General features: G+C 39.5%; 51 protein-coding genes and 1 tRNA gene. 34 read left to right on the forward strand and 18 right to left on the reverse strand.

What is annotated here, in order from left to right; all coding sequences use genetic code 11:
- Nucleotides 1–251: Hsp20 family protein (locus GQR53_RS11865; RefSeq protein ID WP_165744013.1), on the forward strand; the 251-nt coding region annotated here is incomplete at its 5' end.
- Between the two features lie 60 nt (nucleotides 252–311).
- Here the strand turns inward: GQR53_RS11865 and GQR53_RS11870 are convergent.
- Together GQR53_RS11870 and GQR53_RS11875 are read right to left on the reverse strand one after the other, a co-directional pair.
- Entirely contained in the window at nucleotides 312–1,868 is a 1,557-nt protein-coding gene (locus GQR53_RS11870) for a cryptochrome/photolyase family protein (protein ID WP_165744014.1), read from the reverse strand.
- A 312-nt stretch (nucleotides 1,869–2,180) separates the two neighbouring features.
- Complete coding sequence (locus GQR53_RS11875) at nucleotides 2,181–2,642, reverse strand: globin (RefSeq protein ID WP_138489413.1); 462 nt, start codon at nucleotides 2,640–2,642, stop codon at nucleotides 2,181–2,183.
- Nucleotides 2,643–3,077: 435 nt separating this feature from the next.
- On the opposite strand from GQR53_RS11875, the gene GQR53_RS11880 reads away from it, so the two are divergent.
- The 25 genes from GQR53_RS11880 (at nucleotide 3,078) to GQR53_RS12000 (ending at nucleotide 28,155) form a co-directional block, all read left to right on the forward strand.
- Nucleotides 3,078–3,154 (forward strand) — tRNA-Met (locus GQR53_RS11880).
- A 281-nt stretch (nucleotides 3,155–3,435) separates the two neighbouring features.
- A complete protein-coding gene (rimP, locus tag GQR53_RS11885) occupies nucleotides 3,436–3,891 on the forward strand; it encodes a ribosome maturation factor RimP (RefSeq protein ID WP_002958482.1) in 456 nt (151 codons plus the stop codon).
- A gap of 39 nt (nucleotides 3,892–3,930) precedes the next feature.
- A complete protein-coding gene (nusA, locus tag GQR53_RS11890; RefSeq protein ID WP_002958483.1) occupies nucleotides 3,931–5,430 on the forward strand; it encodes a transcription termination factor NusA in 1,500 nt (499 codons plus the stop codon).
- A gap of 25 nt (nucleotides 5,431–5,455) precedes the next feature.
- Entirely contained in the window at nucleotides 5,456–8,116 is a 2,661-nt protein-coding gene (infB, locus tag GQR53_RS11895; RefSeq protein WP_165744015.1) for a translation initiation factor IF-2, read from the forward strand.
- A 109-nt stretch (nucleotides 8,117–8,225) separates the two neighbouring features.
- The gene (rbfA, locus tag GQR53_RS11900; protein ID WP_002958487.1) at nucleotides 8,226–8,708 is read left to right on the forward strand and encodes a 30S ribosome-binding factor RbfA; all 483 of its coding nucleotides are present in this window, start codon (nucleotides 8,226–8,228) and stop codon (nucleotides 8,706–8,708) included.
- Nucleotides 8,692–9,651, forward strand: coding sequence for a tRNA pseudouridine(55) synthase TruB (truB, locus tag GQR53_RS11905; RefSeq protein WP_002958489.1), 960 nt, complete (start codon nucleotides 8,692–8,694; stop codon nucleotides 9,649–9,651). The genes rbfA and truB overlap by 17 nt, the downstream gene beginning before the upstream one ends.
- A gap of 153 nt (nucleotides 9,652–9,804) precedes the next feature.
- Nucleotides 9,805–10,074 carry a 30S ribosomal protein S15 gene (rpsO, locus tag GQR53_RS11910; protein ID WP_002958490.1) on the forward strand — a complete coding sequence of 90 codons (270 nt, stop codon included), beginning with the start codon at nucleotides 9,805–9,807 and terminating at the stop codon, nucleotides 10,072–10,074.
- Between the two features lie 620 nt (nucleotides 10,075–10,694).
- Complete coding sequence (pnp, locus tag GQR53_RS11915; RefSeq protein ID WP_165744016.1) at nucleotides 10,695–12,821, forward strand: polyribonucleotide nucleotidyltransferase; 2,127 nt, start codon at nucleotides 10,695–10,697, stop codon at nucleotides 12,819–12,821.
- A gap of 140 nt (nucleotides 12,822–12,961) precedes the next feature.
- Nucleotides 12,962–13,840 (forward strand): lipoprotein NlpI, encoded by an 879-nt coding sequence (nlpI, locus tag GQR53_RS11920; RefSeq protein ID WP_024598203.1) that lies wholly within the window; start codon nucleotides 12,962–12,964, stop codon nucleotides 13,838–13,840.
- On the forward strand, nucleotides 13,827–15,002 hold the full coding sequence (locus GQR53_RS11925) for a hypothetical protein (protein ID WP_165744017.1): 1,176 nt from the start codon (nucleotides 13,827–13,829) through the stop codon (nucleotides 15,000–15,002). Before nlpI ends, GQR53_RS11925 begins: the two co-directional genes overlap by 14 nt.
- A 216-nt stretch (nucleotides 15,003–15,218) precedes the next feature.
- Complete coding sequence (locus tag GQR53_RS11930) at nucleotides 15,219–18,011, forward strand: monovalent cation/H+ antiporter subunit A (RefSeq protein WP_165744018.1); 2,793 nt, start codon at nucleotides 15,219–15,221, stop codon at nucleotides 18,009–18,011.
- Nucleotides 18,011–18,364 carry a Na+/H+ antiporter subunit C gene (locus tag GQR53_RS11935; protein WP_010554685.1) on the forward strand — a complete coding sequence of 118 codons (354 nt, stop codon included), beginning with the start codon at nucleotides 18,011–18,013 and terminating at the stop codon, nucleotides 18,362–18,364. The genes GQR53_RS11930 and GQR53_RS11935 overlap by 1 nt, the downstream gene beginning before the upstream one ends.
- A complete protein-coding gene (locus GQR53_RS11940; RefSeq protein ID WP_165744019.1) occupies nucleotides 18,361–19,878 on the forward strand; it encodes a monovalent cation/H+ antiporter subunit D in 1,518 nt (505 codons plus the stop codon). The genes GQR53_RS11935 and GQR53_RS11940 overlap by 4 nt, the downstream gene beginning before the upstream one ends.
- Nucleotides 19,878–20,414: a Na+/H+ antiporter subunit E gene (locus tag GQR53_RS11945; RefSeq protein ID WP_002958499.1), complete on the forward strand. Its 537-nt coding sequence runs from the start codon at nucleotides 19,878–19,880 to the stop codon at nucleotides 20,412–20,414. The genes GQR53_RS11940 and GQR53_RS11945 overlap by 1 nt, the downstream gene beginning before the upstream one ends.
- A complete protein-coding gene (locus GQR53_RS11950) occupies nucleotides 20,408–20,677 on the forward strand; it encodes a K+/H+ antiporter subunit F (protein WP_007378493.1) in 270 nt (89 codons plus the stop codon). Before GQR53_RS11945 ends, GQR53_RS11950 begins: the two co-directional genes overlap by 7 nt.
- Nucleotides 20,678–20,686: 9 nt before the next feature.
- Nucleotides 20,687–21,019 carry a Na+/H+ antiporter subunit G gene (locus GQR53_RS11955; RefSeq protein ID WP_165744020.1) on the forward strand — a complete coding sequence of 111 codons (333 nt, stop codon included), beginning with the start codon at nucleotides 20,687–20,689 and terminating at the stop codon, nucleotides 21,017–21,019.
- Between the two features lie 130 nt (nucleotides 21,020–21,149).
- Complete coding sequence (locus tag GQR53_RS11960) at nucleotides 21,150–21,647, forward strand: DUF2059 domain-containing protein (protein WP_024595964.1); 498 nt, start codon at nucleotides 21,150–21,152, stop codon at nucleotides 21,645–21,647.
- Between the two features lie 508 nt (nucleotides 21,648–22,155).
- Nucleotides 22,156–22,599 (forward strand): MerR family transcriptional regulator, encoded by a 444-nt coding sequence (locus GQR53_RS11965; protein WP_165744021.1) that lies wholly within the window; start codon nucleotides 22,156–22,158, stop codon nucleotides 22,597–22,599.
- Nucleotides 22,589–24,835 carry a heavy metal translocating P-type ATPase gene (locus GQR53_RS11970; RefSeq protein WP_165744022.1) on the forward strand — a complete coding sequence of 749 codons (2,247 nt, stop codon included), beginning with the start codon at nucleotides 22,589–22,591 and terminating at the stop codon, nucleotides 24,833–24,835. Before GQR53_RS11965 ends, GQR53_RS11970 begins: the two co-directional genes overlap by 11 nt.
- Before the next feature lie 20 nt (nucleotides 24,836–24,855).
- Nucleotides 24,856–25,209 (forward strand): cupredoxin domain-containing protein, encoded by a 354-nt coding sequence (locus tag GQR53_RS11975; protein WP_165744023.1) that lies wholly within the window; start codon nucleotides 24,856–24,858, stop codon nucleotides 25,207–25,209.
- Nucleotides 25,210–25,289: 80 nt separating this feature from the next.
- Nucleotides 25,290–25,505, forward strand: coding sequence for a TIGR02450 family Trp-rich protein (locus GQR53_RS11980; RefSeq protein ID WP_002958506.1), 216 nt, complete (start codon nucleotides 25,290–25,292; stop codon nucleotides 25,503–25,505).
- Nucleotides 25,506–26,102: 597 nt separating this feature from the next.
- A complete protein-coding gene (locus GQR53_RS11985; RefSeq protein ID WP_165744024.1) occupies nucleotides 26,103–26,315 on the forward strand; it encodes a calmodulin in 213 nt (70 codons plus the stop codon).
- A gap of 169 nt (nucleotides 26,316–26,484) precedes the next feature.
- On the forward strand, nucleotides 26,485–26,691 hold the full coding sequence (locus GQR53_RS11990) for a hypothetical protein (protein ID WP_024591130.1): 207 nt from the start codon (nucleotides 26,485–26,487) through the stop codon (nucleotides 26,689–26,691).
- A gap of 80 nt (nucleotides 26,692–26,771) precedes the next feature.
- The gene (locus GQR53_RS11995; protein WP_024597051.1) at nucleotides 26,772–26,987 is read left to right on the forward strand and encodes an EF-hand domain-containing protein; all 216 of its coding nucleotides are present in this window, start codon (nucleotides 26,772–26,774) and stop codon (nucleotides 26,985–26,987) included.
- Nucleotides 26,988–27,207: 220 nt separating this feature from the next.
- Complete coding sequence (locus GQR53_RS12000; protein WP_024603579.1) at nucleotides 27,208–28,155, forward strand: PDC sensor domain-containing protein; 948 nt, start codon at nucleotides 27,208–27,210, stop codon at nucleotides 28,153–28,155.
- A gap of 36 nt (nucleotides 28,156–28,191) precedes the next feature.
- Here the strand turns inward: GQR53_RS12000 and GQR53_RS12005 are convergent, their stop codons facing one another.
- Nucleotides 28,192–29,811 carry a M28 family metallopeptidase gene (locus tag GQR53_RS12005; protein WP_165744025.1) on the reverse strand — a complete coding sequence of 540 codons (1,620 nt, stop codon included), beginning with the start codon at nucleotides 29,809–29,811 and terminating at the stop codon, nucleotides 28,192–28,194.
- A 142-nt stretch (nucleotides 29,812–29,953) separates the two neighbouring features.
- On the opposite strand from GQR53_RS12005, the gene GQR53_RS12010 reads away from it, so the two are divergent.
- On the forward strand, nucleotides 29,954–30,106 hold the full coding sequence (locus GQR53_RS12010) for a hypothetical protein (protein WP_165744026.1): 153 nt from the start codon (nucleotides 29,954–29,956) through the stop codon (nucleotides 30,104–30,106).
- Between the two features lie 103 nt (nucleotides 30,107–30,209).
- On the opposite strand, the gene GQR53_RS12015 is transcribed toward GQR53_RS12010, so the two are convergent.
- Nucleotides 30,210–30,449: an RNA-binding protein gene (locus GQR53_RS12015; RefSeq protein ID WP_002958513.1), complete on the reverse strand. Its 240-nt coding sequence runs from the start codon at nucleotides 30,447–30,449 to the stop codon at nucleotides 30,210–30,212.
- A gap of 255 nt (nucleotides 30,450–30,704) precedes the next feature.
- Here GQR53_RS12015 and GQR53_RS12020 point away from each other — a divergent pair, with 255 nt between their 5' ends.
- A complete protein-coding gene (locus tag GQR53_RS12020; RefSeq protein WP_165744027.1) occupies nucleotides 30,705–31,991 on the forward strand; it encodes a VCBS domain-containing protein in 1,287 nt (428 codons plus the stop codon).
- Nucleotides 31,992–32,061: 70 nt separating this feature from the next.
- On the opposite strand, the gene lipA is transcribed toward GQR53_RS12020, so the two are convergent.
- From lipA to leuS, 13 genes are all read right to left on the reverse strand, one after another.
- The gene (gene lipA / locus GQR53_RS12025; protein ID WP_002958515.1) at nucleotides 32,062–33,027 is read right to left on the reverse strand and encodes a lipoyl synthase; all 966 of its coding nucleotides are present in this window, start codon (nucleotides 33,025–33,027) and stop codon (nucleotides 32,062–32,064) included.
- Entirely contained in the window at nucleotides 33,024–33,677 is a 654-nt protein-coding gene (lipB, locus tag GQR53_RS12030; RefSeq protein WP_010554695.1) for a lipoyl(octanoyl) transferase LipB, read from the reverse strand. The genes lipA and lipB overlap by 4 nt, the downstream gene beginning before the upstream one ends.
- Before the next feature lie 19 nt (nucleotides 33,678–33,696).
- Nucleotides 33,697–33,975, reverse strand: a complete 279-nt coding sequence (gene ybeD, locus GQR53_RS12035; protein ID WP_002958517.1) for a DUF493 family protein YbeD — start codon at nucleotides 33,973–33,975, stop codon at nucleotides 33,697–33,699.
- 174 nt (nucleotides 33,976–34,149) lie between these two features.
- Nucleotides 34,150–35,313, reverse strand: a complete 1,164-nt coding sequence (locus GQR53_RS12040; RefSeq protein WP_002958518.1) for a serine hydrolase — start codon at nucleotides 35,311–35,313, stop codon at nucleotides 34,150–34,152.
- A 53-nt stretch (nucleotides 35,314–35,366) separates the two neighbouring features.
- Nucleotides 35,367–36,131, reverse strand: a complete 765-nt coding sequence (locus tag GQR53_RS12045) for a septal ring lytic transglycosylase RlpA family protein (RefSeq protein WP_165744028.1) — start codon at nucleotides 36,129–36,131, stop codon at nucleotides 35,367–35,369.
- Complete coding sequence (gene rodA / locus GQR53_RS12050) at nucleotides 36,131–37,237, reverse strand: rod shape-determining protein RodA (RefSeq protein ID WP_165744029.1); 1,107 nt, start codon at nucleotides 37,235–37,237, stop codon at nucleotides 36,131–36,133. Before rodA ends, GQR53_RS12045 begins: the two co-directional genes overlap by 1 nt.
- Nucleotides 37,234–39,102, reverse strand: a complete 1,869-nt coding sequence (gene mrdA / locus GQR53_RS12055) for a penicillin-binding protein 2 (RefSeq protein WP_165744030.1) — start codon at nucleotides 39,100–39,102, stop codon at nucleotides 37,234–37,236. The genes rodA and mrdA overlap by 4 nt, the downstream gene beginning before the upstream one ends.
- Before the next feature lie 9 nt (nucleotides 39,103–39,111).
- Nucleotides 39,112–39,582 carry a 23S rRNA (pseudouridine(1915)-N(3))-methyltransferase RlmH gene (gene rlmH / locus GQR53_RS12060; RefSeq protein ID WP_002958522.1) on the reverse strand — a complete coding sequence of 157 codons (471 nt, stop codon included), beginning with the start codon at nucleotides 39,580–39,582 and terminating at the stop codon, nucleotides 39,112–39,114.
- A gap of 37 nt (nucleotides 39,583–39,619) precedes the next feature.
- Nucleotides 39,620–39,937, reverse strand: a complete 318-nt coding sequence (gene rsfS / locus GQR53_RS12065) for a ribosome silencing factor (protein ID WP_002958523.1) — start codon at nucleotides 39,935–39,937, stop codon at nucleotides 39,620–39,622.
- Between the two features lie 55 nt (nucleotides 39,938–39,992).
- Nucleotides 39,993–40,628, reverse strand: coding sequence for a nicotinate-nucleotide adenylyltransferase (nadD, locus tag GQR53_RS12070; protein ID WP_165744031.1), 636 nt, complete (start codon nucleotides 40,626–40,628; stop codon nucleotides 39,993–39,995).
- 21 nt (nucleotides 40,629–40,649) lie between these two features.
- Nucleotides 40,650–41,687 (reverse strand): DNA polymerase III subunit delta, encoded by a 1,038-nt coding sequence (holA, locus tag GQR53_RS12075; protein ID WP_165744032.1) that lies wholly within the window; start codon nucleotides 41,685–41,687, stop codon nucleotides 40,650–40,652.
- Nucleotides 41,687–42,178 (reverse strand): LPS assembly lipoprotein LptE, encoded by a 492-nt coding sequence (lptE, locus tag GQR53_RS12080; RefSeq protein ID WP_165744033.1) that lies wholly within the window; start codon nucleotides 42,176–42,178, stop codon nucleotides 41,687–41,689. Before lptE ends, holA begins: the two co-directional genes overlap by 1 nt.
- A gap of 1 nt (nucleotide 42,179) precedes the next feature.
- Nucleotides 42,180–44,768: a leucine--tRNA ligase gene (leuS, locus tag GQR53_RS12085; protein WP_165744034.1), complete on the reverse strand. Its 2,589-nt coding sequence runs from the start codon at nucleotides 44,766–44,768 to the stop codon at nucleotides 42,180–42,182.
- Nucleotides 44,769–44,943: 175 nt separating this feature from the next.
- On the opposite strand from leuS, the gene GQR53_RS12090 reads away from it, so the two are divergent.
- From GQR53_RS12090 to GQR53_RS12115, 6 genes are all read left to right on the forward strand, one after another.
- Entirely contained in the window at nucleotides 44,944–45,402 is a 459-nt protein-coding gene (locus GQR53_RS12090) for a hypothetical protein (protein ID WP_002958528.1), read from the forward strand.
- Between the two features lie 77 nt (nucleotides 45,403–45,479).
- Nucleotides 45,480–47,903 (forward strand): AAA family ATPase, encoded by a 2,424-nt coding sequence (locus GQR53_RS12095; RefSeq protein ID WP_240917466.1) that lies wholly within the window; start codon nucleotides 45,480–45,482, stop codon nucleotides 47,901–47,903.
- Between the two features lie 2 nt (nucleotides 47,904–47,905).
- The gene (locus GQR53_RS12100; protein WP_165744036.1) at nucleotides 47,906–48,382 is read left to right on the forward strand and encodes an FKBP-type peptidyl-prolyl cis-trans isomerase; all 477 of its coding nucleotides are present in this window, start codon (nucleotides 47,906–47,908) and stop codon (nucleotides 48,380–48,382) included.
- A 25-nt stretch (nucleotides 48,383–48,407) separates the two neighbouring features.
- Nucleotides 48,408–48,662 carry a hypothetical protein gene (locus GQR53_RS12105; RefSeq protein ID WP_165744037.1) on the forward strand — a complete coding sequence of 85 codons (255 nt, stop codon included), beginning with the start codon at nucleotides 48,408–48,410 and terminating at the stop codon, nucleotides 48,660–48,662.
- Between the two features lie 146 nt (nucleotides 48,663–48,808).
- Entirely contained in the window at nucleotides 48,809–49,345 is a 537-nt protein-coding gene (locus GQR53_RS12110) for a hypothetical protein (protein ID WP_165744038.1), read from the forward strand.
- 127 nt (nucleotides 49,346–49,472) lie between these two features.
- Nucleotides 49,473–51,224: a DEAD/DEAH box helicase gene (locus tag GQR53_RS12115; protein WP_165744039.1), complete on the forward strand. Its 1,752-nt coding sequence runs from the start codon at nucleotides 49,473–49,475 to the stop codon at nucleotides 51,222–51,224.
- Nucleotides 51,225–51,259: 35 nt separating this feature from the next.
- Here the strand turns inward: GQR53_RS12115 and GQR53_RS12120 are convergent, their stop codons facing one another.
- Nucleotides 51,260–51,595, reverse strand: coding sequence for a ribonuclease E inhibitor RraB (locus GQR53_RS12120; RefSeq protein WP_165744040.1), 336 nt, complete (start codon nucleotides 51,593–51,595; stop codon nucleotides 51,260–51,262).
- Nucleotides 51,596–51,745: the final 150 nt, after the last annotated feature.

Raw genomic sequence — 51,745 nt, forward strand, 5'->3', positions numbered from 1 at the left:
CAGAAAACAACACACTAGTTGTTGCGGGTATTAAAACGGGTAAAGAGCAAGCCAGTGAGCGTAAATTTATTCATCAAGGTATTGCAGAGCGCAACTTTGAGCGTAAATTTCAGCTGGGGGATCACGTAAAAGTACTCGGCGCAGATTTAGCCAATGGCTTACTAAGTATTGACTTAGAACGTGAAATCCCTGAAGCGCTAAAACCACGCAAAATTGAAATTGGTAATAGCAATCTAATAGAAGGTAAATAATCTTCTAAAGTACATATTTCCCTGATTACTTAGCCGCCTCATTCGAGGCGGCTTTTTTGTTTACAGCGCTTCTAAATTATTAAGGTAGTAGGTTGCTTGTTGCAGCGTTTGTTCTTGGAGTGTTTTTTCTTGTTTATCCCAGTTTTTATATACCATACCAATACGTGGGTTCTTTTCTAGTCTGTCTCTGTGTTTATTCATGAAATGCCAGTACAGGCTATTTAGCGGGCAAGCTTTATCACCTACTTTTTGTTTAACATCGTACTGACAGCTTTTGCAGTAATCGCTCATCTTATTAATGTAGTTACCGCTTGCAGCATAAGGTTTAGTCGCAATTATTCCATCATCGGCAAACTGGCTCATTCCTCGGGTGTTGGGCATCTCTACCCACTCTATGGCATCGATATAAACACCTAGGTACCAGTTGTCTACGTCATCAGGGTTTATTCCTGTAAGCATGCAAAAGTTTCCAATAACCATTAGGCGTTGAATATGGTGGGCATAAGCGGTTTCAAGGCTTTGTTTTAATGAGTGGCTTAGGCAATTCATTTTTGTTGAGCTGTTCCAAAAATAAGATGGTAGTGTGTTTTTGGCTTGTAATTGATTTTTAACAGCGTAGTCGGGCATGTTAATCCAATAAATGGCACGTACATATTCTCTCCAACCTAATATTTGCCTAGTAAAGCCCTCTACTTGCGAGAGGGATATTTCACTTGGTCTTTGTTCGTATTCTCTTATTACACGTTTGATTACATATAACGGGTGGAGTATTTTTGCGTTTAGGGCAAACGATAATCGGCTATGGTACAAGCTGGTATTATTTTTACTTTGATCTGTCATCGCATCTTGAAAGTGACCAAAGCAACTAAGTAAATGCTCGCAAAAGTATTCTAGAGATTCAATAGCTTGTTTACGCGTTGTTGGCCACTCTAGTCTCTGATCGGCTATTTCGCCAAAGTAAACGATTTTGTGCTTATTTAAGCGAGAAATGATGCTCTTGACATTATTATTGAATAGCTTAGGTTTTGGTATACACGCTAAGTCAGCTTTGGAAAATTTATTACGATTATTACTGTCAAAATTCCATTTGCCACCGGTTGGCTTAGTATCATCAACTAATATATTAAACTGCTTACGCATAGCACGATAGAAGTGCTCCATTGTCACATGCTTGTTTTTTGTAAAGCGTGTTTTTATATCGGTGAACGGTAATAAAAAATGTTCAGTATCTGTGGCAATTACATCAAATGAGCCATCACTTTTAAACTTAGCTAATTGAGACTTAAGCCTAAACTCATCAGGATATTGATATTCAATAGTTTCGCATTGGTATTTATCGGCAATTCGCTTGAGTAATTCAATTAAGTCTTTGTCGTCAGCGGTATCGTCAAGTGTCAAATGCAAAACATTAAAACCTGCCGTTTTTAATGCAGTTGCAAAGTTTTCCATAGCATTAAAAAAAGCACACAGTTTTTGAATGTGATGCTTAACGTAGTCGGTTTCTTGTTTTAATTCTGCTATGAGATAAAGCGTGTCGTCGTCTTTTTGTTTATACCATGAATGAGATGGGTTTAGCTGATCGCCTAGTATTAATCTAAGTGTTTTATGATGGGTCATAGTAAAGCCAAATTTTTTTATACGGGCATAGTTAATTAAACGATCGTTTTAATATTTTACAACAAGCAAATAGGAGTAATTAAGTGCATAACGACAATAGTTTGCTGTTTTTAATGCTGGGGATTAGTTGTTTCTTGAGTTTAATAATAGATTAGTAAAACGAATAGAGGCGGTAAATAACGCAATACATTGTGCTGTTAGCAATAGGGCAAAAAAGTTTAACCGCATATCGAGGCGTTTTTGACCATGGTGTTAAAATGAGCATAATTAAGGGGAGTTTAAGTAACTTAAGTCTCCCCCCCAATTGAATATCTAAATTTTATTACTTTGCTTTTGCTGCATTCTTTGTTGTAACGAAACCACATTGGTAACGTTGAAAAGAACATTGCTTGCAAAGCTTTCAAAGTATCTAAGCGCTTTTTTCCAAGCGAGCTGACTCTCAGTATTAAAATGCTTACCAAGGTGCTCTTCAAGGGTTTCGTAAAAAGCGTTAGATAAAAGGGCAATGTCACTGTGTGAAGCGCCGCTTTTTTTTAGATACATTAAATGGTGAGCTAAAAAAGGAGCTACCGATGCTGGTTTATCTAAATGTTTAACAATTCGTTCTAACACGCAAAAGAGGGTAAAGCTCTTTTCGTTAAACTGTAAGGCCGTCGGGTAATTCATCTCAATACTAGATTGGGCTAATTTACTATGAAACTTAGCCGTAAACGCATGAAAGTTAGGCTTAATAATTGTTAAGTTATTTAATAATGCTGATTGTTGTTGATTCATTTTTATCTCGTTGCAGTGAGTAATAACTATTATTATCAAGTAGGAATAAAGTTGATTATAGCGGGCAGTTCAAATTCTGCACGTTTTTTTAGTGTGAAAGTATGGCTTTTTGTTATATCTATTTACTTTCTGGTAATTAGTGAGCCTTTAAAACGTATTTTAAGAGTTATTAAACTTCAGTTTATCTGATTTTTATCCTGAAATAATAAGCTCCTACATTCTATGACTCAAGTATGGGAATTTTATAAAGTTGGCTGATTACTTATGTTACTTACATATACATTAAATTAGCATCTTGACGAATTGCAAATTTTATAAACTAATTGCGTATTATAGTTGCTAATTATCCTGTACATCCTTATAATAGCGGCCATTGTTTAGCGTGTTGTATAACAGCTAACAGCGATATTAAATTTAAGGTTTGATATCTATTGGCGCGGGATGGAGCAGTCTGGTAGCTCGTCGGGCTCATAACCCGAAGGTCGTCGGTTCAAATCCGGCTCCCGCAACCAATTCTACTAGTAGGTATTACCTTACTAATTTATATCGCGCATTCTAAGTAATGCGCGTTTTGCGTTTTAGGCTATGTAGTTTAATTAGGTCAGTTTACTGACTCGCAACCAAGCTTGGCCCTCGGCCACACAGTTTTATGCTTTATTGGTGTGACGCCCCGCTTGGTTCGGGGCGTTGTTGTATCTGCACCTTACGATTTGTGGCAATTGCTATCAAATTAAAATTTAAACTCAGTATTTTAGGGCTATAAGCCCTTTTTTTGTTTGTATGGAGGATTTTCGTGACAAAACTTGAACAAGATTTAGTAACCATGTTAACGCCTGCGGTAGAAATGTTAGGCTTTGAGTTGCATGGTCTTGAATTTGTACAAGCGGGTCGCCATTCTACCTTAAGAGTATATATTGCTCATGAGGATGGGATCTCAGTTGATAACTGTGCGGATGCCAGTCGCCAAATTAGTGCGATTTTAGACGTCGAAGACCCAATTACAAATGAATATGATTTGGAAGTATCGTCTCCTGGTGTTGATCGTCTATTATTCAAACAAGATCACTACGAGCAGGCGCAAGGAGAGGAAGTACGCGTGCGTACTAAACTTCCACAGGATGGTCGTCGTAATTTTAAAGGCGACTTAGTAGCAGTTAGCAGCGATATGATCACACTATCTAGCGATGGTGCAGAGCATCTGATCATGCTTAGTAACATCGAACGTGCGAATTTAATCGCGAAGTTTTAAATTCGAGTGCGAAGGAATAGGGCAAGCGAGGCATTACCCATGGCAAAAGAGATATTATTGGTTGCTGAAGCCGTTTCCAATGAGAAAGCGGTTCCAAAAGAAAAGATTTTTGAAGCTCTAGAGTTCGCTCTAGCGACAGCGACAAAGAAAAAACACGATGGCGAAATTGAAGTACGTGTAGCAATTGACCGTAAAACCGGTGATTACGATACGTTCCGTCGCTGGCAAATTGCCGCTGTATTAGAAGATGGTTCTTTAGAGAACCCATACAGCGAAATCACTCTAGAAGCAGCACAGGTTGAAGAACCTGATTTGCAAATGGGTGATTATGTTGAAGAACAAATTGACTCAATCAAATTTGACCGTATTACAACACAAATGGCTAAGCAAGTTATCGTACAAAAAGTACGTGAAGCTGAGCGCGCTTTAGTTGTTGAAGCATACAAAGATCAAGAAGGCGAGCTGGTAACGGGTGTTGTTAAAAAAGCAACTCGCGATGCAATCGTACTTGATTTAGGTAACAACGCAGAAGCGGTAATTTACCGTGATGACATGTTGCCACGTGAAAACTTCCGCCCGGGTGATCGAATCCGTGGTCTTTTATATGAAGTTAAACCTGAAGCACGCGGTGCACAATTATTTGTAACGCGCTCTAAACCTGAAATGCTAATGGAATTATTCCGCATTGAGGTGCCAGAAATTGGCGAAGAGATGATTGAGTTACGTGCAGCTGCACGTGATCCAGGTTCACGCGCTAAAATTGCTGTTAAATCTAACGACAAACGCATTGATCCAATTGGTGCATGTGTTGGTATGCGTGGCGCACGAGTTCAAGCTGTATCGTCTGAGCTTGGTGGCGAACGTGTTGATATCGTACTTTACGATGACAACCCAGCACAATTTGTTATCAATGCAATGGCGCCAGCAGAAGTTGCTTCAATCGTAATGGATGAAGACACTCACTCAATGGATATCGCTGTAGAAGCCGATAACCTAGCACAAGCAATTGGTCGTAATGGTCAGAATGTTCGTTTAGCAAGCCAATTAACTGGCTGGGAACTAAACGTAATGACTGTTGAAGACATGCGTACTAAAAATGAAGCTGAATCTGATAAGTTACTTAACTTATTCACTGAAAATTTAGATATAGATGATGAGTTTGCATCATTACTTATTAACGAAGGTTTCTCGACACTTGAAGAAGTGGCGTATGTACCAGCGTCTGAATTTTTAGAAATTGATGGTCTTGATGAAGAGACTGTAGATTTATTGCGTTCACGCGCAAAAGATGCATTGACAACTAAAGCACTAAAAACGGAAGAAAGCTTAGATGGCGCAGAGCCAGCTGAAGACTTACTTGCGCTTGAAGGCTTAGAGCGTCACTTAGCATTTGTTATGGCAAGCAAAGGTGTTGTTACACTTGAAGACTTGGCAGAGCAAGGTATTGACGAATTAGTTGATATCACAGAACTTTCATCTGAAAAAGCGGGTGAACTGATTATGGCTGCACGAAACATTTGTTGGTTTGCAGACGAGTAATTTATTAACGGAGGTATTACACACTATGGCAGAAGTAAATGTTGAAAAACTAGCCGGCGATATAGGTACAACTGTTGATAAATTGCTACAGCAGTTTTCACAAGCAGGTATCACTAAGCAAGTAACTGATAACGTAACAGAAGCTGAAAAAGCAACGTTACTTGATCATTTAAGCAAGCATCATGGTGGTACAGGTTCAGATGGCCCAGCGCGTATGACTTTACAACGTAAGAGCAAAAGCACATTAAGTGTGACTGGTTCTACGGGTAAAGCTAAAGATGTTCAAGTTGAAGTTCGCAAAACACGTACCTACGTGAAGAAAAGCGCAATGGAACAAGAACAAGAGCAAGCACGCTTAGCCGCTGAAGAAAAAGCCCGTCTTGAACAGCAACAAAAAGCTGAACAAGAAGCCGCAGAATTAAAAGCGAAACAAGAGGCAGAACGTAAAGCGAAAGAAGAAGCTGACCGTAAAGCCAAAGAAGAAGCTAAACGCAAAGCTGATGCAGAGCGTAAAGCGAAACAAAAGCAGATGACCCCAGAGCAAAGTGCTAAGTCTGAGAAAGATCGCATAGAAGCTGAGCGTCTGCAAAAAGAAGCAGAAGAGGCCGCATTGAAGAAAGCTGAAGAAGAAGCGAAACGTCAAGCAGAAGAGGCAAGAAAGCTAGCTGAAGAGAATTCAGCACGCTGGAAGAAAGAAGAAGAAGAACGTAAGAAACGCGAAGAAACAGCGGATCACCATCTTACGACTTCGACTTATGCACGTGAAGCAGAAGATGTTGCCGATGCTCGTGATGAGCAAGGCACTCGCCGTGCTAAGAAAAAGAAAAAAGCGCCAGCAAAAGATAAATTTGCAGCGTCAAGAGGCCGTAACAAGTCTAAATTAAAAGCACCAGCATCGCTGCAGCATGGTTTCCAAAAACCAACTGTTGATGTTAAAAATGAAGTGCGTATTAGCGAAACAATTACAGTAGCTGAGCTTGCATCACGCATGGCAGTTAAAGGCGCTGAAGTTGTTAAAACAATGATGAAAATGGGTGACATGGTTACTATTAACCAAGTGATTGACCAAGAAGCTGCACAACTAGTTGCAGAAGAAATGGGTCACAAGGTTATCATTGTTAAAGAAAACGAATTAGAGCAAACAGTACTTAACGACCGCCATGAAGATGGTAAGTCAGAGCCTCGTGCTCCAGTAGTAACTGTAATGGGTCACGTTGACCATGGTAAAACATCGACTCTAGATTACATTCGTTCTGCGAAGGTTGCTTCTGGCGAAGCCGGTGGTATTACACAGCACATTGGTGCATACCATGTTGATGTAAACGGCAATATGATTACCTTCTTAGATACTCCAGGACATGCTGCATTTACATCAATGCGTGCTCGTGGTGCTAAAGCGACAGATATCGTAATCTTAGTGGTTGCAGCAGATGATGGTGTTATGCCACAGACTAAAGAAGCGGTACAGCACGCACGTGCAGCTGGCGTTCCTTTAATCATTGCTGTAAACAAAATGGATAAAGAAGGCGCAGATCCAGATCGCGTTAAAAACGAACTAGCTCAGCTAGACGTTATCCCTGAAGAATGGGGCGGCGATACGCAGTACGTTCATATCTCAGCTAAAACTGGTCTAGGTATTGATGACCTTCTTGAAGCCGTACTTATGCAATCTGAGCTTTTAGAGCTTTCAGCACCTACCGAAGGTATGGCTGCAGGTGTTGTAATTGAATCTCGTCTTGATAAAGGCCGTGGTCCAGTTGCATCAGTACTTGTTCAATCTGGTACGCTTAACCAAGGTGACATTGTATTATGTGGTCTTGAGTATGGCCGTGTTCGTGCAATGCGCGATGAAAACGGTAAAGACATCAAGTCGGCAGGTCCATCGATTCCAGTGGAAATTTTAGGTCTTTCTGGTATTCCAGCTGCGGGCGACGAAGCAACTGTAGTTAAAGATGAGCGTAAAGCGCGTGAAGTTGCTTTATACCGTCAAGGTAAGTTCCGCGATGTTAAACTAGCACGTCAACAAAAAGCTAAGCTTGAAAACATGTTTACTAACATGACTGAAGGTGATGTTTCTGAAGTTAACGTGGTACTTAAAGCAGACGTTCAAGGTTCTATCGAAGCAATCTCTGATTCACTAACTAAACTTTCTACTGATGAAGTAAAAGTGAAGATTGTAGGCTCTGGTGTTGGTGGTATTACTGAGACTGATGCGACACTAGCTGCAGCGTCTAACGCAATTGTAGTTGGCTTTAACGTTCGTGCTGATGCTTCTGCTCGTAAAGTGATTGATACTGAAAACTTAGACCTTCGTTATTACAGCGTAATTTATGCCTTAATCGAAGAAGTTAAGCAAGCAATGTCAGGCATGCTAGCACCTGAGTTTAAACAAGAAATCATTGGTCTTGCGCAAGTTCGTGACGTATTCAAGTCTCCAAAAATTGGCGCAATTGCTGGTTGTATGGTTACTGAAGGTGTTATTAAACGTAGCGCTCCAATCCGTGTACTACGTGAAAACGTGGTTATCTATGAAGGTGAACTTGAGTCACTTCGTCGCTTTAAAGACGATGTTGCTGATGTTCGTAACGGCATGGAATGTGGTATCGGCGTTAAGAACTACAATGACGTACGTGTTGGTGACCAAATCGAAGTATTTGAAACAGTTGAAGTACAACGTACTCTTTAATTGTTAGCTCGCTAAACTAATAAATGGGGGCTTAGCCCCCATTTGTGTATCCATTATTTAATTAGCTTATTATTAAATTTCAATAAGTTATGATTTTAGGACAAATGCAATGAGAGAATTTTCTCGCACTGATCGTGTTGCACAGCAAATCCAAAAAGAAATTGCTGTAATTTTACAACGCGAAATTAAAGATCCACGCTTAGGTATGGTGACAGTGTCAGCGGTAGAAGTATCGCGTGATTTATCTTATGCCAAAATTTTCATCACTGTGTTTAACACACAAGATGAAGATGCAGCTAAGCAAAGCGCTAAAGTACTTAATGAAGCAACGGGTTATATTCGCTCGTTACTTGGTAAGCGCATTCGTGCTCGTATAATGCCTGAGTTAAAGTTTGTAGTTGATAATTCACTGATGGAAGGTATGCGTATTTCTAATTTAGTGGATTCTATTATCCGCGAAGATAACGCAAAGCATGTCGATGAAGATGTAGAAAGTGTTGATGCTGATATTTCAGATAGTGAACAAAGTACTAAGCACGTAGAAGATACAGATAGCGAAGAAGGCACTGATACAGATGGCAAAGCGCAGTAAAGGCCGTGCAGTTGACGGTATTTTGTTGTTAAACAAACCGCAAGGCATTTCATCAAATAAAGCTCTGCAGCAAGCGAAAGGTGTTTATTTTGCACAAAAAGCTGGCCACACTGGGGCTTTAGACCCGCTTGCTACAGGTATGCTGCCAATTTGTTTTGGTGAGGCGACTAAGTTTACGCAGTTTTTACTCGATACAGATAAAACCTATATCGTTCGTGCAAAACTGGGTGAGCGTACAACGACATCAGATTCTGATGGCGAAATCGTAAGCACGAAAGATGTGAATGTGACGCGTGAGCAGTTAACAAAAGAAATTGCAGCTTTTGTTGGAGAGTCAGATCAATATCCATCAATGTACTCAGCACTTAAGTATCAAGGTAGACCATTATATAAGTACGCACGAGAGGGTATTGAAGTCCCTCGTAAATGCAGAAAAATAAATGTGTTTAGCTTATCGTTTGACGAATTTGATGAACAAAACAACGTATTACAAATGACGGCTCATGTATCAAAAGGGACGTATATTCGTACAATCGTTGATGATTTGGGCGAAAACCTAGGGTGTGGCGCACACGTTATAATGCTTCACAGAACTGCTGTTGGTCAGTATCCGGCAGATAAAATGGTTTCGCTTGATGAAATTGAAGCGTTGCTTGCTAAAGCGAAAGCAGAAGAGCTTGCGCCTTCTACTTATTTAGACTCGTTGTTATTACCTATAGACACTGCTTTAACTGATTTACCTGTTATTGAAATTTCGAAAGAGCAGGGCAAAGTATTTAGTCATGGGCAAGCAGTCGAGTTACCTGAAGCTTTACCAGAGGGGGCAATTAAAGTTGTTGCGGATGGTGTGTTTATTGGTACTGGCGAGCGCAACTCAAGTGGCCATTTAAAGGTTAAACGCGGTCTTGCTAGCCAGCAAGATGATTACGTAAAGCCTGAATAAGCAATTAGTGTGCCCAGCAGTGGCTTATTAGTTGTAGATGGGAATAATTAACTTGTAGTTATTCCCACAGTTGGTAGAATACGCTGGCTTAATCGTTTTGGCTGAATTAGTGATCGGCTAAGACACCTTTTAAATTTAATTTTTGGAGTTACTATGTCACTAAGCAATCAAGAAAAAATCGATATCATTGCTAAATTTGCACGTGCAGAAGGCGATACAGGTTCATCAGAAGTACAAGTAGCATTACTTACTTATGATATCAACAAGCTTCAAGGTCACTTTGCTGATCACAAGCATGACTTCCACTCACGTCGTGGTCTGCTTCGTAAAGTAAGCACTCGCCGTAAACTACTTGATTACCTTAAAGGTAAAGATATCACTAGTTATACTGCACTAATCAAAGAACTTGGCCTACGTCGTTAAGAACTAGATTATAGAAATGGGAGCTTTTTAGCTCCTTTTTTTGTGCCTAAAATTTGTGTTTGAAAATAAAACAAATTTATAAACTTATTGAATTATATTGTAAAACTCCTATTTCATAGCTTATCAAGCATCGTTGTATTTACCCACTCATTAGCCCAGCTTAAATCTAGTAGCTAGTGTGTGTTGACCTTTCGTGATTAATTTTGCAGCTGTATGTTTGGTCTTTAGGCAAGGCAGCGCCTATGTAGTGTGGTTATTCCCCATAAATAGGCGATAACGCAGCATAAATGCCAAACATGCGCTGCCTTGCGGGTTCATCCTAGGGGCGATTAACTCTTTGTTGCTCGATTTTTACTTAGCCCACTAGGTTACAAATCTCGCGCCGTGATTAAATCGCCCCTAGATTGAACAAATTTCAATCCGCAAAGATCAACACACCCTAGACTCGCATTTTGAAGTAGCTTTGGTATATACTATGCGCGTAGATAAAAAGGTTTATCTACGCTTATTCACATCATTGCCAATTGTAGTACTTAATTGATTTCCAACTGAATACAATTATGTACTGTAATTGGTACTTTGATGACAACTTATTAGAATACATTTAAGGAATATTTTAAGTGCAAGCAATTATTAAAGAATTCAAACTAGGTCAACATACAGTGACTCTAGAAACTGGTGCAATCGCTCGTCAAGCAGACGGCGCTGTACTTGCAAGCATTGGCGACACTTCAGTTTTAGTAACTGTTGTTGGTAAGCGTGAAGCACAACCTGGTCAAGACTTTTTCCCACTAACAGTTAACTACCAAGAGCGTATGTACGCTGCTGGTCGTATCCCAGGTGGTTTCTTAAAGCGTGAAGGTCGTCCTAACGATGGCGAAACTCTTATTGCACGTCTTATTGACCGTCCAATTCGTCCACTTTTCCCAAGCGGCTTTGTAAACGAAGTACAAGTTATTGCTACTGTTGTTTCTGTTAACCCTGAAATCCAACCTGATATGGTTGCGATGATTGGTACTTCAGCAGCACTTGCTATCTCTGGTATCCCATTCAGTGGTCCAATTGGTGCATCTCGTGTTGGTTACATCAACGGCGAATACGTACTTAACCCTACATTAAAAGAGCTTGAAGAAAGCCAACTTGATTTAGTGGTAGCCGGTACTGATAAAGCGGTACTTATGGTTGAATCAGAAGCTAACGTACTTGCAGAAGACGTAATGCTTGGCGCTGTTGTATATGGTCATGAGCAATCTCAAGCGATCATTACTGCAATCGAAGAATTTAAAGCGCAAGCAGGCAAGCCTACTTGGGATTGGACTGCACCAGCTAAAAACGTTGCACTAGAAGATAAAGTAGCAACTATTGCTGCTGAAAAAGTAGGCGCAGCTTACTTAATCACTGATAAAGTAGCGCGTAAAGAAGCACTTGGCGTAGCTAAAGATGAAGTTGTTGCAGTATTAACAGCTGAACTTGCTGAAGGCGAGTCTTTAGATAAGCAAGAAATTGGTAAAATATTCGGTTCACTTGAGAAGAAAATCGTTCGTGGCCGTATCGCTTCTGGCGAAAAACGTATCGATGGTCGTGAACCAGATATGATTCGTGCACTAGATGTAATGACTGGCGTATTACCGCGTACTCACGGTTCTGCTATCTTTACTCGTGGCGAAACTCAAGCGTTAGTAACAGCGACACTTGGTACAGAACGTGATTCACAGTTAATCGACGATTTAACTGGTACTCATAAAAACCACTTTATGCTTAACTACAACTTCCCTCCATTCTGTGTAGGTGAAACTGGTTTTGTTGGTTCTCCTAAGCGTCGTGAAATCGGCCATGGTAACCTTGCTAAGCGTGGTATTGCTGCTGTAATGCCAACATTGACTGAATTCCCATATTCAATCCGTGTAGTATCTGAAATCACTGAATCAAACGGTTCATCTTCAATGGCGTCTGTATGTGGTACTTCACTTGCACTTATGAATGCCGGTGTACCAATTAAAGCGTCTGTTGCTGGTATTGCGATGGGTCTAGTTAAAGAAGACGATAAATTCGTTGTTCTTTCTGACATCTTAGGTGATGAAGATCACTTAGGTGACATGGACTTTAAAGTTGCTGGTACAGCTGCAGGTATCACTGCACTTCAAATGGATATCAAAATCGAAGGTATCACTCAAGAAATCATGCAAATTGCGCTTAAACAAGCAAAAGCTGCACGTTTACATATCTTAGAAGTGATGGACGAAGCAATTTCTGCTCCTTCTGAAGAGCTATCAATGTTTGCTCCTCGCATATACACAATGAAAATCCCACAGAAGAAAATCGCTGAAGTTATCGGTAAAGGTGGCGCAACTATTCGTCAGCTTACTGAAGAAACTGGTACAACGATTGAAATCGGTGACGACGGTACAATTAAAATTGCCGCTACAGATGGCGAAAGTGCAGCTAATGCAATTAGCCGTATTGAGCAATTAACAGCTGAACTTGAAGTAGGTACTATCTACGAAGGTAAAGTTGTACGTATCGTAGACTTCGGTGCGTTTGTAAACATTCTTCCTGGCAAAGATGGTCTAGTACATATTTCTCAAATTAGTACTGAGCGCGTTAATAACGTGGCTGATCACCTTTCTGAAGGTCAAGAAGTTAAAGTTAAAGTACTAGAAGTAGATCGCCAAGGCCGTGTACGTCTAAGTATTAAAGAAGCAATGGAATCAGCAGCACCTGCAGCTGACGCGCCAACTGACGCGTAATTGCTAACTTATTAATCTAGTATATTAGCTAGATGATAAAAAAGGGGCTGTTTAGCCCCTTTTTTTATGCTTTAATGAAACCTTATTGGACAAGGTCTGTCTTATATTAATCGCGATATATCTTGGTATTAAGGATTTTAATGATACTCAAACATTTAGCTTTGGCATCTTTTGCTATTTTGTCTTTAAGCGCTTGCCAAACTACAACCGAATCAGAGCCAACCCCGATTGTTAATGTGCCATTTACTGCACCTTTAGCTTCTGACTTTAGAAGCGAAATTGCCATTGCACGCTACTCAGAGTTATTGAATAGAGCTGACTTAAGCGAAGAGCAACAAGCTAAGCTTTATTATGACCGTGGTGTACTTTTTGATAGTTTAGGTATGACCACTCTTTCGCGTATTGATTTTAACCGCGCAGTAAAGCTTAAACCTGATTTAGCTGAAGTATATAACTTTCTAGGTATTCAACATACGCTTATGCAGCAATACGAAAAAGCCTATGAGTTTTTTGATTCAGCCCTTGAGCTTGATGAAGAGCATGAATATGCTTATTTAAATAGAGGCATAGCCCTTTATTACGGTGATAGAGCAGGTCTTGCTAAAAACGACTTTGATGAGTTTTTAGCCCGCTCTCCAAATGATCCATACCGTGTTTTATGGGTTTACTTAGCCAGTGCACAAGAAGATAAAGCAGCAGCGCTTGAATCACTTAAAACTAATGCAACAGCACTTGATGAATCGCAATGGGCGTATCAGTTAATTTCTCTTTATACGGGGGATATGACTGAGTATGCATTTTTATCTGGCATTAGTGATGGTGTTAGAACCGAGCAAGAATATGCGCAGCGTTTATGTGAAGCTTATTTTTACTTAGCCAAAATGCATCAAGCAGCTGGTGAGCTGTATTTAGCATCAGACTATTTTAGGCTTGCGCTAGCAACCAATGTACACGAGTTTATTGAGTACAAATATGCGCGTTTAGAACTTGAGTTGATGGAAGGTGTTGACGCAAGTTAAGCGTTTTAAGTTAATAGGTGTATTACTATGTTGTTTGTTAATTACAGGCTCGAGTAATCACCTTGGCGCTATTGGCTTTTGGCATGTTTTAAATACAAAATCCAATGTTCTACAAAGTTATTGGAATTCACCTGCTTACTTTTCTGACCACCTAGAGCAGTTACCAAAGACCTCTTTAGCTATACTCGCTCGCAATCAAATTTCCTCAGCGCAATATATGTATTCTCTTAAGCTTATTAAAAGCAGTCAGAGTGATACTGCAAAACAATTTTGGCTCTCCGCTATAAATGACTTAACAATCCCAGAGCGTAAAATATTAGCAGCAAAGTTGCTTGAGCAATCACGTTGGGGGGATTTAAAACTACTCGCTAGTAAAAACAAATTACCAGCAGGGGATGTGCTAAATCATCTAAAACTTCAGTTAAAAACACCACAGAGTAAAGTATCTACAGCGTTTATACACAATCTTGGTTTTTCATCTTTAAGAAATATAAGCAAACCTAATAAGCAATGTATGTTTAACGTACTGACTATGAGCGATCATCGTAGTGGCTTATATAAACTTACAGAGTTTATTAATACTTATAATAAACAGCCAGAGCCCCGTGAAAATATTTTTTGCTTTTCAAAACCAGTTTACGTTGCGGGTATGCTTGAGTGCAAAAGTAGCACTAGTAAAATAGCAAAGTGTGACTGGCAATTATCTAAACTTAATAACCAGCTTCCTAACAATTATGATTTTATAGTGATGATGCCTAAAGACGGTACGGCTAATGTCACGAAGGGAACAATGCTAATAAACTCAAAAGCAAAATACAGTGTATTTTTGCACGAGCTGATGCATTTTAACGGTTTTGAGGATGAATACGCTTTGCCTAAAACTAAGCAAGCATGGTTGTGTGCAAAAAGAGGTTTTGTTGCGCCTAATCTATTTATTTCTCATGGTGAGCCGCGGCCAACAGATTGGCATAAGGCAAAGAGTTGTCAGCAAGGAGGCATTGCTTATAAGCCCAGTGAAAATTGGTCCATTATGCAATATCAGCAGTTAGGTCTCTCAGCGCAGTATAGGCAACTTTGGTTGGAACATTTAGATACGACCAATGGTAAGTTTCATCGTCACTCTAGCGCGCTTACATTTGCAAATAAGACTATATTAAACTAACAATTATCACTATTAATTAATTGTTTTTTTAGGCTTAATAAATTGTTAGTTGTTGTTTGAAAAATGTCCATATAGAACCGCTTTTTATAGACAAAATAAGTGTTTTTCAGTATAACTATAGTCATTAATGTCGTTTAAAAACAGGCAGTAAAAGCATCACTTAGTATTAAAAAAGAGATGCCCTGATAAACTTATGATTATAAAAGGCCCTACATTATGACTTTGCTCTGGATACCCTTGTTATCCTTAATTGGCAGTGTTATTTCTGCATGCACAGGTAAGTTATCCCGTAATTTAAGCACTAGTTTAACGGCTCTTGCGCCTTTGACTGCTTTGGGGATTACTCTATACCATGCACCTGCAGTTTTAGCGGGCGAAACAATTCGTTATTCTTTAGCTTGGATCCCGTCTATAGGACTCGACTTATCTCTGCGGTTAGACGGTCTTAGTTTATTGTTTATGTTTATGATTTTAGGCATAGGCCTGCTCGTTATCCTCTACACGCGTTACTACCTCAGTGCTAACGATTCAATGGCTAAGTTATATAGTTACTTAATGCTATTTATGACCGCAATGCTTGGCATTGTTATGTCTAATAATGTTATCCAATTGTGGCTGTTTTGGGAATTAACGAGTATAAGTTCATTTTTATTAATTAGTTTTTGGTGGCATAAGTCAGAAGCGCGTAAGGGCGCACGCATGGCGCTTGCAGTAACAGGGGCGGGTGGCTTAGCACTACTTGCTGGCTTAATGTTATTAGGAGACATTGTTGGTAGTTACGACCTAGATGTTATTTTAGCAAGCAAAGCAATCATTCAATCTCACGATTTATACGAAGTAGCATTGGTATTGGTACTATTAGGTGCGTTTACTAAATCGGCACAATTTCCATTTCATTTTTGGCTTCCTCATGCAATGGCAGCACCTACTCCAGTAAGTGCGTATTTACATTCTGCAACTATGGTAAAAGCCGGTATATTTTTGTTAGCGCGTTTTCATCCTGCTTTAGCTGGCACGGATACTTGGTTTTTACTTGTAGGGTTAACAGGTTTAGCAACGCTATTGTTTGGTGCATACATAGCATTATTCAAACACGATTTAAAAGGATTGTTAGCCTATTCAACAATAAGCCACTTAGGTTTAATAACGCTGCTATTAGGACTTGATACTGAGCTTGCGACCGTTGCTGCTATTTTCCATATAATTAATCATGCAACCTTTAAGGCATCGTTATTTATGGCAGTTGGTATTATTGATCATGAAACGGGCACGCGTGATATGCGTAAATTAAATGGCATGTGGCGATACTTACCTTACACAGCAACACTTGCAATGGTCGCGGCAGCGGCAATGGCTGGCGTTCCGCTACTTAATGGTTTCTTATCGAAAGAAATGTTCTTTGCAGAAACACTGCATCAACAAGTGCTTGGTTCTATGTCGTGGTTAATTCCAGTATTGGCAACTGTTGCAGGTGCTTTCGCTGTAGCGTACTCAGCCCGCTTTATTCACGACGTATTTTTTAATGGCGACCCGATTGATTTACCTCGAACGCCGCATGAACCACCACGCTATATGCGTGTACCAATAGAAATACTCGTTGTGATTTGTTTATTGGTGGGTATGTTCCCACACTTTACAATTGATGGCATTTTATCTGCGGCCTCTTTAGCTGTACTTGGAAAAGAGATGCCAGTTTACGAATTGGCTATTTGGCACGGGTTTAACTTGCCTCTATTAATGAGTGCAATGGCGATTGCTGGCGGCTTATTTATTTATATTAATCGTAAATATTTATTTCAGTTTCAAGCATCATTACCACCTTTAAATGCTAAAAAGACGTTTGAACGTGTAATTTTAAGTGTTGTTGCTTGGTGTCAGTCAAAGGTAAGCAGTATCGAAAATGGATCGCTGCAGCGCTACCTAGTAATTATGTTAGCGGTAGTCTTACTGTGTGCCGGTTGGCCATTATTTGAAATGCAACAACTTGCTGGCAGCATGCCACTTACCCCTGTTGATGTGCACAATGCAATTGGTGCGGGCTTATTGATTATTGGTGCTCTTGCTACTGTTATTTGGCATCGCTCTCGAATGGTATCGTTGTTAATGCTCTCAATCGTAGGGTTAATGGTATCGGTTGTATTCACACGCTTTTCTGCTCCTGATTTAGCACTTACACAGTTAACTGTTGAGGTTGTTACTATTATTTTACTTATGCTGGCATTGTTTTTCTTACCCCAGCATACGCCAAAAGAATCAAGTTCATTACGCGTACTTCGAGATTTAGGAATTGCCTCTACGTTAGGTGTAGTTATAGCGAGTATCTGTTATGCATTACTTACACGTCCATTAGATTCAATCTCAGACTTCTTTATTGCTAACGCTAAAATTGGTGGCGGTGGTACTAATGTAGTTAACGTTATTTTAGTCGACTTTAGGGGCTTTGATACGCTTGGTGAAATTACCGTATTAGGCATTGCCGCATTAGGTATATTTAAAGTACTTTCTCGAATCCCATTATTTATGCCAGCAAGTGACAGCGAAGGGCGCCCATGGGCACGAGAGCGCCACCCAATCTTACTGGCGAGTATTTCACAAAGTTTATTACCGCTTGCGTTATTGGTTTCTGCATATATTTTCTTACGCGGACATAACTTACCTGGCGGTGGCTTTATTGCAGGACTGGTAACGTCAATCGCGTTTATTTTGCAATACATGGCGCATGGTACAGCATGGATAAACGGACGTTTTGATGTTAATTATCGTAAAATCATAGCTTCAGGCATTGGTATTTCACTGTTCACTGGTGTGGGTAGCTGGTTCTTTGATAAGCCATTTTTAACAACTTGGTTTGACTACTTTGATATTCCGTTTGTCGGTAAAACAGAGCTTGCCAGCGCGATTGCATTTGACCTAGGTGTTTACTTAACGGTTGTAGGCGCTACGCTAATGATTTTGGCAAGCTTAGGTAATATGACGGCAGATACCCAGAAAAAAGAGGTAAATATTTAATGGAATTATTGTACGCATCTTGCGTTGGAGTATTGGTCAGTTGCGGTGTGTTTTTACTGCTAAGAGCTCGTACGTTCCCTGTAGTACTTGGACTTACTATGATTTCATATGCTGTTAACTTATTTTTGTTTTCAGCAGGTCGTCTTACTATTAATAAAGCGGTAGTGCTTGGTACTGGTACAGAATACGCCGACCCATTACCTCAAGCTTTAGTGCTTACAGCTATTGTTATTGGTTTTGCGATGACCGCATTCGTGGTTATTTTGGCAATACGTGGGCGCGCCGATTTAGGTAGCGACCATGTTGATGGTTATGTGCCTAACACCTCGGCAGATAATAAGGAGCAAAAATGATCCAACATTTAGCTTCGCTCCCTATTTTATTACCTATGCTGACGGCTGTTATTTTATTGCTACCGCCATGTGGTAAAAGCGTTAAAATTCGCCGCTTAGTTTCAATTGTAATGGCAATAGCTACTTTTGCCATTAGTGTACTTTTACTTGTACATGTTAATAATACAGGTATTAACGTTTACGCTATTGGCAATTGGTCTGCACCATTTGGAATAGTCTTAGTAGCCGATATGTTGTCTACCTTATTGGTTACGTTAACTTCATTTTTAGGTTTGGGCGCTATTTTATATGGTAGTGCTGGCGATGATGAAAAAGGCAGCTTTTATCACCCACTTGTTCACTTTTTGATATTAGGTGTAAATGGCGCGTTTTTAACTGGCGATTTATTTAACCTATTTGTATTTTTTGAAGTGCTACTGATTGCATCTTATGCATTGTTAATGCACGCAGGTGATAAACAAAATACTCGTGCGGCATTGCAATATGTAATATTGAATTTAGTTGGCTCAAGCGTATTTTTAATTGGTTTGGGTATTTTGTACGGTGTGCTTGGTACGCTTAATATTGCAGATATGACGCAAAAGGTATCACTACTTACAGGTGATGATGTATATCTAGCAAAAGCAGGTGGCTTACTACTATTAATAGTATTTGCTTTAAAAGGCGCACTATTACCTCTGCATTTATGGCTTCCAAATACTTACGCAAGTGCTAAACCTGTGGTTGCCGCATTGTTTGCGATTATGACCAAAGTAGGCGTTTACGCTATGCTTCGTGTTTATACGGTGATATTTGGTGAACAAGCCGGAGCGCTTGAACACATGGCGCAGCCTTGGCTTTGGGGCTTAGCAATTGCGACCATTATAGTAGGTGCAATTGGTGTGATGGCAGCACAAGACTTACGTAAACTCACCTCTAACTTAGTATTAGTATCGGTAGGTACGCTGGTTGCGCTAATAGCATTGCAAAATGTAAATGCCACTGCTGCACTTTTATATTATTTAGTGCATTCAACACTTGTTAGTGCCGCACTATTTTTACTAGCAGACTTAGTTTCAATCCAGCGCGGTAAAGTTGGCGATAGACTAGTAGCAGGTCGCTCTGTAAAACAGCCATTTTTATTAGGTGTGTGCTTTATTATTGCGTCTTTAACGGTAGTTGGTATGCCACCACTGTCAGGCTTTGTAGGTAAAATTTGGATACTTAAAGCGACATTAAACAGTGAGCAAGCTTTATTATTTTGGCCAGTATATTTAGTAACAAGTTTTGCGTTGCTAGTAGCGCTTTCGCGCGCGGGCACAACTTTGTTCTGGGAGCATAGAAGCAAAAATAGCGAAAATGCCGATTGTGCAAGTGCACACCCGGTGCAGGTAACTGTAATTATAGCTTTACTTGCATGTTCGCCATTGCTCGTTATTTTGGGCGGACCAATAAGTGAATATATGCTAAATGCTGCTACTCAGTTACATGATCTAAGCGGCGGTATTAATGCTGTACTTAAAGGAGGCATGTGATGAGATTACAAGCCCGTTTTCGTTGGTTACCAACGCCATTTCGTAGCTTATTTTTGTTTATGGTTTGGTTATTGTTAAACAATAGCGTATCGGTAGGGCACTTAGTATTAGCGACTATTTTTGCGATACTCATCCCTATATTAAGTTTTTCGTTTCGAGACCCTCAGCCACTGATTTTAAAGCCAGGCTTGGCGCTTAAGCAGTTACTTATAGTGCTGTACGATATTGTTGTTGCAAATTTACAAGTGGCTTTACTTATACTTGGGCCATCAAAAAAATTGCGTCCGGCCTTTATAAAAGTTCCTATAGATTTAACACACGACATGCCAATTACTATATTGGCTAGTTGTGTATCGCTTACACCTGGTACTGTGAGTGCAGAAGTTTATCCAATTGCTGAGTCGTTACCTGAAGGTGAAGAGCCAACGCAACGCTACTTACTGATACATGTGCTTGACCTTAAAGATGAAGAAGCACTTATCAAACAAATAAAACAACGCTACGAAGCTCCACTAAAGGAGATATTTCAATGTTAGACACCGTATTACTCATTGTTTTTTCGATGATTGGCTTATCATTATTGCTTAATTTATGGCGATTGATCATCGGTCCGTCAGTGCCTGACCGTGTTTTAGCGCTCGATACTATGTACATTAACGTCATCGCACTGATTATTTTATACAGCATTAGTATGGATACAGGGCTTTATTTTGAAGCTGCACTGCTCATTGCCATGCTCGGCTTTATAAGTACGGTTGCAGTGTGTAAGTATTTACTACGTGGCGATATAATTGAATAAGGTGAAAACATGATCAGCGAATGGGTTGTATCAGTATTATTGTTATTTGGTGGTACGTTTATTTTAATTGGCTCAATAGGTTTAATTAAACTACCTGACTTTTTTATGCGTTTACATGGACCAACTAAAGCAACCACGTTAGGCATGGCGAGTATGTTAATTGCGGCTATGGTTTATTTTGCAAGTTCAGAGCATGGCCTAAGTGTTAAAGAAATACTCATCACTATATTTTTACTAATTACAGCACCGATTAGTGGTTACATGCTAATAAAGTCAGCTATTCATCATAAGCTAAAAGCCAAAGAAGGCACTAAAGGCCTAGATAATGTAGAAGACGACTAACGCAAAAATTAATTTATAAAAGGCCGAATAAATTCATTTTATTCGGCCTTTTTAATGATTGCTTGTACCCTTTACAATACAAATTATTCATGTGACTATAAATCCATTATTTATATGAAAGGATATTATTATGGGTAAGGTACTACTTTTATCATTGCTAATTTTTTCTAGTAGTTTATATGCTGAACAAAATACTAAGCAGCAAAAAATAGATGAACTCATTAGTGTAATGAATTTAGATTCAATGGTTGATTCTATGTACGGCCAGGTTGAAGGTATGATGAAAGGCATGTCAGACCAAATGGGTGTTAAGCCTTCTGAGCAAGCTATTTTTGATAAGTACTACGGCGACATGACGACGGTATTAAAAACCGAAATGAGCTGGGCTAAAATGCAGCCAATGATGGTCAATGTATACGACAAGCATTTTAGTGAGCAAGAGATTGCCGATATGTTAGCGTTTTATAAAACAGATACAGGGCAAAAAATACTTGAAAAAATGCCTGTTGTAATGCAAGAGTCTATGCAAATGTCACAAAGCTTAATGAAAGATGCTATGCCTAAAATACAAACTTTAGCGCAGCAACTAAGCGACGAATTAGAGCAAAGCCGTAGCGAATCAAACTAGGGCAGCGCATATTTGGTATTTATGCTGCGTTATCGCCTGTTTATGGGGGATAACCACACAACATAGGCTCTGCCTTGCCTAAAGACCAAACAGTCTGCATAAATTAAATCACCAATGATCAACACGCCCTTACATTAATACGCGCCTTACTTAGGCGCTTCTCTGCTAAATTACATTCCCTTCAGATAATACACGGCCAATATCAGCTTAAGTTAATTATGTTTGTGTCATTATGCCAATGAGCAACAATACATAATCAATTTGAGGGAATAAATTCGGCGCTAACTGCGTTAAACATTTTTGAGATACGACTGCATGGATGCAGGGGCAATTAATAATAACAACTAAATAACGAAACCTTTGCTCTGTTATCCACTCGATTTATTGTCTTAAATAGAGCACTTAATTGAGCCAATTAGTATTATTTTGTTAGTTTTAAAATAGCCATTGACCTATGTGTTGCACCTAGGTTTATTATGAAGCTATTGAAACACGACGGAGCTAAATTATGTATGTTAAACAACTTGCCAAATTAATGGGCGTGACTGCCGATACTGTTCGTCATTACACACGTATTGGGTTACTTAACCCAATACGCAGTGAAGAAAATGGCTATCAAGAATATACAAAGCAAGACCAGCAACGTTTAAAGTTTATTATTAGTGCGCGTCAACTTGGTTTTTCACTCAAAGATATTCAACACATTATAGGCGAGTCAGAGCAAGGGAATTGTCCTTGTCCGTTAACGCGAAAACTCATTACTAAACGCCTAGAAGAAACCGAAGCACTATTTCAAGAAACATTAAAATTACGAAACAGAATGCATGCAGCTCTGGCGCAATGGGATACATCAGCCGATGGTGCAAATGCCAGTGACGTATGTAGTTTAATAGAATCTTTTGTTGATCCAATAAACGATTCTGCAAATAAGGAGCAGCGTAATGACGACTAATACAAAAGACACCGCGCAAAACTTTATTATTGAAGGTGCTAATTGCGGCAGTTGTGTGGCTAAAATTGAAAAAGCCCTTAATAGCGTGCAAGGTGCGCAAAATGTAGAAATGAACTTTGCACAGCGTACAGTACGTGTAGAAGGTAAAGCCCGCGAAAGCACGCTTATTAAAGCAGTCGAAAACATTGGTTATTCAGCTAAGCCAATGAGTAACGAGTCTGATCAAGATGCACTTGATGAAAAAGCAAAGTCGGACGAGGCACATTACAAAAAGCTAATGCGTAATATGATATTAGCGTTAGGAGTCGGTGCACCGTTAATGATATACGGGCTTATTTTTGATATGAGTGTGACCACCGAGACACAACGAATAGCCTGGTTTTTAGTGGGTATAGTCACGCTCGTGGTTATGGCTATATCAGGTAAGCAATTTTACAACGGTGCTTGGCAGGCATTCAAAAACCATGCTGCCAATATGGATACATTAATAGCGCTTGGTACAGGTACTGCGTGGTTGTATTCAATGTTTGTGGTAATCGCACCAAACTTATTACCACAAGTCGCAAGACACGTATATTTTGAAGCATCATCGATGATCATCGGTTTAATTAGTTTAGGGCTCGCTTTTGAAGTAAAAGCACGTGGGCGCACCTCACAAGCAATTAAACGCTTAATTGGCCTGCAACCAAAAACTGCACGCGTAATTCGCGATGACCAAGAGCAAGACATCGACATTAGTGATGTTGTAAAAAATGATGAAGTACGCGTACGCCCGGGTGAAAAAATCCCTGTGGATGGCGATGTTATTGAAGGCAGCAGTACGGTTGATGAGTCAATGCTTACTGGTGAGCCAATGGCTGTAAGCAAAAAAACGGGCGACAAAGTCATTGCCGGAAGTATTAATAAAAGTGGCACTTTATTATTTAAAGCCACGCACATTGGTAGCGAAACCACACTTGCCAATATTATCAATATGGTAAAGCGTGCACAAAACTCAAAGCCATCAATAGGGCGCTTAGCTGATGTTATATCAGGAATATTTGTACCAACAGTCATGATTATTGCGGTGCTTGCAGGCCTTGCATGGTTAAACTTTGGACCTGAGCCATCAATTGCTTATGCCGTTGTTGCGGTTACCACTGTACTTATTATTGCTTGTCCTTGTGCGCTAGGGCTCGCAACCCCTATGTCGGTTATGGTGGGTATTGGTAAAGCTGCAGAGTCAGGAATATTAATTCGAAATGGTGAGTCGCTGCAAACAACATCTAAAATCACCACCATGATTTTAGATAAAACAGGCACTATTACTCAAGGCACACCGCAAGTTACCGATGTAGTTACGTTTAACAACAGTGATGAAAATACAGTAATGCAACGTGTTGCAAGCCTTGAAAGTAGCTCAGAGCATCCATTGGCAGAAGCAATTACGGGACATGCTAAAAAGCAGGGGTTAACTTTAAGTAAAGTAGCTGACTTTAACGCAATTACAGGTAAAGGTGTCACTGGCAGTGTTGACGGGCAAACATTGTTGTTTGGTAATAAAGCGCTAATGGATAAATACGATGTAGCCGTTGATGATGCAACCGAGCAAGCTCAAACACTTGCCAGTGATGCTAAAACGCCCATGTATTTTGCAAGTAATAATAAGCTCCACGCTATTATTGCAGTAGCCGATCCAATTAAAGAGGATTCAGTTGAAGCTATTAAACGCCTGCAAGATAAAGGTATCCACCTAGTTATGCTAACAGGTGACAACAAAGCCACTGCACAAGCCGTTGCTAAACAAGTTGGTATTGATGACTTTATTGCAGAAGTAATGCCCGATGATAAAGTAAACGAAGTAACAAAACGCCAAGCAAATGGTGAAATAGTGGGTATGACAGGTGATGGTATTAACGATGCTCCCGCACTTGCACAAGCCGACGTAGGATTTGCAATTGGTACAGGTACCGATGTTGCAATAGAAAGTGCAGACATTACCTTAATGCGTGGTTCGTTACATGGTCTTGCTGATGCAATTGCAGTGAGTAATGCAACTATTTCAAATATTAAACAAAACCTATTTGGTGCCTTTATTTATAACGTGGCGGGTATTCCGATTGCAGCCGGCGTGTTGTATCCATTTTTTGGCATCCTACTTAACCCTGTTGTTGCAGGTGCAGCTATGGCACTTTCATCGCTTACAGTGGTAAGTAACGCTAATCGCTTACGTTTTTTCAAACCAAATAAATCGTAATTTAAGCTAAGGAGTACATTATGTTGATGATTAATATAGGTGGTGCACTGTTAATAGCTGCAATTATTTATTGGTTTTGGCTATACAAACCAGAGCAAACACAAAGTGATGACAACAAAGAAACAATAGTCGTTGATAACGGTGTTTATAAGCCAGGACACATTAAGGTGGCAGCCAACAAAGAGGTTGTACTTACCTTTGATAGAAAAGACAGCGCGCCGTGCGCCGAAACAGTGGTATTTCCACAGCTTGATATAAGTAAAACGCTGGCAATGGGTGATGGCAATACGGTTAAACTACCTGTGCTTGAAGCCGGTGAGTATGACTTTCATTGCCAAATGCAAATGTACAAAGGCAAGCTAGTTGCTCAGTAATCTGAGCTAAGTAGGTGTTGGGGTCGTATAATTGCCTTATATAAGCTGTATAAATAGATGAGTAGGAGTCGTTATACTAAATGAATAAACTAAACCCTAAAAAATTATTGAATAGTAAATGGACCGCAACACCTGCTATAAATAAAGAAAAACACTTCATTATTGTTGAGGTGGAATTTGATGAAGACGGCAATGTAATTGAATGTATTACTGAGGCTGTTATGTCAAAAAATCAATATCCAATTAGTTGGCGAGATTTAAAAGATAACCAAAAGTGGCTGCAAGGGTGGAAGTAGTTTAAATCTATATAATTTACCTCACTCCAATAGCTGGCACACGATGTAGGTTTGTTTAACTCAAGCGAACCTATGCTTTACAGCGCATTAAATTATGAGTTTAATGCTACAACTTAGCTTTAGCATTGAAACCTTCCTAGATAAATTCGCCATTTGGCAACAAAACAGTTAATTTCAAAATATCTTTCCAAAATTTTTATAATAAATTTCAAAAACAATATAACTTACTGATTATAAATAAATTAATTGTTTAATAGCCGCAAATAAATCCTATGTAATTTCCATGTTCATATTCAGTTTATTTTGAAGACTAACCTAAACGCCCCCTTATTGGCTTTTTAGCAAAAGTGTGTCTTTTTAATTAAACTTAACCAATTGATTTATAATGGTTTACTATTTTTAGTTAAATGGCTGTTGCTAAATAGCAACAATAACACCTCCCCAAATTAAGCTTTTCTCGCTTTATATCATTTAACTCATTGTTTTTAAGTAATAAATAAAAAGTGGCACCGAAGTTGTAATACCTAGAGTGTATTAAGCAAAACGTGATGAAAGCCAAAGGCCTTAATCGCAACAACCCAATGAAGGAATACTATTATGAAAACATTTCAATCAACATTAGTACTAATGGCGCTAGCTTCTTCATCAGCGGCTTTTGCAGCAACAGATTTTGATACGCTAGACGTAGATGGTAATAGTGCAATCAGCCAAGCCGAAGCTTCAGTAGATGCTGAGCTTTTAAGCAAATTTGAAGAACTCGATACAAATCAAGATGGTGAGCTATCTGAAGATGAGTTTTCTAAGGCCTAAAATTAAAGCCTTAAGCAGTTAATGCTCTGTGATGTTATCTAAATTCTGAGTTGCCAAAGACAACCTAAGTAGGCAAGGGAGCCTACTAAAAAGAATAACCAGGAAGTGACTAGAGAGCACTATAGAGCAAATTTATTTAGGACACCGCATACTTTTGAAGGATTAAATTATGAAAAAGCTACAATCAACATTTGTACTTATGGCTATTGTTTCTTCGTCAGTAGTATTTGCAAACACAGACTTTGAAACACTCGACGCAGACGACAACGCTTCAATTAGTCGCTCTGAAGAATCGGCGCAAGTGATAGAGCAATTTGACGAGCTGAATGTTCAAAGTAGCGGTGGTCCGACAGAAAATGATTTTTTTGAATATTAATTTATAGACACTTTACTCCTAAAGGATCTTTGAAAAGGACTTCTTACCCCTAATCAGGCCCAAAGCCTAAGGAAACGATTATGAAAACATTACATAAAACTCTAGCTCTTGTCGCCCTAGCTTCTTCTTCAGCGGCGTTTGCTGCGGTAGATTTTGATTCTTTTGATACAGATGGCGACGGCGTAATTAGCAAAACAGAAGCCCAAGTAAACTCGCAACTAGTACAGCTTTTTGATCAATTAGATACAGATGGAAATGGCGAGTTATCTAAAGAAGAGTTTTCGAAGGTTCAGTAATAAGATCTATGTAGAACCTTACCAGTCATACTCACAAAGCAGCTAAGTAATTAATACTTAGCTGCTTTTTTGTGCATTTAATTTAATATATTACTATTTAGTCACCAAAGTAGTGCAAAAGTTGAGTTTGAATAGTGTCAAGTTACTGATTATTAAGTTATTTTATTTTTGGTTTTAAACTTGCAACTCTATTTATAACTTAGGTTAATGAGTATTTTAAATGGCGCGGATGAGTTATATCAGTAGTGTTGAGCGCTACCACGAATATGAGCATGTAATACACAGTTTACTTGAATCTATTTTAATGAGTATTGAGGACGGATTAACTAAAGAGCGTGATACCCGCTATTTGATTAAGCAGTACCCATTTTTAGAATTACAATATTGTTTGAATGCAGAAGGTTTGCAGCAAGGTAATAATGTCTGCTTTAAACGCGCATACAGCAAAAAATTAGGTGAAAGTGGTAATCAACAAGATTTAAGTGAGCGACCCTATTTTTTGAACGCTAAAGCAAGTGATAAAGTGTGCTTTACTGATCCCTATATTTCTATAGCGACTAACCATTTATGTATATCGGCGATTAAAGAGCTAAAAAAACCAATTAATAATCAACATTACTTGGTCGTTGATGTGAGCTTAACGCAGCTTATTGAGTTTGTAATGGGTGATACTGCGCGCGCTAATATGTCGCCTTACTTCAAGGCGGGTTACGGTATTATTGTGGCGTGCTTATTTTGCTTAGTATTATTTTTACTAAATATCGTTTTTAGTGATATATACGCTCTATTAACCCATGTAGATACCTCATCAGACCCACTTGAACCCTTTAGTATCATTATTTACATCACCTTGGCATTGGCAGTATTTGATTTAGGTAAAACAATACTCGAAGAAGAAATCCTGATGCATAAGGATATTTTTAGGCACTCGTCTACGCGGCGCACTATTACACGGTTTATCTCTACTGTATTGATTGCTATATCAATTGAGGCGCTGTTAACTATGTTTAAAGCGGCGTTGGGGCAATCGGAGTATTTAATGCCTGCCATAGCGATGATGCTGGCAGTGGTAGGGCTTTTAATTGCACTGGCTATTTATGTTTATTTAGGGGCAAAGGCCGAAACGCTATTAATGCGCGCTCGTTTAAAACAAAAATCCTCCAAGTAGGAGGATTTTTATATTACATAACTATTTAATAGCTATTTATTGCTTATCTTGTGCGCGTTTGGCTTTAAAGTCAGACTCGCTCGTCCACTTTGGCCAATCGCCATTATTTGCAAGCTGTGTGGCTATATCAACAATAAGATCTATATCTTGCTTAACACCACCTAACGACCAACCAGCTGAGTAGTCGTCTGCTTCTTTATGGTATTTATGCGCAATGTACTCAGGATCGGTATCACCCAGACTCATAAATAATAAACTAGGCACGCCTTGCTTAGAAAGCGAGAAATGATCTGATCTAAAAAACAAACCATTTTGCGGGCGAGGATCCATTTTAACAACACGGCCTTGTGATTTTGCAGCCTTTGCTAAATAGTTTTCCATTGTCGATAAATCTTTACCGTATTGTAAAATGTAGTCAGTGCCATCAAGCACGTTCATGCCATCAATATTTAATAAACCGACCATTTGTTTTGTAGGTACAACCGCACCCGATGCAAACTCTTCAGAACCAATTAACCCTGTTTCTTCTGCTGTAAAGTTAGCAAAAATAATTGAGCGTTTAAATGGTTTTTGCTTGTTCATTTCGCTCATTATACGTGCTATTTCAAGCGTGGCTGCAGTGCCTGAAGCGTTATCTACCGCGCCATTATAAATCTTAGGGCCAGTATCAGTTTGTTTAGTACCAAAGTGGTCCCAGTGAGCGCTAATAACAACGTATTCGTCAGGTGATTCGCTACCTGTAATTTGTGCAACTACGTTATGCGATTTGGCATGTGATACTTCGTTTTTAAAGGCAAGGTTTGCTTTTAAGTTAAGTGGCGTCGCTTTAAAGCCATTATTTAATGCTGCTTGTTTTAAATCTTGATAGTTAAGCTTTGCGGCGTTAAACATTTGCTCGGTCGCATCAAGTGTTAGCCAGCCCATAACCGGTAATTTAGACGCGTTTAAATTGTTATCCATTAACGTGTATTTAGTGCCGGTGTTTGAACTTTCAACTACGCCCCAAGGATATGCCGCAGGTGCGGTTTCATGAACAATAAATACAGCCTTTGCACCTTGGCGAGCGGCTTCTTCATATTTATAAGTCCAACGACCGTAGTAGGTCATTGCATTACCAGTAAAAAGGGCGTAGTTTTGAGTAGCAAAGCCTGGATCGTTAACTAGCACAACTAAAGTTTTACCAGTTACATCAATATTCTTATAGTCATTCCAGTTATATTCTGGTGCATTAATCCCATAGCCAACAAATACAACGTCAGAATTGCGTACATCAATTAATGGCTGAAGTTGCTCGGTACGTGCGGTAAAGTCTTTACCTGATTCAAAGCTTAAATCACCTACCTTTAACTGCATATCCTGATTAGCTGTCACCATTGCCATTTTTACAGGCTGTAAGTATTTACCTTTATAAGCACCGGTTAAACCGAGCGCTTTATATTGCTCGCTTAAGTAGCCTACGGTTTTTACTTCACCATGAGTAAGCGGGCCTCGGCCTTCAAAGTCATCAGAGGCTAGCGTTTTAATATGCTGTTTAATATTGCTAAGGCTTACACCTGCTGTATTTTCTAATGGAGTTTGTTCGCTTGCAGGCTCTGAGCAGCCAAAGAGTGCAACTAGCAAGCTTAGGCTAGCGCTTTTTAAAAGAGTAGATGCCATAGTCTTCATATTGTTATTTAATTAGGCTTTCAATATAAAGGAAGCACCGCAGCGATGTCGAATTTTTATAGAGAACTTTTCATTCAATTGCAGATTGATTTTATAAGGCGTATAAATAACGAACAATCTAAAGGAGCACATAATGGGCCAATGTAAAAAAAGTGGGTATTTATTTATAGCTAGTGGCATTGCATTTTTTGCTGCTGCAATATTAGCTGAGCAGGAGACATTTTTTGTGCTGTCTGCTTCTTTTATAATACTGGGCACTATAAGTATAAAAAAAGCGATTGAATAACCGCTTAGTTTTTTTAGCTAAATATAAAGCTTAAATACAATACTTGGCACTAAAAGCAAAAAACCAGCATTAGCTGGTTTTTTTGCATAAGTTGCAGTTAGCTTTATGCGTCTGCAAGTTTTACGCGGATCTTACTTTTATCAACAGTAGATTGGTTAAGTGCAGTAATTGCGCTTTTACTTTCTATGTCGTTTGGCATTTCTACAAAGGCAAAACCTTTAGATTGGCCAGTTTCTTTATCAAGTACCAAGTTACAGGTAGTCACTTTACCGTGCTCTGCAAATAAAGTACGAAGCTCATGCTCAGTGGTAGCACGAGACAAGTTACGAACTAATAGTTTCATAATGAACCTAAATAATTATGTCAGTATTAATTATCTCAAGTAACTCAGGTTTAACCTAATTTTATTTTAAAACAAATATAAATAAACACTCTATAGAAATAATTTTTTGTATCACTATGAAAATAATAGATTTTATAATTAAATTTAAAATATCAGTAAATTGGTAATATTAATTGGTAATTGAATTGTGGTTGTTTGTACAATAAATTGGTAAATTTGTATTTAATTAACTTACTATTAACCACAGAACTACTCATGTCTAAATATCCCCTTAAACCGTGTAATACAGTTACAGCTATACTTCTATCTTGTTTAGTTACTGGTTGTGGCAGCTCAGGCTCTGATCCTACGGTGCAAAATAATGAAGCGATTTCTTCACAAACTCCTGCAACAATTGGTGGTAACACTCTAGGTGAAGTTATTAGCGATAGGAATGATACAATAACAGGCTCGTTAACTATTACGGATCAACAATCAGGTGAAGCTGCTTTTGTAGCACAAGAAAATAGCGCTACAAGCTATGGTTTTTTTAGCTTAAATGCTGGTGGAGATTGGTCATACACACTTGACTATTTAAACGCATCAATAACATCTTTAAGTGAAGGTGAAACACTACAAGATACAATAACAGTAAACTCTGTAGATGGTACTAGCGCACAAATTATCATAACAATTGTAGGTGCACCAATAGCTCAAGCTGATGGCTTTGAGAAAATATCACACGTTTTATTGCGATCAGATGGCGTTAATTCGGGGTTTGACGCATACACACTTATTGAAAATGCCTTCGGCGAGGGGTCAATTGAATCTCCAGACTTATACGCTGGCAATCATGAAAGTGTTGTCCATATTATCGAAGATACCGATACGATAATTGGTAACCATTTTGTCTTTTTAGCTCACCGAGATGATGACCAAGATAAAGACAAAGGCGTAAGTGATAGACAACGTAACGAAATAAAAACCTACGATAAATCACCACAAGAAACACTGGCGTTTGAGGGTGAGACATTTCAATATAGCTGGAAATTTAAAGTAAGCAGCGAGCTTGAGCTTACGAGTAAGTTTAGCCATTTTTTTCAAATAAAAGCTCGAAATGACAGCAACGATAATACTAATGGCAACGACGACCAGCCTATTATCACTCTCTCTGGAGCACAAAAAAACAGTACAGGTAATCAGCTGCAAGTGCGATATAGCGCAGGGTTTGATGAAAACGGCAACAGCACAGGGCTTGATAAAAACCTCATTGAAACCGACTGGTCACTCATTACAGATGAATGGGTCGAGGTATTTGTACAAGCTACATTTAGTGAAAATGGCAAGTTAGATATGACGTTAACGCGCTTAAGCGATAATGCAGAGATATTTAATATAAGCGAGCAAAACATAGATATGTGGCGCGGCTTTAGTGATGCTGATTTTGCTCGTCCTAAGTGGGGAATATACCGCTCAATTGTTGATACCGACAGCCTTCGCGCTGATGAAGAACGTGTTAGGTTTGCTGATTTTTCTATTACAAAAGGTAAGATAGCGCAGTAAGCTATAACATGAAAAAGCCGTTAATAATTATGCATTATTAACGGCTTTTTTAATTTTTTGAGAAAAGTGATTATTTCACTTCTTTACCCGCTGCTTGTTGATCAGCATGGTAGCTTGAACGTACAAACGGGCCAGAAGCCGCGTGAGTAAAGCCAATTTCGTCTGCATATGCTTTTAAGCCGTCAAACTCTACTGGTGGCACATAGCGCTTAACCGGTAAGTGATGCTTAGAAGGTTGTAGGTATTGGCCTACAGTTAGCATGTCAACGTTGTGAGCACGTAAATCGCGAAGTACTTCTTCAATTTCGCTAATTTCTTCACCTAAACCAACCATTAAGCCTGATTTAGTTTTTACTTCTGGGTGAGCTTCTTTAAAGCGACGAAGTAACTCTAATGACCATTTATAGTCAGCACCTGGACGAGCTAGTTTGTATAAACGTGGCGCAGTTTCAAGATTGTGGTTAAACACATCTGGTGGCGTCTCGATTAATATCTCTAGTGCGCGGTCCATACGACCACGAAAATCAGGTACTAAAATTTCGATAGTAATAGTTGGATTATGTTTACGAATCTCACGAATACAATCGGCAAAATGCTGTGCACCACCATCACGTAAATCATCACGATCAACTGAAGTGATTACAACGTAGCTTAGCTTCATATCTTTAATAGTAAGTGCTAGCTTTTCAGGTTCAGTGGCATCAGGTTTTAATGGGCGACCATGAGCAACATCACAAAATGGGCAACGACGAGTACAAATTGCACCTAAAATCATAAAGGTAGCTGTACCGTGGTTAAAACATTCAGATAGGTTAGGGCACGAAGCTTCTTCACATACCGAGTGTAAGCCATGCTTACGTAGCGCTTTTTTAATACCGTCAATACGATCGGTTGATTTAGGTAAGCGAATTTTTAACCATTCTGGCTTACGCAACATTTCAGTTTTTTCTGTAGGTAAAACTTTTACTGGGATCAACGCCATTTTTTCTGCGTCGCGTAGTTTTACACCTGGTTCCATTTTGACTGGTTTATTCATTCGTTTTCAAACCCTTCAGTATGCTTAACCTGTGTTGCATTAAGCTTCTTGATCATGTGTTTCACCAATCCTTCACCCGCACTTTCTAGGTTTTGAGGACCATCTAATTCTTTAGTTTGCACCATATTCATGCCCGCATAACCACATGGGTTAATGCGTAAAAATGGACTTAGGTCCATGTTAACATTTAATGCTAAGCCATGAAACGAGCAACCACGACGAACCCTTAAACCAAGGGATGCAATTTTACTGTCATTAACGTATACACCTGGTGCATCAGCTTTAGCATAAGCTTCAATACCATACTCGGCGAGTGATTCAATAATGCACTCTTCAAGCCAAGTAACCAGTTCACGTACACCAATCTTTAAACGACGTAGATTAAATAATACATACATCATTTGCTGGCCAGGGCCGTGGTAAGTTACTTGCCCGCCACGGTCAACTTTAATCACCTCAATGTCGCCAGGAGCTAGTAAGTGTTCGTCCTTACCAGCCTGACCTTGGGTGAATACACTCTCGTGCTCTACAAGCCAAATTTCATCTGGCGTATTTTCATCACGGGTGTCGGTAAAGTCCTGCATTTTTTGCCAAATTGGCATATAACGCTGACGACCCAGTTGGCGTACGATCAAAGTGTTTTCGTTCACAACAAATCTCAACTATGGATTAAAGCATGTGGCGTACGTCATCAATATTGCTGATCACGTTGTAAATTTCTTCAATGTGTTTGCCACTAGTAACTGTTGCTACAAGGCTTACTGACTCGTAATTACCTTTGCTGCTTGGTTTTACTTTAGGGGCGTAATCGCCAGGTGCTATTGGTTGTAACTTAGCTAAAATTTGATCAGTTAAGTTTACGTTAGCTAAACCCATTATTCTGAATGTAAATGGGCAAGGGTACTCTAGGTACTCATCAAATTTAGTATCTTTAACAGGTTGAACCACGACGGTGACTCCTCATACAAAAGTGTGGACTCTATGCAAGCTTGAAGCTTAATACAGATAGGCAATTAGCAGTCTTGCTTATATGGGGCGCATTCTAACATTTTTCAAGCAAAAAAAAACGCCTCACAGTGGAGACGTTTAAATTAGTTACCTAGTTAATAGGGGAGATATAAATTACTGCATGATCTGTAAGCGTAAGTAATCATAAATTTTGCTAAAGAAGCTGCCTTCTTCCACTTCTTCAAGTGTAACTAGTGGGTATTGAGCAATATCTTCGCCCTCTAGTTGTAAGAATAACGTACCTACTTTAGTACCTTTAGCAAGTGGTGCTTCAAGCGTATTATCTAGCTCAAAGTTAGCTTTAAGGTTTTTATGCTGACCACGTGGGATAGTAATTGGTGTATCTTCTAAAATACCTAAAGATACGTTCTCTTTGTTACCCATCCAAATACGTTGTTCTGCAAAGCTATCGCCTGCTTTGTACGGAGTAATTGTTTCATAAAAACGAAAACCATAGTTAAGTAGCTTTTTACTTTCTACTTTACGAGCTCGTTCGCTTGAGGTACCCATAACAACAGCAATTAAACGCATATCGTTTTTAGTAGCTGAGGTAACTAGGCTGTAACCAGCTTCTGATGTATGCCCTGTTTTAATGCCGTCAACATCTAAGCTTTCATCCCATAATAATGAGTTACGGTTATATTGCTTAATGCCGTTATAAGTAAACGATTTTTGCTTATAAAGTGCATATTCATCTGGCACATCACGAATAAGAGCAGCACCAAGTGTCGCCATATCGCGTGGAGTTGTGAAGTGCTCGTCAGTATCAAGGCCGTGGCTGTTGATAAAGTGACTGTTGCTCATACCTAATTTAGCAGCATGGGCATTCATTAAATCAGCAAATGCGCTTTCGCTTCCAGCAATATGCTCAGCCATTGCTACACATGCATCATTACCTGATTGAATAATAATACCGTGGTTAAGCTCATCAACACTAATTTGTTTACCTACTTCAATAAACATCTTTGAAGATTCTGGAAAGTTTTTAGCCCATGCTTTTTCGCTTACCGTTACCATATCGGTAGTGGCAATATTACCTGCTTTAATTTCAGTACCAATTACATAACTGGTCATCATTTTAGTTAAACTTGCAGGTGCTAGCTGTGTATCGGCTTCACCTTCAGCAATAACTTTACCTGTTGTAAAGTCGACTAAAAAATAACCTTTCGCATTAACTTGAGGTGGTGCCGGAATAATTTGGGCGCTGGCTGAGAATACGGCGGCTGTACAAACTAGGCCGCATACACCTTTGAGGATTTTATGTTTAATAGATTTCATCATACTCATTAATGGTTAAAGTTAAAGATTCGCGTTACGCCATTCTAAAGGCCTTACTGAGTGTAAAGCAAGAACGCGTTTTGAAATTGATTTTCTTTTAATTTTTTTAATACTTCGTTTGCATGAGGGGTATCTTTTATTGGCCCTAAATGCAGTCTGTAAATATCGTCTTTTTGCACAATATTTGTTGGTAATTTGTATTGCTCTCGCAATGTGCTGGCAAGTGCTTCAATATTAGCAAGTGTACTACCTGCAGCTACCTGAATATAGGTTTGACGCGCAGTTGCGCCCGCAAGCGTAACGGCCTCTAGCTTAACCTTTGCTGTACCATGGGTGTAGTAGCCAAGCTTATAAGCGGCTGCGTACGAAAGATCAATTATTCTATCGTCATGAAATGGGCCACGGTCGTTCACGCGTACGATTACCGATTTACCATTTGCTGTATTGGTTACTCTAACAAAGCTAGGTAGTGGCAGCGTTTTATGCGCTGCGGTCATGGCAAACATATCATACGTTTCACCATTTGAGGTGTGATAACCATGAAATTTACGACCATACCAAGAGGCAATGCCTTCCTCACTATAACCCGTCTCATCAAGCATGGGCGAATAGCTTTTACCAAGCACTGTGTATGGGCGGCTAGCGCTAGCACTTTTAGTGGTTTCGGTAACTATAGCGTCTTGCATTTCAAGCGTAGTAGGAGCTCTTAATGGCGCTGCATCATGACGCATACTATAACGGCTACTTGGCCCACTACTACAAGCACTTAAAAGCAAAATTAATAACGTGGTAAATATAAACTGATTCGTGTGTCGCATTATTTTAAAAGCATCCTTTTATCTGTCGCGATTGACATAATAATGCCAAATCCTGCCATTAACGTCACCATCGATGTACCACCATAACTAATCAGTGGTAAAGGTACGCCTACAACAGGTAATAAACCCGATACCATGCCTATGTTTACGAATACATATACAAAAAAGGTGAGGGTGAGTGCGCCTGCGAGCAATTTACCAAATGCATCTTGTGCATTAACAGCAATGTATAAACCACGACCAATAATAAATAAGTACAGGCTAAGTAAAACACATACGCCGAATAAGCCAAATTCTTCGCTTAAAACCGAAAATATAAAGTCGGTGTGGCGCTCTGGCAAAAACTCTAATTGCGATTGTGTACCAAGCAACCAGCCTTTACCTTCTATGCCGCCTGATCCAATAGCAATTTTCGATTGAATAATATGATAACCCGAACCAAGCGGATCGCTCTCAGGATCTAAAAAGGTGAGTACACGTTGTTTTTGATAATCGTGCATACCGTAGTGCCAAAATGGCCATGCAGCAAGCGCTATAATCGAGCTTAAAAAGCCTATTAAACGCCAACTCAACCCAGACAAAAATAATACAAATATACCTGAGCTTGCAATAAGTATAGCGGTACCTAAGTCGGGTTGTTCTTTAATTAATAATGTAGGGAGCATTACAATCATAAAACCAATAATTAAATGTAGCGGGCGAGGTGGTAAGTGGTTTCTACCTATATACCAAGCTACCATCATCGGGACAGCCAACTTCATTAATTCTGCAGGTTGAAATCGTGTCACCCCTAAATTGAGCCAACGCTGCGCGCCTTTTGAGCTTACACCAAATAAAAGTACACCGACTAGCATTAATAACCCAACACAATAAAGTGGGATCACTAACCGCTTTAACGTGGCAGGCGAAAACTGGGCTAAAACAATCATAGCAACAATCGCACCGCCCATGCGGGTCATGTGCCTTATCATCATAGAAGACTCTTGCCCGCTTGCGCTGTAAACAACCATTATGCTGCCAGCCATCATTATAAGTAGTGCAATAAGCAGCGGTAGGTCTAGGTGCATACGCATCCAAATAGAGCGTTTATCGTGCAAAGCGGTCATGGTGTCTCGTTCCTTGCAAGATTAACAGGGTTGGCTGCAAAGTAGTAATCCATAAGTTGGCGAGCAATTTGAATGCCGCCGTGGTTGTTTTCTAACACAACAGAAACAACAATTTTAGGATCGCTATAAGGTGCAAAGCCTACATAAATTGTATTATCGCGTTGGCGCTCTTTAAGAGATTCTGCATCGTAGCGTTCACCTTGGGCAATACTAACTACTTGCGCGGTACCGGTTTTACCAGCCGAGTCGTAGTTAGTCCCTTTAAATGCTTTGTGGGCTGTGCCTGATATTTTTTGTACTGTATTATGCATTGCATCTAACGATACCTGCCAATGGCGCGGATCTTTTAAAATAACAGGGGGTTTTTCTTCGTTGTTAATTTGCGTTATGTCGTTATCTTTTATTATCACTTGCACCAAATGAGGTGGATGATTAATACCACGATTAACTAATATGTTAGTTGCATTTGCAATTTGAATAGGTGTGGCAGTCCAGTAACCTTGGCCAATGCCTACAGAAATTGTGTCACCGCGCCACCAAGACTCTTTAAAGCGTCCTTCTTTCCATTCTTTTGAAGGTAGAATAGCAGTAGTTTCTTCGTGAATATCAATACCTGACAAATCACCGTAGCCAAAACGGGCCATAAAATCGCTTATTTTAGTAATGCCTAATCGATAAGCCGCATCGTAAAAATAGGTATCACACGACTCTTCAATCGCTTTATATACATCTACATGACCATGGCCCCAACGTTTCCAATCTCGCCATTTATGTTCAACATTTGGAATTTGAAAAAAGCCAGGGTCCCACATTGATGTTGATTCATTTACTATATTTTCTTCAAGTGCTAATACAGCCATTAAGGGTTTTACCGTAGAGGCAGGCGCATAACGACCTTGCGTAGTACGGTTTATTAATGGCCGGTCTTGGTTAAGCAGCGCTTTATAATTTTTGCTGCTAATGCCGTGTACAAATAAGTTTGGATCGTAACTTGGGTTTGAATAAAGTGCCAGCACGCCGCCATCTTTGGCGTCCATAACTACAACAGCGCCACGCATATCTTTAAGCCCATGCTGTGCAATTTGTTGCAAGCCAATGTCTAAGGTAAGTACTAAGTCACTACCAGGTTGCGGTTGGGTCATGCTTAGAGTGCGAATTACACGGCCACGGTTATTAACTTCTACCCGTTGTGAGCCCACTTTACCGTGCAATGTCTCTTCATAGTATTTTTCTAATCCGAGCTTGCCAATATCATATGTAGCACGGTAATTGGTTGCACGATCTTCTTGTTCTAATTGGTTTAGCTCTTTTCTATTAAGCTTGGCAACATATCCAAGCGCATGCGTTAGCGTGTCACCAAATGGGTAGTAGCGAGCCAGACGTGCCTCAATGCTAAAACCAGGGAATTTATGTTGATTAACCGAAAATTTCGCCACTTCAGTTTCGTCTAAGCGGGCTTTTAATACTTGTGATTTAAAACGACGGGTGTGTTTTATATCTTTTAAAAAGTCTTGTTTATCTTGCTCTGTAATCGCAATTATTTTACTTATTTGATCAAGCGATTCGTCAAGGTCATCTACCTCTTCGGGGATGACTTCAAGGTTGTAAACAGGTTTGTTTTCAGCAAGTAGCACACCGTTACGGTCGTAAATTAAACCACGGTTGGGTGCAATAGGAATAACTTTAATGCGGTTATCGTTGGAGCGGGTTTGGTAGTCTTGGTGATCTTCTACCTGAATAGTATAAAGATTAGAAAGTAATACAGCGACTAATCCTAATACAAAAACAAAACCCACGAATGCTCGCCTAGCAAATAAGTTTGCTTCTGCGGAGTGGTCACGAATAGTGGGTCTATGTTTTAGCATGGCAAGGGGTTACTCGCGATGATAAGGATGGTTATTATTTAAGCTCCAGCCTCGGTAAAGGCTCTCTGCAACAATTATACGCACCAAAGGGTGCGGCAATGTTAAATTAGATAACGACCATTTTTGCTCAGACGCTGCAATGCACTCTGGAGCAAGTCCTTCAGGTCCGCCAATAAGTAAACTTACATCGCGGCCATCGAGTTGCCATTTTTCCATATTTTTAGCAAGTTGGTGAGTATCCAGCGCTTTCCCTGTTACCTCTAACGTTACAATACGATTGCCTTTTGGAATAGCCGCTAATGTTTTTTCACCTTCAATGTGTAAAATACGCTTTATATCTGCATTTTTACCACGTTTACCGGCTGGAATTTCGATTAACTCTAGCGCCATATCTTTAGGGAAACGGCGCTGATATTCTGCAAATCCCGTTTCTACCCATGCTGGCATTTTAGTACCAACAGCAATCATTTGTATTTTCACGTATTACTTCCAAGCATTGTCTAAAATGAGTGAGCGTTTAGCCCCACAGTTTTTCTAGATCGTAATAGCTACGTGCTTCGTTTTGCATCACGTGTACAACCACATCACCTAAATCAACCAGTGCCCATTCGCCGTCGCCTTCACCTTCATAACCTAGTGGCTCTGAATCTGCATGACGCGCTTCTTTTGCTAAGTGATCGGCAATTGACTGTACGTGGCGTTTAGAAGTACCAGAACAAATTACCATGTAATCTGTAATATCTGATGTTTCAGTTACGTCAATATGAACGATGTCACGCGCTTTCATATCGTCAATTTTATCCATTGCAAAGGCGAGTAGTTGTTTTGAATCCAAGGTTTTGTCTCAATTTAAAAATTTAATGGCGCGCATTTTAACACGCTAGGAGTTTTTAAGCATCAATTTGATAGAGCTGATGCACTTCTATGTAATGACTCACTGCATCGGGCAATAGTTCATTCTTTTTATTACTTTTTTTTAGCTGCTTGCGAATAGTACTTGAGGCCGCATCGAGCATTTCACCCGGTAAAAAATAAAGTTTACCTGCAAGTGAGTGTTTAAGTGCCGCTACTTCGGCAGCATTTGCGTGTTGCATATAGTTTTTGAGCTCACCTTTTACAGTGCAATGTTGAGCAGGGCGCTGGAACACCACAATATGGCAAAGCTGTGTTATTGCCTTCCACTCAAACCACTTATCTAGGTTGTTAAATGAGTCCATTCCAATTAAAAATAAAATAGGCGTAGTGGGGTGCTCTTTACGAAGTTCTTGCAAACTAAGTAGCGAATACGATGGACCAGCTCGGTTAAGCTCTCTTAAATCGAGTTCAAAATGAGGATAAGGAGCAATAGCTGCGTTTAGCATATTAATTCGATGCTGCGTACTAATACCCGGCGCTGCTTTATGTGCAGGTAATGCACAGGGCATAAAGTAAAGCGTATCTAAATTAAACGCATTAACGCATTGCTGCGCCATATTTATATGGCCTAAATGGATTGGGTCAAAGGTACCACCAAAAATTGCGATCATTTAACACCCATTAGCTATTTATTAATTAGCCGTGTGGCACGGCATAGGAATGTTGAGCGGCTGGCAAAATTTAATACAAATATGAGCAAGCGCTTGGTAAGGTGCAATTAAATTACCTTGCTTGTAACTGGCATCAAACAATGCAACATCACTGTTTATTTGTTCTAGTGTGTGCATGTTTAAACGGTTAATTGCGTTTTGAACTGGACCTTGTTGGTTTTTCCAAATTGCTTTTTGTTTAAATAAATTAGCGATAGGTTCGCCATTTAATAAACCAAGTTGCACACTTATAAGTGTATTAAGCTCTTTGGTTATAGCCCACAAAATACTCACCACTTCGGTGTTATCGCTGGCAAGTTTGTTTAATACTTTTATAGCTTGTTTGGCGTGGCCATTTAATAGCGCATCGCTTAAATCAAAAATATCAAACTTGGCTTGGTTTAACAGACCTTGCATTACTAATTGCTGAGTAATTAATGCATTGCCGTGCAGTAGCGAGAGCTTTTCAAGTTCCTGAAAACAGGCTAACAAGTTGCCTTCGGTGGCATTTATTAAGCTTACTTTGGCGTCGCTTTGCATATTAAGTGATAAACGTTGGCATTGCTCATCAAGCCATCGTTTTACATGAGAGCCCGTAAGCGGGTAGCAAGGTACAAATACACCTTGCTTATCAAGAGCTTTAAACCATGCTCCACGTTGTACTTCTTGGCTGGCTTTAGCGCCTTTAACAATTAAAATAGTATCGGGATTAACCAGCTCAACTACTTTTTTAAAGGTGTTGCTGCCAATAACGCCTGGCTTTTGTTGGTTTAAATCAAGCTCAATAATAGTGCGGGCGCTAAACAGCGACATACTTTGGTACTGGGCTATAATTTCTTGCCAATCGAATCCTTGCATTAAAGTAAACTTAATTACTTCATCAAAACCTTGTTGCTTAGCAGTGTCGCGAATTTGTTGTACGCACTGCGCTTCTTGAAAAGGCTCTTCTCCAAATACTAAATAAAAGGGCTTTAGCCCTTTATTTAATTCACTCGGTAGTTGATTAGCGTAACAGCGCATTATAGTTGCGACAGCTCTCTAACAATACGACGACTGGCTTGCTCACGAATTTCGCTAATGAGTAGCTCAAGCTCTTTTGCTTTTGCTAATGCGTGATCCGGGTCGTCTTGGTAATTACGATAAAGCTCAAAGCGTTTTTCTATCGCTTTTTCGCCTGGGCGTTTAACCACATACGATACGCCATAAGCGAGCTCGTACTCAGCAACCTGTCCATTTTGAAATAACGAAAGAGTTTGGCGTTCGATAGTCTCTTTACGTAAATATAATTGAGCTTTATCTTTAGCTGACGATACTAACTCTACATTACTCGCTTTAAGTTCTTTTTTAAGCTCAGTGAATAAAGTCGATTTTTCGTCATCGCCTACAAGTGTTAGCTGTTTTAAGTTATCAGGCAGGCTAGAGGCTTTTTTTAAATGAAAACCACAGCTTGATAACAAAAAACAGACTAGCACTAAGGCTAGTCCATTTTTAATGGCGTTAAATGCAGCCATATTAGTTAGCTACCACGTTAAGTAGTTTGCCTGGTACGTAAATGATTTTACGAATGGTTGAGCCATCAGTAAATTTAGTTACGTTAGATTCTGCAAATGCAAGGGCTTCTACTTGCTCTTGAGTTGCATCAGCTGCCACTGTTAACTTAGCGCGAAGCTTGCCGTTTACTTGTACGATGATTAGTTTTTCATCTTCAACAAGTGCAGACTCGTCAACTTTTGGCCATGCAGCATCTAAAATCTCGCCTTTTTTGCCAAGCTCTTTCCAAAGCTCATGCGATAAATGCGGAGTAATAGGTGCAAGCATAATAACTAATGCTTCAAGTGCTTCGTTAGCAATCGCTACATCTTGTTTGTCGCTCAGTGGTGCTTTTAATAACTTATTAGAAAGCTCCATAATGGCTGCAATAGCGGTGTTAAAGGTTTGACGACGTTCAACATCATCAGTCACTTTAGCAATTGCTTTGTGTAAGTCGCGACGTAGTACTTTTTGCGGGTTAGTTAGCGCTGATTTATCAAGTGCTTGGTAACCTACTGTTTTAACGTCTACCGCGTATTTCCATACACGTTTTAAGAAACGATGTGCGCCTTCAACGCCTGAGTCTGACCATTCAAGCGTTTGCTCTGGTGGTGCTGTAAACATCATAAATAAACGCACTGTATCTGCACCGTATTGGGCAATTACTTGTTGTGGGTCTATACCGTTGTTTTTAGATTTGGACATTTTACTCATGCCTGATGAGAATACCGGCTCACCGTCTTCTTTATGCCATGCTTTAGTTACGCGGCCTTTGTCATCGGTTTCGGTATTTACATCGCTTGGCGAAATCCATACATCGCCGCCTTTTTCATCTTTACGATAAAATGTTTCAGCAAGCACCATACCTTGACAAAGTAAGCGGTCGAACGGCTCGTCTGAATTTACTAAACCAAAGTCACGTAATAATTTATGGAAAAATCGCGAGTACAATAAGTGTAAAATAGCGTGCTCAATACCACCAATGTATTGGTTTACTGGTAACCAATAGTTAGCAGCCGCTGGATCTAGCATGCCTTCGTCGTAGCGTGGGCTACAGTAGCGTGCGTAGTACCAAGATGATTCCATAAAGGTGTCAAACGTGTCAGTTTCGTGAAACGCAGGTGCGCCATTTACTGTTGTTTTAGCCCATTCAGGGTCTGCTTTAAGAGGTGACGTTACACCATTCATTACCACATCTTCTGGTAAGCGAACTGGTAGCATATCTTCTGTTGCAGCAAGTTCTTTACCATCTTCATCGCTAAGCATTGGGATTGGAGAACCCCAATAACGCTGACGGCTCACACCCCAGTCACGTAGACGGAAGTTTACTTTACGCTCCCCAACACCGAGTGCTTCAAGCTTGTCGGCAATAGCTTTAAACGCAGCGTCAAAATCAAGACCGTCAAATTCACCTGAATTTACAAGTACACCTTTGTCGGTAAATGCTTCTTGCTCAAGGTTTACTTCAAGATCTGAGCCTTCAACCGGTGCAATTACTTGTTTAATATCTAGGCCGTAAGCCGTTGCAAATTCAAAATCGCGTTGGTCGTGTGCAGGTACCGCCATAACAGCGCCTGAGCCGTAATGCATTAATACAAAGTTAGCGACCCAAATTGGTACTTGCTCGCCCGTTAATGGGTGAGTTGCGTAAAAGCCTGTTGCTATGCCTTTTTTCTCCATTGTTGCCATGTCTGCTTCGGCAATTTTGGTGTTTTTGCATTCTTCAACAAACATTGCAACAGCATCGCTATTTTTAGCGGCTTCTTGTGCAATAGGGTGACCACCAGCAACAGCAACATACGTAACACCCATAAAGGTGTCTGGACGAGTTGTGTATACACTAAAAGTTTCGTTATTATCGGTGCGTTTAAATTCAATATCACACCCTTCAGAGCGGCCAATCCAGTTACGCTGCATTGTTTTAACTTGCTCTGGCCAATCTTCCAACTTGTCTAAATCGTCAAGTAGTTCTTGTGCGTAGTCGGTAATTTTAATAAACCACTGTGGAATTTCTTTTTGCTCAACCACAGCGCCTGAACGCCAACCGCGACCGTCAATAACTTGCTCGTTAGCTAATACTGTTTGATCCACTGGATCCCAGTTAACCGTCGACATTTTTTTATACACTAAGCCTTTTTCGTAAAGCTTAGTGAAAAACCACTGCTCCCACTTGTAGTATTCTGGATGACATGTCGCAATTTCGCGATCCCAGTCATAACCAAAACCTAATTGCTTAAGCTGTGTACGCATGTAATCAATATTTTCGTATGTCCACTTAGCAGGTGCTGTTTTGTTTTTAATAGCAGCGTTTTCTGCAGGTAAACCAAACGCATCCCAACCCATAGGTTGCATTACGTTTTTGCCTTGCAGGCGCTGGAAACGAGAAACAACATCACCAATGGTGTAGTTACGTACATGACCCATATGCAGTCGACCACTCGGATAAGGAAACATAGAAAGGCAATAATACTTTTCTTTGCTCTCATCTTCAGTGACTTTAAATACCTGGTTTTCTTCCCAGTAGCTTTGTACTTTTGACTCTATATCTTGCGGGTTATATTGCTCTTGCATCTATGGTTCCAGACTTCTTGCAAACTAATAAAAAATTGCCATTAGGATACCCCAAATAAAGTGCTATTCACAGCGTCAAAAACGCGGTTTTGATAAATTCTAACCTTCAGTTCAGGTTAACCTATACTTATCTAAGTTATAGGGTGATTTAACAGCAATTTTGAAGGAGTAAAAAATGGCAGATTATAAAGCATGGCTTGGCGATTTAACCAAATGGCTAAAAGATGTAAAAGATCATGAAGTAAAAGACGCAGTTACTCGATTTGTTGAATCTGAGCAGGCACTTAAAGATTTAGGGCAAGAAAGATACGCTTTATATAAAAGTTATTTACAGCGCGATATAGAACATGTCCAAGAAAACGAATCGCACTATAATTCGCTTGCATGGCAAGAGCTTAAAGAATCATTATGGTTTGAGCTTTCACACATAGAAGATAAAACTCAGCTTGAGTGGCAATCTCTTAGTCAAGATTTTAAGCACAATGGTGTGTATCACGCAGGCGAATGGATAGCCATGGGCACATTAGTATGTAAGAATTGCACCCATAGTTACGATGTTTATCACGCGACACAAATTACACCGTGTATTGAATGTGATGGAATCTATTTTAGTCGTAAGGCGCTGCACCCTTAAATATAAGTATTAAGTGGCTGCTGGCCACTTAATACGCCCAAAGGCCAGCGAATATGTTGGTAAAAAAAGAAGTTAGAATGACGAAAAAATTGCTGCCACTATCTGTTTCAAAGCTCGCACCGAGTATTTCTACTAATCACGTACATACGTGTATGAGCAATCCATACCCCGAGCAACTAACATTTATAGGCCAACAACGCGCCCAAAGTGCCTTAGATTTCTCTTTAGGGATGGAACTACCTGGTTACAACGTTTATGTAATGGGCGAGGCTGCCCATGGGCGCTTTACGCTTGTTAAAGATAAACTTAAGCAACATGCAAAAGACCGCCCAACCCCAAACGAATGGTTATACGTAAATAATTACGATGACCACAGAGAGCCTATTGCGCTGTTTATGCATGCAGGGCAAAGCAAGCAACTTAGTGACGACATAGATTCATTTTTAGATGAAGTACTCGACACATTTCCTGCTGCATTTGATAACCCAGGATACCAACGCAAAAAAAAATCAATCGACCGTGAATTTAACGATGCCTACGACAGCGCTATTACCGCAGTAGAAATTGCGGCATTTGAGCAAAGTGTTGCATTAGTTGAAGAAAAAAATTCAGTAGGGTTTGCACCGCTAGTAGATGGTAAACAATTAAGCGACAGCGAATTTGGCGAACTTGAAGAAACGTTACGCGAAGAGTTTTTTGAAAAAATTGAAAAGCTAGAAGATGCATTAATAGAAGCGTTAATTGAGCTGCCACGCTGGAAGCGCGAATCAAAAGAAAAACAGCGTAATCTTAAAAAGTCGACTGCAGAGCAGGCCACAAAACCGCTTTTAAAAGACTTAGAACATAAATATGCAACTCATATTGGTGTACTGCGTTATTTAAAAGATATACGCGTTGAAATTATAGACGCGGTACTTGAATGGCTCGATGACGAAGACGAAAGCGAAGAAAGCAAAGAAGACTTTGATCGTAAAGGCATGCTTACCGACTTTTTTGCACCTAATATTTTAGTTGAGTTTAAAGAAGACGATGCAGCACCCGTGGTGTACGAGCCCAATCCAACATTTGGTAATATATTTGGTAAAATTGAGTATTCCACATCGCAAGGGTCTTTAATTACCAGTTATCGCTCCATTCAGCCGGGCGCATTGCACCGTGCTAATGGCGGTTATTTAATTATGGATGCTGAAAAGGTAATGGCTAACCCTCAAGTGTGGGATGGTTTAAAACTTTCGCTTAAAACGCATCAAATTAAAAACGACTTACCGTATCAAGATAGCTCAGTAGGTAGTAGTTTTACACTTCGCCCGCAGCTTATACCGCTTGATGTAAAAATTATTTTATTAGGCTCGCGCGAACTGTATTACACCATAGGTGAATACGATGAAGAGTTTGCAGAGTTATTTAGAGTATTAGCTGACTTTGATTACTACTTACCAAGTAGCGATAAATTACAGTACCAATTTATAACTAAAGTTACCGAGTACTGCGAGCAAACATTAAAGTGCACTACCACACAAGCAGCTATGGTGCGTTTACTTAAGTTTAGCTACCGCCAAGCAGAGCATCACAATAAGCTTTCTGCGCGCTTTGCTGATGTACTTGAATTAGTTGCAGAGGCAAGTTACTACGCAAAGCAAGACAAGTTAGCCGTTATTGATGCGCATCATATTGATGAAGCCATTGAAGGGAAGCAATACCGTACCGGCCAAATTAGTGAAAACATGCTAAGCGATATAAAAGAAGGTCATACACTTATTGCAACCGACGGCCAAGCCATTGGTAAAGTAAATGGCTTAACCGTATTACACATTGGCGATACCTCATTTGGTACCCCTGCGCGTATTACGGCAACGGTTTATGCTGGCGCCGATGGCGTAATAGATGTTGAACGTGAAGCCGAGCTTGGTAAAGCAATTCACTCAAAAGGTGTAATGCTACTAACCGGTTATTTAGGTAATAAATACGCGCAGCACTTTAGCTTAACGCTTAGCGCTAATATCGCTATTGAGCAAAGCTACGGTTATATAGATGGCGATAGTGCATCTTTGGCTGAGTTGTGTGCGCTTATTTCGTCTATTACAAGCCTACCTATTAGCCAATCAATTGCGCTTACGGGCTCTATTAACCAACATGGTGATGTACAGGCTATTGGTGGCGTAAACGAAAAAATAGAAGGCTTCTTTAAACTGTGTAAAATGCGTGGTTTAACAGGTTCGCAAGGCGTTATCATCCCTAAATCAAATCAAGTTAACTTAGTGCTTGATGACGAAATACTTAATGCAGTTGAAGCGGGTAAATTTAATATTTACGCAGTTGAAACCGTAGACCAAGCGCTTAATCTGTTAATGGATATAGAAGCTGGCGATATTATTGATGACCAGTATCCAGAAAACTCAGTAAACGGAATTGCGCTTGCTCGCCTTAAAGAAATTGCCGACATAGTAAATGGCGATAACGATGACGAAAAAGACGAAGAACTAGATAACGAAAAAGGTTAATAATGATCAATATAATTTTGGCGGTGGTTATCGCCATTTTTTGTTTTTTAATATTTCAAAATAGTAAAAAAGCAAAACAACAAGCAGGCATAAATGCACAAATAGGGGCAGATTACTTAGCCGCTAACGCAAAGGTAGAAGGTGTAGTAGAAACGACTTCTGGCTTGCAGTATAAAGTAATCCATAAAAGCGAAAACGAAAACACACCAACCCCCAAAAGTATGGTTAACGTGCATTACCACGGCACACTAATCGACGGCACTGTGTTTGACAGTTCAGTAGAGCGTAAAACACCTATTAGCTTTGGTTTGCACCAAGTTATTAAAGGTTGGACTGAGGGCTTACAACTTATGAGCCCAGGCGATAAATACATTTTTTATGTACCGTACCAATTAGCGTACGGCGAAAAACGGGTAGGGAGTATTCCTCCTGCCTCAGTACTTATATTTGAAGTAGAGTTACTGGCAATTGAGTCTTAGTGATCAAATAACAAGGAAGTAAATTATGAATAAAGACGAATTACTTAAAATAGCTAGGGGGGATATTAACTTTACCTTTCAATCTATTATTTATGCATTAGCGCTGTGCTTACTCGTTGCAGCTGTTTTTTTACTAGAGATGAGCGTTAACCTACAAATGGGTTTAATAGTTTGTATTATCGGTGTGTTTGGAATGACTATTTATAATAATTTAAATACTCGCCTAAATGCGGCGCTTGCACTTATTGCGCTCTCACAAGATAAGCAAAGCATTAAGTAAGCAACGAGTTAGTTTAATAGATTGGTATAAGCCCTACTTTAATAAAGTGGGGCTTTTTGCTTTTAGCTAACAATAAAATTTACTCAAGAATTTTAATACGAGGTCGATACCTATAATAGTTACAAAGCTATTTTAGGGATAAAATAATGAAGATTTTAGCGGCTCCCATTGCATACCAAGTACACAGCTCAAATACTCAAACTTTAGCGCAATCAGATAAACTACCTGTTGAAAAAGCGAGTGAAGAAAAGAGCGAGGAAGAAAATGAGGAAGAGCCAAAATATGTGTTATCAAAGTTTCTAGATACCAAAGCGCAAGAATATAGTGAAGATAACGCTACGTTTGGCAATCAATATAAAAACCTAGAAAAAGTATACAAGCACTTCACTGGGCGAGTTATTGCGCTGCAAGAGCAAATTAATAAACTTAAACAAAGCCCCGTACAACGTAGTTTAACTATAAACACTACTGCAAGTGAGCTAAATAAAAGTGATGCGAGTTTAACTTTAGATGCTGACCACCTAGGTGCAAAAAAATACAAAAACACGCAACAGCAAGAGCAAATAGATATGTTAGAGCTGCAATTAGGGGAGTTAAAGTCAGAGCAAGCAGCAATAAAACAACAAATGGTTGAGCTGGTTATTAGTGAAATGAAGAGACGGGGCGACGACTATACTATTTAGCGCCGCCAACATGCTGGTGGGCTTCGGCTTCTCTTTTTTGTTTACCCCTCAATAAAATATAATTAAAGTTTAAAACTCCCAGCTATTATTTGCTAAAATCTCTTCAGTCGAACCTATTTGTTTTCTCATGAGCTATAAACTAAGACCTTACCAGCAAGAAGCCGTAGAACGCACCGTTTTACACTTTAGAAAGAGTAATGATCCTGCCGTTATTGTACTACCAACCGGCGCAGGTAAGAGTTTGGTTATTGCTGAACTTGCGCGTATAGCTAAGCAAAAAATATTAGTGCTTGCTCATGTAAAAGAGCTGGTAGAGCAAAATTCGCAAAAATATAAAAGTTTTGGTTTAGAGGCGAGTATATTTTCAGCAGGCTTAAAAGAAAAATCATTAAACCATCAAGTAACCTTTGCCAGTGTGCAATCACTTTCCCGTAATTTAAATAAATTAAATGAGCATTATTCATTACTTATCATTGATGAATGTCACAGGGTAAATGGGGATAAAAAAAGCCAGTACGGTAAAGTAATAAACAGTTTAAAAGAGTATAACCCTCACTTAAAAGTATTGGGTTTAACAGCAACACCTTATCGGTTAGGAATGGGGTGGATATACCACCACCATTATCATGGTTTTGTTAAGGGTACTCAAGAAAGTCCGTTTAAAAGTTGTATTTTTGAATTGCCGCTCAGGTATATGATAAAATATAATTATTTAACGCCACCTAACGAAGTTGATGCTGCAATTAGCCATTATGATTTTTCGTCCTTAGATAGCAATGCATTTGGGCAATATACGACTGATGACATGAATGCGCTTTTAAAAAACAGTGAGCGCGCAACGCAGGCTATATTACAGCAAGTAATTCAATACAGTGAAGAGCGCGAAGGTGTTATGGTTTTTGCCGCCACGGTAATGCATGCCCAGGAAATATTAAGCTACTTGCCAGCTCATCAAAGTGCACTAATAACAGGTGATACGCCAAACACCGAGCGCGATAAAATCATTAAGCAATTTAAAGCTAAACAATTAAAGTATTTAGTTAATATTTCGGTACTAACTACAGGGTTTGATGCGCCACATGTCGACTTTATAGCTATTTTAAGACCTACAGAATCGGTTAGTTTATATCAACAGATTGTGGGGCGAGGTTTAAGGTTATCTGAATCGAAAACGGATTGCTTAGTAATAGATTATGCTGGCAATGGTTTTAATTTATTTCACCCAGAAGTAGGTGATAAAAAAGGCGATAGTGATAATGAACCTGTGCAGGTACTTTGCCCTGGTTGTGGGTTTGCGAATATATTTTGGGGTAAAACAGACTCCACTGGCAAAGTAATAGAGCACTTTGGCAGGCGTTGCCAAGGCCTGTTAGAAAATGATGAAGGTACAAAAGAGCAGTGCGATTATCGTTTTAGGTTTAAAGAATGTGAGCAGTGCGGTGCCCAAAATGATATTGCTGCACGTAAATGCCATGATTGCGGCGCGGTAATGGCCGACCCTGATGATAAGTTACGCAATGCATTAAACTTAAAAGACGCACTTGTGCTTCGATGTAGTGGGTTATCGGTAACTCTAATTAAAGATGAACTTATTAAAGTAACGTATTTTGATGAAGATGGTGCAAGTTGCGATGAGGTATATAACCTCGCAAATAAGGGCGGGCAATTTATATTTAATAAGCAATTTGGTCTACGAGTAGGACTTGGACAAACACCTATTAATTTTAAAACTGCAGCGCAAGTAGTAAGCGCACAATTTGAATTAGTACCACCAGATTTTGTTATTGCACGAAAAAGCAAAAAGTATGGTTGGAAAGTGGCTGATAAGCTATTTGACTATAAAGGCAATTTTAGGAAGGCAAATCAGTTAAGCCGTTAAGCTTAACTGATAGAGTACATTGGACTAAAAGGCAATTAAGCTTCTTCACCGTCCATTAATCCCCAGCCGTCACCATATCCATTAAAGCTATTAGCAATGCTTTCAATGTATTGCTCAGCTTGGCCTAAAAGGGTGTGCTCTGGCACCATTTGTACTTGAGTGATTACTTCCCAAACGCCAGTGTCTTTACATTTTTCAAGTTCAGCCTTTTGAACTAATGCATCAGAGACTATTTCTTTAGCAAATTTTTCAGCATCGGCTTCTTGTTCAAATAAAATAAAAAAATCGACTTGGTGCATTTTATTTAAATCAATGCCAGCAGCGGCTATTTCGGCTAAAAGTTGGCCGTTATCATCATCAGGGAATTGCATTAAAAACTCATTTAAAATTAATTTTTTATTCGTAGGCACTATTGTAACTAAAATATTGTCTTAACGCGTACTAATTTTAATTATGCTGATATTTATTCAAAGCCTAGATTCAAATTGTAAGTGCATAACTTGTTTTGGCTAGATTAAGTG

Origin of the sequence: Pseudoalteromonas sp. Z9A6 (genome assembly GCF_011378805.1) — a bacterium.
GTDB lineage: Bacteria > Pseudomonadota > Gammaproteobacteria > Enterobacterales > Alteromonadaceae > Pseudoalteromonas > Pseudoalteromonas distincta.

Excerpts from the sequence above, each read along its gene's own strand:
- GQR53_RS11870 (WP_165744014.1), bottom strand. The coding sequence starts at position 1,868 with ATGACCCATCATAAAACACTTAGATTAATACTAGGCGATCAGCTAAAC.
- GQR53_RS11875 (WP_138489413.1), bottom strand. The coding sequence starts at position 2,642 with ATGAATCAACAACAATCAGCATTATTAAATAACTTAACAATTATTAAG.
- nusA (WP_002958483.1), top strand. The coding sequence starts at position 3,931 with ATGGCAAAAGAGATATTATTGGTTGCTGAAGCCGTTTCCAATGAGAAA.
- infB (WP_165744015.1), top strand. The coding sequence starts at position 5,456 with ATGGCAGAAGTAAATGTTGAAAAACTAGCCGGCGATATAGGTACAACT.
- rbfA (WP_002958487.1), top strand. The coding sequence starts at position 8,226 with ATGAGAGAATTTTCTCGCACTGATCGTGTTGCACAGCAAATCCAAAAA.
- truB (WP_002958489.1), top strand. The coding sequence starts at position 8,692 with ATGGCAAAGCGCAGTAAAGGCCGTGCAGTTGACGGTATTTTGTTGTTA.
- rpsO (WP_002958490.1), top strand. The coding sequence starts at position 9,805 with ATGTCACTAAGCAATCAAGAAAAAATCGATATCATTGCTAAATTTGCA.
- nlpI (WP_024598203.1), top strand. The coding sequence starts at position 12,962 with ATGATACTCAAACATTTAGCTTTGGCATCTTTTGCTATTTTGTCTTTA.
- GQR53_RS11930 (WP_165744018.1), top strand. The coding sequence starts at position 15,219 with ATGACTTTGCTCTGGATACCCTTGTTATCCTTAATTGGCAGTGTTATT.
- GQR53_RS11935 (WP_010554685.1), top strand. The coding sequence starts at position 18,011 with ATGGAATTATTGTACGCATCTTGCGTTGGAGTATTGGTCAGTTGCGGT.
- GQR53_RS11940 (WP_165744019.1), top strand. The coding sequence starts at position 18,361 with ATGATCCAACATTTAGCTTCGCTCCCTATTTTATTACCTATGCTGACG.
- GQR53_RS11945 (WP_002958499.1), top strand. The coding sequence starts at position 19,878 with ATGAGATTACAAGCCCGTTTTCGTTGGTTACCAACGCCATTTCGTAGC.
- GQR53_RS11950 (WP_007378493.1), top strand. The coding sequence starts at position 20,408 with ATGTTAGACACCGTATTACTCATTGTTTTTTCGATGATTGGCTTATCA.
- GQR53_RS11955 (WP_165744020.1), top strand. The coding sequence starts at position 20,687 with ATGATCAGCGAATGGGTTGTATCAGTATTATTGTTATTTGGTGGTACG.
- GQR53_RS11960 (WP_024595964.1), top strand. The coding sequence starts at position 21,150 with ATGGGTAAGGTACTACTTTTATCATTGCTAATTTTTTCTAGTAGTTTA.
- GQR53_RS11965 (WP_165744021.1), top strand. The coding sequence starts at position 22,156 with ATGTATGTTAAACAACTTGCCAAATTAATGGGCGTGACTGCCGATACT.
- GQR53_RS11970 (WP_165744022.1), top strand. The coding sequence starts at position 22,589 with ATGACGACTAATACAAAAGACACCGCGCAAAACTTTATTATTGAAGGT.
- GQR53_RS11975 (WP_165744023.1), top strand. The coding sequence starts at position 24,856 with ATGTTGATGATTAATATAGGTGGTGCACTGTTAATAGCTGCAATTATT.
- GQR53_RS11980 (WP_002958506.1), top strand. The coding sequence starts at position 25,290 with ATGAATAAACTAAACCCTAAAAAATTATTGAATAGTAAATGGACCGCA.
- GQR53_RS11985 (WP_165744024.1), top strand. The coding sequence starts at position 26,103 with ATGAAAACATTTCAATCAACATTAGTACTAATGGCGCTAGCTTCTTCA.
- GQR53_RS11990 (WP_024591130.1), top strand. The coding sequence starts at position 26,485 with ATGAAAAAGCTACAATCAACATTTGTACTTATGGCTATTGTTTCTTCG.
- GQR53_RS11995 (WP_024597051.1), top strand. The coding sequence starts at position 26,772 with ATGAAAACATTACATAAAACTCTAGCTCTTGTCGCCCTAGCTTCTTCT.
- GQR53_RS12000 (WP_024603579.1), top strand. The coding sequence starts at position 27,208 with ATGGCGCGGATGAGTTATATCAGTAGTGTTGAGCGCTACCACGAATAT.
- GQR53_RS12005 (WP_165744025.1), bottom strand. The coding sequence starts at position 29,811 with ATGGCATCTACTCTTTTAAAAAGCGCTAGCCTAAGCTTGCTAGTTGCA.
- GQR53_RS12010 (WP_165744026.1), top strand. The coding sequence starts at position 29,954 with ATGGGCCAATGTAAAAAAAGTGGGTATTTATTTATAGCTAGTGGCATT.
- GQR53_RS12015 (WP_002958513.1), bottom strand. The coding sequence starts at position 30,449 with ATGAAACTATTAGTTCGTAACTTGTCTCGTGCTACCACTGAGCATGAG.
- GQR53_RS12020 (WP_165744027.1), top strand. The coding sequence starts at position 30,705 with ATGTCTAAATATCCCCTTAAACCGTGTAATACAGTTACAGCTATACTT.
- lipA (WP_002958515.1), bottom strand. The coding sequence starts at position 33,027 with ATGAATAAACCAGTCAAAATGGAACCAGGTGTAAAACTACGCGACGCA.
- GQR53_RS12040 (WP_002958518.1), bottom strand. The coding sequence starts at position 35,313 with ATGAAATCTATTAAACATAAAATCCTCAAAGGTGTATGCGGCCTAGTT.
- GQR53_RS12045 (WP_165744028.1), bottom strand. The coding sequence starts at position 36,131 with ATGCGACACACGAATCAGTTTATATTTACCACGTTATTAATTTTGCTT.
- rodA (WP_165744029.1), bottom strand. The coding sequence starts at position 37,237 with ATGACCGCTTTGCACGATAAACGCTCTATTTGGATGCGTATGCACCTA.
- mrdA (WP_165744030.1), bottom strand. The coding sequence starts at position 39,102 with ATGCTAAAACATAGACCCACTATTCGTGACCACTCCGCAGAAGCAAAC.
- nadD (WP_165744031.1), bottom strand. The coding sequence starts at position 40,628 with ATGATCGCAATTTTTGGTGGTACCTTTGACCCAATCCATTTAGGCCAT.
- holA (WP_165744032.1), bottom strand. The coding sequence starts at position 41,687 with ATGCGCTGTTACGCTAATCAACTACCGAGTGAATTAAATAAAGGGCTA.
- lptE (WP_165744033.1), bottom strand. The coding sequence starts at position 42,178 with ATGGCTGCATTTAACGCCATTAAAAATGGACTAGCCTTAGTGCTAGTC.
- leuS (WP_165744034.1), bottom strand. The coding sequence starts at position 44,768 with ATGCAAGAGCAATATAACCCGCAAGATATAGAGTCAAAAGTACAAAGC.
- GQR53_RS12090 (WP_002958528.1), top strand. The coding sequence starts at position 44,944 with ATGGCAGATTATAAAGCATGGCTTGGCGATTTAACCAAATGGCTAAAA.
- GQR53_RS12095 (WP_240917466.1), top strand. The coding sequence starts at position 45,480 with ATGACGAAAAAATTGCTGCCACTATCTGTTTCAAAGCTCGCACCGAGT.
- GQR53_RS12100 (WP_165744036.1), top strand. The coding sequence starts at position 47,906 with ATGATCAATATAATTTTGGCGGTGGTTATCGCCATTTTTTGTTTTTTA.
- GQR53_RS12105 (WP_165744037.1), top strand. The coding sequence starts at position 48,408 with ATGAATAAAGACGAATTACTTAAAATAGCTAGGGGGGATATTAACTTT.
- GQR53_RS12110 (WP_165744038.1), top strand. The coding sequence starts at position 48,809 with ATGAAGATTTTAGCGGCTCCCATTGCATACCAAGTACACAGCTCAAAT.
- GQR53_RS12115 (WP_165744039.1), top strand. The coding sequence starts at position 49,473 with ATGAGCTATAAACTAAGACCTTACCAGCAAGAAGCCGTAGAACGCACC.
- GQR53_RS12120 (WP_165744040.1), bottom strand. The coding sequence starts at position 51,595 with ATGCAATTCCCTGATGATGATAACGGCCAACTTTTAGCCGAAATAGCC.